Source organism: Aeromonas sp. 601027 (genome assembly GCF_049174455.1).
In the GTDB taxonomy this organism is placed as follows: Bacteria; Pseudomonadota; Gammaproteobacteria; order Enterobacterales; family Aeromonadaceae; genus Aeromonas; species Aeromonas veronii_A.
Window position 1 is genome coordinate 1 of record NZ_JAAKTN010000021.1, and the last position, 42,634, is coordinate 42,634.

43 protein-coding genes and 1 tRNA gene are annotated in these 42,634 nt (G+C 60.5%); 26 read left to right on the forward strand and 18 right to left on the reverse strand.

Annotated features, from left to right (window positions below; translation table 11 throughout):
* Positions 1-164 precede the first annotated feature (164 nt).
* Positions 165-241: transfer RNA gene (locus G5193_RS20840), tRNA-Asp, on the forward strand.
* A gap of 205 nt (positions 242-446) precedes the next feature.
* Here the strand turns inward: G5193_RS20840 and G5193_RS20845 are convergent.
* Together G5193_RS20845 and G5193_RS20850 are read right to left on the reverse strand one after the other, a co-directional pair.
* Complete coding sequence (locus G5193_RS20845) at positions 447-3,071, reverse strand: GNAT family N-acetyltransferase (RefSeq protein WP_421207220.1); 2,625 nt, start codon at positions 3,069-3,071, stop codon at positions 447-449.
* Between the two features lie 73 nt (positions 3,072-3,144).
* Positions 3,145-3,336, reverse strand: coding sequence for a hypothetical protein (locus tag G5193_RS20850; protein ID WP_005339486.1), 192 nt, complete (start codon positions 3,334-3,336; stop codon positions 3,145-3,147).
* 192 nt (positions 3,337-3,528) lie between these two features.
* Between G5193_RS20850 and G5193_RS20855 the strand changes: the two genes are divergently transcribed.
* Positions 3,529-4,389, forward strand: a complete 861-nt coding sequence (locus G5193_RS20855) for a hypothetical protein (RefSeq protein ID WP_421207222.1) — start codon at positions 3,529-3,531, stop codon at positions 4,387-4,389.
* Here the strand turns inward: G5193_RS20855 and ilvY are convergent.
* Positions 4,378-5,271 (reverse strand): HTH-type transcriptional activator IlvY, encoded by an 894-nt coding sequence (ilvY, locus tag G5193_RS20860; protein ID WP_005342097.1) that lies wholly within the window; start codon positions 5,269-5,271, stop codon positions 4,378-4,380. The two genes, G5193_RS20855 and ilvY, sit on opposite strands and share 12 nt — an antisense overlap.
* Positions 5,272-5,492: 221 nt before the next feature.
* Here ilvY and ilvC point away from each other — a divergent pair, with 221 nt between their 5' ends.
* Positions 5,493-6,974 carry a ketol-acid reductoisomerase gene (gene ilvC, locus G5193_RS20865; protein WP_421207224.1) on the forward strand — a complete coding sequence of 494 codons (1,482 nt, stop codon included), beginning with the start codon at positions 5,493-5,495 and terminating at the stop codon, positions 6,972-6,974.
* Between the two features lie 156 nt (positions 6,975-7,130).
* Here the strand turns inward: ilvC and pgi are convergent, their stop codons facing one another.
* From pgi to coaBC, 5 genes are all read right to left on the reverse strand, one after another.
* Positions 7,131-8,780 carry a glucose-6-phosphate isomerase gene (pgi, locus tag G5193_RS20870; protein WP_421207226.1) on the reverse strand — a complete coding sequence of 550 codons (1,650 nt, stop codon included), beginning with the start codon at positions 8,778-8,780 and terminating at the stop codon, positions 7,131-7,133.
* A 347-nt stretch (positions 8,781-9,127) separates the two neighbouring features.
* Positions 9,128-9,964 carry a mechanosensitive ion channel domain-containing protein gene (locus G5193_RS20875; RefSeq protein ID WP_421207228.1) on the reverse strand — a complete coding sequence of 279 codons (837 nt, stop codon included), beginning with the start codon at positions 9,962-9,964 and terminating at the stop codon, positions 9,128-9,130.
* Positions 9,965-10,129: 165 nt separating this feature from the next.
* Positions 10,130-10,726: a nucleoid occlusion factor SlmA gene (gene slmA, locus G5193_RS20880; RefSeq protein WP_005339495.1), complete on the reverse strand. Its 597-nt coding sequence runs from the start codon at positions 10,724-10,726 to the stop codon at positions 10,130-10,132.
* A gap of 68 nt (positions 10,727-10,794) precedes the next feature.
* Positions 10,795-11,253 (reverse strand): dUTP diphosphatase, encoded by a 459-nt coding sequence (dut, locus tag G5193_RS20885; RefSeq protein WP_005339498.1) that lies wholly within the window; start codon positions 11,251-11,253, stop codon positions 10,795-10,797.
* 82 nt (positions 11,254-11,335) lie between these two features.
* The gene (gene coaBC, locus G5193_RS20890) at positions 11,336-12,538 is read right to left on the reverse strand and encodes a bifunctional phosphopantothenoylcysteine decarboxylase/phosphopantothenate--cysteine ligase CoaBC (RefSeq protein ID WP_421207230.1); all 1,203 of its coding nucleotides are present in this window, start codon (positions 12,536-12,538) and stop codon (positions 11,336-11,338) included.
* 147 nt (positions 12,539-12,685) lie between these two features.
* Between coaBC and radC the strand changes: the two genes are divergently transcribed.
* The 6 genes from radC (at position 12,686) to G5193_RS20920 (ending at position 16,348) form a co-directional block, all read left to right on the forward strand.
* The gene (radC, locus tag G5193_RS20895; RefSeq protein WP_421207232.1) at positions 12,686-13,360 is read left to right on the forward strand and encodes a RadC family protein; all 675 of its coding nucleotides are present in this window, start codon (positions 12,686-12,688) and stop codon (positions 13,358-13,360) included.
* A 136-nt stretch (positions 13,361-13,496) separates the two neighbouring features.
* The gene (gene rpmB, locus G5193_RS20900) at positions 13,497-13,733 is read left to right on the forward strand and encodes a 50S ribosomal protein L28 (protein WP_005307492.1); all 237 of its coding nucleotides are present in this window, start codon (positions 13,497-13,499) and stop codon (positions 13,731-13,733) included.
* Positions 13,734-13,744: 11 nt separating this feature from the next.
* Positions 13,745-13,912: a 50S ribosomal protein L33 gene (gene rpmG, locus G5193_RS20905; RefSeq protein ID WP_005307500.1), complete on the forward strand. Its 168-nt coding sequence runs from the start codon at positions 13,745-13,747 to the stop codon at positions 13,910-13,912.
* Positions 13,913-14,005: 93 nt separating this feature from the next.
* Positions 14,006-14,461, forward strand: a complete 456-nt coding sequence (locus G5193_RS20910) for a hypothetical protein (protein WP_421207234.1) — start codon at positions 14,006-14,008, stop codon at positions 14,459-14,461.
* A gap of 24 nt (positions 14,462-14,485) precedes the next feature.
* Positions 14,486-15,298 carry a bifunctional DNA-formamidopyrimidine glycosylase/DNA-(apurinic or apyrimidinic site) lyase gene (gene mutM / locus G5193_RS20915; RefSeq protein ID WP_236563701.1) on the forward strand — a complete coding sequence of 271 codons (813 nt, stop codon included), beginning with the start codon at positions 14,486-14,488 and terminating at the stop codon, positions 15,296-15,298.
* Positions 15,299-15,412: 114 nt separating this feature from the next.
* Entirely contained in the window at positions 15,413-16,348 is a 936-nt protein-coding gene (locus G5193_RS20920) for a VirK/YbjX family protein (RefSeq protein WP_421207236.1), read from the forward strand.
* Positions 16,349-16,439: 91 nt separating this feature from the next.
* Here the strand turns inward: G5193_RS20920 and coaD are convergent, their stop codons facing one another.
* On the reverse strand, positions 16,440-16,925 hold the full coding sequence (gene coaD / locus G5193_RS20925; RefSeq protein WP_111901322.1) for a pantetheine-phosphate adenylyltransferase: 486 nt from the start codon (positions 16,923-16,925) through the stop codon (positions 16,440-16,442).
* Between the two features lie 134 nt (positions 16,926-17,059).
* Here coaD and G5193_RS20930 point away from each other — a divergent pair, with 134 nt between their 5' ends.
* A complete protein-coding gene (locus G5193_RS20930) occupies positions 17,060-18,097 on the forward strand; it encodes a glycosyltransferase family 9 protein (protein ID WP_157161647.1) in 1,038 nt (345 codons plus the stop codon).
* 51 nt (positions 18,098-18,148) lie between these two features.
* Here G5193_RS20930 and G5193_RS20935 read toward each other — a convergent pair whose 3' ends face one another.
* On the reverse strand, positions 18,149-18,925 hold the full coding sequence (locus G5193_RS20935; protein ID WP_088868147.1) for a glycosyltransferase family 2 protein: 777 nt from the start codon (positions 18,923-18,925) through the stop codon (positions 18,149-18,151).
* Positions 18,926-19,201: 276 nt separating this feature from the next.
* On the opposite strand from G5193_RS20935, the gene waaF reads away from it, so the two are divergent.
* From waaF to G5193_RS20960, 5 genes are all read left to right on the forward strand, one after another.
* On the forward strand, positions 19,202-20,236 hold the full coding sequence (waaF, locus tag G5193_RS20940) for a lipopolysaccharide heptosyltransferase II (RefSeq protein WP_270906155.1): 1,035 nt from the start codon (positions 19,202-19,204) through the stop codon (positions 20,234-20,236).
* A gap of 1 nt (position 20,237) precedes the next feature.
* Positions 20,238-21,503 carry a lipid IV(A) 3-deoxy-D-manno-octulosonic acid transferase gene (waaA, locus tag G5193_RS20945; RefSeq protein ID WP_421207240.1) on the forward strand — a complete coding sequence of 422 codons (1,266 nt, stop codon included), beginning with the start codon at positions 20,238-20,240 and terminating at the stop codon, positions 21,501-21,503.
* A 93-nt stretch (positions 21,504-21,596) separates the two neighbouring features.
* Positions 21,597-22,577, forward strand: coding sequence for an MDR family oxidoreductase (locus G5193_RS20950; protein ID WP_421207242.1), 981 nt, complete (start codon positions 21,597-21,599; stop codon positions 22,575-22,577).
* A gap of 74 nt (positions 22,578-22,651) precedes the next feature.
* Positions 22,652-22,789 (forward strand): hypothetical protein, encoded by a 138-nt coding sequence (locus G5193_RS20955; protein ID WP_216952376.1) that lies wholly within the window; start codon positions 22,652-22,654, stop codon positions 22,787-22,789.
* Between the two features lie 137 nt (positions 22,790-22,926).
* Entirely contained in the window at positions 22,927-23,259 is a 333-nt protein-coding gene (locus G5193_RS20960; RefSeq protein ID WP_421207244.1) for a DUF2799 domain-containing protein, read from the forward strand.
* An 18-nt stretch (positions 23,260-23,277) separates the two neighbouring features.
* Here the strand turns inward: G5193_RS20960 and G5193_RS20965 are convergent, their stop codons facing one another.
* Both G5193_RS20965 and G5193_RS20970 read right to left on the reverse strand, forming a co-directional pair.
* Positions 23,278-23,442: a hypothetical protein gene (locus G5193_RS20965; protein WP_098971330.1), complete on the reverse strand. Its 165-nt coding sequence runs from the start codon at positions 23,440-23,442 to the stop codon at positions 23,278-23,280.
* Between the two features lie 112 nt (positions 23,443-23,554).
* On the reverse strand, positions 23,555-23,995 hold the full coding sequence (locus G5193_RS20970; RefSeq protein WP_216952370.1) for a flagellar basal body-associated FliL family protein: 441 nt from the start codon (positions 23,993-23,995) through the stop codon (positions 23,555-23,557).
* Positions 23,996-24,140: 145 nt separating this feature from the next.
* Here G5193_RS20970 and G5193_RS20975 point away from each other — a divergent pair, with 145 nt between their 5' ends.
* A complete protein-coding gene (locus G5193_RS20975) occupies positions 24,141-24,677 on the forward strand; it encodes a chorismate--pyruvate lyase family protein (protein ID WP_421207245.1) in 537 nt (178 codons plus the stop codon).
* Positions 24,674-25,543 (forward strand): 4-hydroxybenzoate octaprenyltransferase, encoded by an 870-nt coding sequence (gene ubiA, locus G5193_RS20980; protein WP_421207246.1) that lies wholly within the window; start codon positions 24,674-24,676, stop codon positions 25,541-25,543. Before G5193_RS20975 ends, ubiA begins: the two co-directional genes overlap by 4 nt.
* A gap of 68 nt (positions 25,544-25,611) precedes the next feature.
* On the opposite strand, the gene plsB is transcribed toward ubiA, so the two are convergent.
* Positions 25,612-28,035 (reverse strand): glycerol-3-phosphate 1-O-acyltransferase PlsB, encoded by a 2,424-nt coding sequence (gene plsB, locus G5193_RS20985; RefSeq protein WP_107683348.1) that lies wholly within the window; start codon positions 28,033-28,035, stop codon positions 25,612-25,614.
* 204 nt (positions 28,036-28,239) lie between these two features.
* Here plsB and lexA point away from each other — a divergent pair, with 204 nt between their 5' ends.
* The 4 genes from lexA to dinF all read left to right on the forward strand — a co-directional run bounded on the left by lexA (position 28,240) and on the right by dinF (position 31,762).
* Positions 28,240-28,863 carry a transcriptional repressor LexA gene (lexA, locus tag G5193_RS20990; RefSeq protein WP_005339540.1) on the forward strand — a complete coding sequence of 208 codons (624 nt, stop codon included), beginning with the start codon at positions 28,240-28,242 and terminating at the stop codon, positions 28,861-28,863.
* A 483-nt stretch (positions 28,864-29,346) separates the two neighbouring features.
* The gene (locus G5193_RS20995; RefSeq protein WP_019446524.1) at positions 29,347-29,562 is read left to right on the forward strand and encodes a hypothetical protein; all 216 of its coding nucleotides are present in this window, start codon (positions 29,347-29,349) and stop codon (positions 29,560-29,562) included.
* Positions 29,563-29,771: 209 nt separating this feature from the next.
* Positions 29,772-30,398 carry an SCO family protein gene (locus G5193_RS21000; protein WP_047434095.1) on the forward strand — a complete coding sequence of 209 codons (627 nt, stop codon included), beginning with the start codon at positions 29,772-29,774 and terminating at the stop codon, positions 30,396-30,398.
* 2 nt (positions 30,399-30,400) lie between these two features.
* Complete coding sequence (gene dinF / locus G5193_RS21005; protein ID WP_421207249.1) at positions 30,401-31,762, forward strand: MATE family efflux transporter DinF; 1,362 nt, start codon at positions 30,401-30,403, stop codon at positions 31,760-31,762.
* A gap of 13 nt (positions 31,763-31,775) precedes the next feature.
* On the opposite strand, the gene trmL is transcribed toward dinF, so the two are convergent.
* The 3 genes from trmL to G5193_RS21020 form a co-directional block, all read right to left on the reverse strand.
* Positions 31,776-32,240: a tRNA (uridine(34)/cytosine(34)/5-carboxymethylaminomethyluridine(34)-2'-O)-methyltransferase TrmL gene (trmL, locus tag G5193_RS21010; RefSeq protein WP_005339545.1), complete on the reverse strand. Its 465-nt coding sequence runs from the start codon at positions 32,238-32,240 to the stop codon at positions 31,776-31,778.
* A gap of 74 nt (positions 32,241-32,314) precedes the next feature.
* Complete coding sequence (locus G5193_RS21015) at positions 32,315-33,685, reverse strand: ATP-binding protein (protein WP_410170594.1); 1,371 nt, start codon at positions 33,683-33,685, stop codon at positions 32,315-32,317.
* The gene (locus G5193_RS21020; RefSeq protein WP_216952361.1) at positions 33,667-34,362 is read right to left on the reverse strand and encodes a response regulator; all 696 of its coding nucleotides are present in this window, start codon (positions 34,360-34,362) and stop codon (positions 33,667-33,669) included. The genes G5193_RS21015 and G5193_RS21020 overlap by 19 nt, the downstream gene beginning before the upstream one ends.
* 85 nt (positions 34,363-34,447) lie before the next feature.
* On the opposite strand from G5193_RS21020, the gene G5193_RS21025 reads away from it, so the two are divergent.
* From G5193_RS21025 to G5193_RS21040, 4 genes are all read left to right on the forward strand, one after another.
* Positions 34,448-35,359 (forward strand): cation diffusion facilitator family transporter, encoded by a 912-nt coding sequence (locus G5193_RS21025; protein WP_216952360.1) that lies wholly within the window; start codon positions 34,448-34,450, stop codon positions 35,357-35,359.
* An 8-nt stretch (positions 35,360-35,367) separates the two neighbouring features.
* The gene (cysE, locus tag G5193_RS21030; protein ID WP_005339552.1) at positions 35,368-36,147 is read left to right on the forward strand and encodes a serine O-acetyltransferase; all 780 of its coding nucleotides are present in this window, start codon (positions 35,368-35,370) and stop codon (positions 36,145-36,147) included.
* 20 nt (positions 36,148-36,167) lie between these two features.
* Complete coding sequence (locus G5193_RS21035) at positions 36,168-37,448, forward strand: hypothetical protein (protein WP_421207252.1); 1,281 nt, start codon at positions 36,168-36,170, stop codon at positions 37,446-37,448.
* A gap of 246 nt (positions 37,449-37,694) precedes the next feature.
* A complete protein-coding gene (locus tag G5193_RS21040) occupies positions 37,695-37,904 on the forward strand; it encodes a cell division protein ZapB (RefSeq protein ID WP_005342050.1) in 210 nt (69 codons plus the stop codon).
* Positions 37,905-37,981: 77 nt separating this feature from the next.
* Here the strand turns inward: G5193_RS21040 and elbB are convergent, their stop codons facing one another.
* Positions 37,982-38,632 (reverse strand): isoprenoid biosynthesis glyoxalase ElbB, encoded by a 651-nt coding sequence (gene elbB, locus G5193_RS21045; RefSeq protein ID WP_227341734.1) that lies wholly within the window; start codon positions 38,630-38,632, stop codon positions 37,982-37,984.
* A 400-nt stretch (positions 38,633-39,032) separates the two neighbouring features.
* Here elbB and polA point away from each other — a divergent pair, with 400 nt between their 5' ends.
* Entirely contained in the window at positions 39,033-41,798 is a 2,766-nt protein-coding gene (polA, locus tag G5193_RS21050; RefSeq protein ID WP_421207254.1) for a DNA polymerase I, read from the forward strand.
* A 92-nt stretch (positions 41,799-41,890) separates the two neighbouring features.
* Here polA and G5193_RS21055 read toward each other — a convergent pair whose 3' ends face one another.
* Positions 41,891-42,430 carry a gamma carbonic anhydrase family protein gene (locus G5193_RS21055; protein WP_058057072.1) on the reverse strand — a complete coding sequence of 180 codons (540 nt, stop codon included), beginning with the start codon at positions 42,428-42,430 and terminating at the stop codon, positions 41,891-41,893.
* Positions 42,431-42,634: the final 204 nt, after the last annotated feature.

Here is a 42,634-nt window from a genome sequence, read left to right on the forward strand (position 1 = left end):
CAGAAGTGAAACGCGGTAGCGCCGATGGTAGTGTGGCATTCGCCATGCGAGAGTAGGACACTGCCAGGCACCCAATTAAACGGTGATGTGAAAACACATAGCCGGCTGCGAGGATGACACCTCACAAGAAGCGGCAAATGATTTAGCGCAAGCTAACCGAATGCGGAGCGGTAGTTCAGTCGGTTAGAATACCGGCCTGTCACGCCGGGGGTCGCGGGTTCGAGTCCCGTCCGCTCCGCCACTAATTTGAAGGCCTTCCCTGATGGGAAGGCCTTTTTGCTATGGGTGGTTTTATCAAGTGACCCACAGGTTTGCACACCAGAACCAACACAAAGCCCAGTCTGACGACCGGGCTTTGGTGTTTTTAGTGTGTTAAACCAGCCAATGGCTGGCTTTTACCTGTCGGAAGGATCGTAAGACAGCCGGTTATTTCCACCATTTTCTGGCTATATCCGAGCCTTATCAGCCATTTGAGCGAGTTTACAGGCGGCCAAATCAGCCTTCTGCTGGTTGCAGGGCAGTTCCATATTGACCACCCCCTCGTCCATCTGCACATCGATCTTGAAGCCAAGCCGTTTGGCGAGGTTGACCATGCCGCGATTGCTGGGCATGGTCATGCCGGATAGCTGGCCAATCCCCTGCTCTTTGGCGTAACGGATGATCTTCTCCATCATCAATTTGCCGAGCCCCACCCCTTTCAAGTCCGATCGCACCAGAATGGCAAACTCGGCATCGCTCTGGTCCGGGGTCGAAATGGCGCGCACTACGCCGAGGATCTGATCCTGCTGCTCGCCATCTTGCCCCACAGCCACGAAGGCCATCTCCCGGTCGTAATCGATCTGGGTCATGCGAGCCAGCTCTTCATGGCCCAGCTCGCCCACATCGGCAAAGAAGCGTTTGTACCTGTCTTCATCAGAGACTTGCAGCACGAACTGCTTGTGAGCCGGTTCATCTTCCGGCCGGATCGGGCGCAGCAGGATATGGCGCTGATCCTTAAGCCAGGCACCCTCCTCCAGTTCGGTAGGATAGGGACGGATCGCCAGTCGGTTGCTGGTCGGGATGGTGGGGTCAGCCAGCGTAAGGCTGGCATCCAGTACCACCATTTCGGCACCGCACGCTTGTAGCGGGTGCAGGTCCAGCTCCTGAATCTCCGGAAAGGCGAGTAATAGCTCGGAGAGCTGGCAGAGCACCTGACCGAGGGCATCGATATCCAGTCGCTCCGGCGTGGCCTGCTCACGGATCTTGCGACTCTTGAGTGCGCCAATGATCTGGTAACGAGCCAGCGCCTGATTGAGCGGCGGTAGCGCTGCTACCATCTCCTGTGGTTCGGCGCCCGATTCCCCCAGCAGGATGACGGGGCCAAAGATGGCGTCTTGCTGGATCCGTACCCGCAGTTCGAGGCCGCCGCTGCGGCGAGCCATCCGCTGCACCAGCAAGCCTTCGATACGGGCGCCCGGATCATGTTGTCTGACCCTGTCCAGAATGGCATCTGCCGCTTGTGCCACTTCGGCCGAGGTGCGCAGGTTGAGGACCACCCCGTGTACCGCAGACTTGTGCAGGATATCGGGCGATCGCAGTTTCACAGCTACCGGATAGCCGATCTGCTCGGCAGTCAGGGTCGCCTCGATGGCGTCGGTGACGATCCAGGTTGGCAGGGTAGCGAGCCCGGCAGCCTGCAAGATAGGGTGGGCGAGATGTGTATCCAGCCTCAGCTGTTTGCGGTCTTGCGCCTGGCGGATCAGCTGCTGGCACTGCTCGCCATTGAGCTGGTTGCCATGCAGGGATGCCGGGGTTTCCATCAACTGCTTCTGGTTGCGGCGGTATTCCACCATGTGCATGAAGGCGGCCATGGCGCTTTCCGGCGTGCGGTAGGTCGGGAAGCCCGCCTCGGTAAAGAGTTTGCGCCCCTCCTGCGCCGAGTATTCGCCCGCCCAGTTGGTGAGGATATTGAAACGGCGCGCTCTGGGATGCTGTTTCAGATGGGCTATAAGATGGCTGGCCAGCGGCGCGCTCGGTGCCGTGAGCGAGGGGGCGTGGATAATCAGGATGGCGTCGATGCCGTCTTCCTGCAACACGCTGTCCAGCGCCTCCTGATAGGTGGTGATGGTGGCATCGCTGCCGATATCGAGCGGCGGGCGAGCCAGCTTGCCGCCCCGCTCCAGCAGCACATCTACCGCCATATTGGCCAGCCCGCGACCGTTGGAGATGATGGCGAGCCGCTCTCCCTTGAGGGTCATGGAGTGGCTGAGGGTTTCCACCGCGGCAAACAGTTCGTGGGTATCCCGTACCCGCAGCATGCCGGCGCGACGGATGGCGGCATCATAGACATTGTCGAGACCGTGGGCCGGATCGTGGCGCCCGCTTTTCAGCACCAGGATCGGCTTGTTGCGCGAGGCTGCCCGCGCCGCCGAGAGAAAGTGGCGGGCGTCGTGCAGCTTGTCCATGTAGATCAAGATGGCGCGGGTGACGCTGTCGCGGGAGAGCTGATCCAGCAGCTGGCCGAAGTCGATGTCGCAGTGATCACCCAGGGAGATGAAGGCGGAGAAGCCCAGCTCATGCTGCTTGGCCCAATCCAGAATGGTGGTGCTGACGGCGGCGGATTGCGAGAGAAAGGCGACCTGCCCCGGCTTGGCGGCAATGGGGGAAAAGCTGGCGTTGATCCCCTGGCCGGGCAGCAGCATCCCCATGCTGTTGGGGCCGAGCAGGCGAATGCCATATTGTTGGCAGATCCGTTTCAGCTCCAGTCGCTCCTCGGGGGAAAAGTCGGCGGCCAGTATGATGGCCGCCCCCGCGCCCTTCTGGCCGAGCGCTTCCAGCAACGGCAAGACCCGCTCCCGCCTGGTGCAGATGATGGCGAGATCCGGGGTCAGCGGCAGGCTGGCGATATCGGGATAGGCCAGCACGCCGGCGATGGCCTTGTTGCGCGGGGTGACGGGGAGGATGGGCCCTTTGAACTGGCCCGCCAGCAGGTGGCGCACGATCACATGACCCGCCTTGAGCGGGTCGGTCGAGGCGCCGATCACGGCGATTGAGTGGGGTTTGAACAGCCGATCCAGACCGCTTGCTTTCATGGGCACTCCCGACAAAAGGGGGAAGATACCAGTCTAATACGCCTTTGCTGCGGGTTCTGTGACCGGATCCTGATCACCGTTTGTTGAGGGCATTGGCACGCAGATAAAAGCGCAGTTCGCCTTGCACCCGGCGAATGGCTCCCAGGTGGCGTTCCTGCAGATAGATATCCTGCTCCCGGTCGAGCGCCGTGCTGGGCACGCCCATGCTTTGCAGATACTCGTCAAACAGGGTTGAACCCTTGATCTCTACCAGATGCTGTTTCATGGCTCTCCTCCCTGCGCCTTGGCGTTTGTTGATGAACGCCCAGTCTGCGATGACCTGTCGGGTTTGCCTATTGTCACTTTTGACACGAGATTTGACACGAGAGCGCTCACACATCTTTCAGAGAGGGCGCCGTTGAGGTGCTGGCTGGCGTTATAGTATGGCGAGGAGCATGAGGCACGGATGGTGCGCAGGATGATCAGAGTCTGGTGGTGGTGCATGGCACTGTGGACGGTTGGCGCAACGGCAACCGAGCAGCCTATCCGCGCCTGGAATCTGCTGCTGGATCATCCCAACCCCGCCGTCGTCCAGTTGCTGCGCCTCTCCCTCGATCTCACAGTGCCCGAATATGGCCCCTACCAGCTGGTTTCCAGCCCGCAGATGGAGCAGGGGCGGGCAGTGAAGGAGCTGCGCAGCGGCGAGCTGGTTCAGGTCGGTGTCTTTGCCCCCGATGGTGAGCGAGAGCGGGAGTTGCTGGCAATCCACATTCCGCTGGCCAAGGGGCTGCTGGGGTGGCGGGTGTGTCTGGTTCGGCAGGGGGATGAGGGGCGTTTTGCCGCGATCGGATCGTTGGCGGACTGGCATCGCGCCGGGCTCTCCATCGGTCAGCATAGATCCTGGCCAGACACCCAGTTGCTGCGGGCTAACGGCCTCAAGGTGACGGTGGGCAATCTCTATGAGGCGCTCTTCAACATGCTGCGCAAGAAGCGCTTTGACTGCTTCCTGCGCTCGGTCATCGAGGTCGAGGATGAACTGCGGCAGCACACGGATCTCGCCATCGAGCCCCGTCTGGTGTTTCGCTATCCGCTGGCGCTGCTCTTCTTTGTCTCGCCAAAATATCCGGAGCTGGCGCAGCGCATCGAGCTCGGCCTGCAGCGGGCGCGGCAGTCTGGTGCTTTTGACCGGGTCTTTGAAGAGGGATTTGGCAGCACCATTCGGCGGCTGAAACTGGATGAGCGGGTGCGCCTCGAGCTGCACAACCCCGACTTGCCGCTGCCCAGCCGCATCATGATGGCCGATCCGGCCCTTATCTATAATCCGGTGTCAGCGCAGTGAGCCCTGATTCTGCGCGGTATCCCAGAAGGCGCGGATCAGCGGCTCCTCCAGCCGCTTCTTGAGCACCCCGATCCCCACATCAAATGGCTTGAAGGCTGGCTTGAGGTCGATGATACGCACCTTGTCGCCGAGCGGGCTGTGGTCGATCACCGCCGCTGGCACCAATCCTACGCCACAGCCGAGCGCCACCATGGCGACGATTCCCTCGTTACCCGCCACTTCGGCATAGATGTTGGGGGCGATCCCCTTGTTGCGAAACCACTGATCGCTGCGTTTGCGGGCCAGCCCCTGCTCGGAGAGGATAACTGGCAGCTGCTCCCAGTCCGGCTCGCCCTGACGGAACCACTGGTTCAGCTGCGGGGCATTGCGCGGCGCGATAAAGACCAGCGGCACCAGCTGCAGGCTGGCGAACTCCAGCTTGGCGGGCAGAGCATCGGGACGGGCGGCGATGGCGAGATCGGCCTCGTCGGCCAGAATCTTGTCCACCGCCAGCGCCGGGTCGCCGGTCTCCAGCTTGATCTCCAGCTGGGGGTAGCGGCGGCGAAAGCGCTCCAGTACCTCGGGCAGCAGAAAGTAACTGGCGGTGACCGAGCAGAACACCCGCAGCCGCCCCTGCAGCGGTTCATCGCTGCGTTTGAGCTCCTGCTTGAGCTGGCGCCACTCCTGCAACAGGCCGCCACCAAACTCCCGCAGTTTCTCGCCGGCGGGGGTAAGCCGCACCGAGCGGTTGTCCCGCTCGAACAGGATGCAGCCGGTCTCCTGCTCCAACCGCTGGATGGCGCGACTCAGGGTGGAGGGGCTGACCGCCATGGCATCGGCGCTCTTGCCGAAGTGGAGGGAGTCGGCGAGGTGGAGAAACAGCTCGAGATTGCGAAGATCCATCTTTCAGCTCCTGGCGCGGCATGTGTGCCCGATATCCAGCGGTTGGCGGCTTGTTTCTGCCATCTCGCGGTACATTCAGCAGGCAATTATGAAGGGTGAGCGTTTCAGTTATTGCAACGTACTGTTTCGAATATATCAGTTCAGGCAATAAGTGTCCCGCGCTATAGTGGTTCAGACAACGCCGCTATCCGGCATGGAATCAATCGAACGGAGCAATCACCATGGCTAACTATTTCAACACCTTGAACCTGCGTCAGCAGTTGGCCCAATTGGGCAAGTGTCGTTTCATGCAGCGCGAAGAGTTCGCGGACGGCTGCAACGTGCTGAAGGGCAAGAAGGTGGTGATTGTGGGCTGTGGTGCCCAGGGTCTGAATCAGGGTCTGAACATGCGCGACTCCGGGCTGGATATCTCCTACGCCCTGCGCAAGGCTGCCATCACCGAGAAGCGTGCCTCTTGGCAGAAAGCCACCGACAACGGCTTCGTGGTCGGCACCTATGAAGAGCTGATCCCGACCGCCGATCTGGTGCTGAACCTGACTCCGGACAAGCAGCACTCCGACGTGGTGAAAACCGTGATGCCGCTGATGAAGCAGGGCGCCGCGCTGGGTTACTCCCACGGTTTCAACGTGGTGGAAGAGGGTCAGCAGATCCGCTCCGACATCACCGTCGTGATGGTGGCGCCCAAGTGCCCGGGTACCGAAGTGCGCGAAGAGTACAAGCGTGGCTTTGGTGTGCCGACCCTGATCGCCGTTCACCCGGAAAATGACCCGAAAGGCGAAGGCATGGCCATCGCCAAGGCGTGGGCCTCTGCCACCGGCGGCGACCGTGCCGGGGTGCTGGAATCCTCCTTCGTGGCGGAAGTGAAATCTGACCTGATGGGCGAGCAGACCATCCTCTGCGGCATGCTGCAGGCCGGTTCCCTGCTCTGCTACGACAAGCTGGTTGCCGAAGGGACAGACCCGGCCTACGCCGGCAAGTTGATCCAGTTCGGTTGGGAGACCATCACCGAAGCCCTGAAACAGGGTGGCATCAGCCTGATGATGGATCGCCTCTCCAACCCGGCCAAGCTGCGTGCCTTCGAGCTCTCCGAGCAGCTCAAGACCCTGATGCGCCCGCTGTTCGAGAAGCATATGGACGACATCATCGCCGGTGAGTTCTCCCGCGGCATGATGGCCGACTGGGCCGAAGACGACATCAAGCTGCTGACCTGGCGCGGAGAGACCGGCAAGTCCGCCTTCGAGAACGCCCCGGCGTTTGACGGCAAGATCGCCGAGCAGGAGTACTTCGACAAGGGTCTGGTCATGGTGGCCATGGTCAAGGCCGGGGTCGAGCTGGCGTTCGAAACCATGGTGGCCTCCGGCATCTACGAAGAGTCCGCCTACTACGAATCCCTGCACGAGCTGCCGCTGATCGCCAACACCGTTGCCCGCAAGCGTCTGTACGAGATGAACGTGGTCATCTCCGACACCGCCGAGTACGGTAACTACCTGTTCGCCAACGCTGCAGTGCCGTTGCTGCGCGAGCACTTCATGCCGACCCTGAAAGCGGGCGATCTGGGGGCCAGCAAGGCGGAAGGGCAGAGCGTGGATAACCTGGCGCTGCTGGCGGCCAACGAAGCGACCCGCAACCACCCGATCGAAAAAATCGGTCAAGTACTGCGCGGTTACATGAAGGACATGAAACGCATCGCCGTTGGCGGTTAAGTCTGCATCGGGCAGGATGATGATGGGGCGGGGATGACGATCCCCGTCGCCGGTCGGGCTGGACACCCGACCGGCCAGCCAGAAAAATCAGCCTGACAGTCATAATAAAGCCCCGCTCATCGAGCGGGGCTTTTGCATTCAGAAAGGCCGGATAAATCAGGCTTTCCACGCTTTCCAGGTGTTGATCAGACCGTTGGTGGAGCAGTCGTGGCTGGTGACAGCCTCGTTGTTGCCCAGCTCCGGCAGGATCTTGTTGGCCAGCTGTTTGCCCAGCTCCACGCCCCACTGGTCGAAGGAGAAGATGTTCCAGATTGCGCCCTGTACGAAGATTTTGTGCTCGTACATGGCGATCAGGGCACCCAGCGTTTTCGGGGTCAGGCTCTTGAACAGGATGGAGTTGGTCGGGCGGTTGCCTTCGAACACCTTGAACGGCACCAGATCCTTGACCTGCTCCAGGGTTTTGCCTGCAGCCAGGAACTCGGCTTCAACCTCTTCCTTGCTCTTGCCGAAGGCCAGCGCCTCGGTCTGGGCGAAGAAGTTGGCCAGCAGTTTCGGATGGTGGTCACCGATCGGGTTGTGGCTGATGGCCGGCGCCAGGAAGTCACAGGGGATCAGCTTGGTGCCTTGATGGATCAGCTGGTAGAAGGCGTGCTGGCCGTTGGTGCCCGGCTCACCCCAGATGATGGGGCCAGTCTGGTAGTCAACTGGCTTGCCGTTGCGATCCACGTACTTGCCGTTGGATTCCATGTTGCCCTGCTGGAAGTAGGCAGGGAAGCGGTGCATGTACTGGTCGTACGGCAGAATAGCTTCGGACTCGGCACCGTAGAAGTTGTTGTACCACAGGCCGATCAGCGCCAGCAGCACCGGCACGTTCTGCTCATAGGAGGCAGTGGCAAAGTGCATGTCCATCTCGAAGGCGCCTTGCAGCAGGGCTTCGAAGTTCTCGAAACCGACAGACAGGGCGATGGGCATGCCGATGGCAGACCAGGAGGAGTAGCGGCCGCCAACCCAGTCCCAGAATTCGAACATGTTGTTGGTGTCGATGCCGAACTCGGCCACGGCCTTGCCGTTGGTGGAGAGGGCTGCGAAGTGCTTGGCAACGTGGGCCTTGTCACCGGCGATGTTGATGAACCAGTCGCGGGCGGTCAGGGCGTTGGTCATGGTCTCCTGGGTGGTGAAGGTCTTGGAGGCCACCAGGAACAGGGTGGTTTCCGGATCGATCTTCTTCAGGGTCTCGGCGATGTGGGTGCCATCGACGTTGGAGACGAAGTGCATCTGCAGATGGTTTTTGTAGGGGCGCAGTGCCTCGGTGATCATTACCGGGCCCAGATCGGAGCCACCGATACCGATGTTGACTACGTGCTGGATCGCCTTGCCGGTGTAGCCTTTCCACTCGCCGGAGATGATCTTCTCGCAGAAGCCCTTCATCTTGGCCAGTACGGCGTTCACTTCCGGCATCACGTCCTTGCCGTCGCACTCGATGGGGCGGTCGGAGCGGTTGCGCAGGGCCACGTGCAGTACGGAGCGCCCTTCGGTCATGTTGATCTTGTCGCCATTGAACATGGCATCGATCGCGCTGCGAAGATCGGTCTCTTTGGCCAAATCAACCAGCAACTTGAGGGTTTCTTCGGTGATCAGGTTCTTCGAGTAATCAACCAGGATGTCGCCGCCGAAGGTAAGGGAAAACTTGTCAAAGCGCTTCGGGTCCTGCGCGAACAGATCCTTGAGTCGGGTCTTTTTGTTTGCTGCAAAGTGGGCTTCCAGTGCCTGCCAGGCCTGGGTTTGGGTTGGATTGATATTTTTCATAGGATTCCTGAAATGCCAAGTTGTGTTTGAACCTTGCAGGCAAGGTCCCGCCAAACCTTATTATCCGAGCATTATAGCGAGCCGATCGGGCGGCCCGTGTAACAGATTTTTACCGATTGTCTTTTACCGCAATGGGTCACTGTCGGGAGCATACAACCAGAACATTGGGATTATGTGTCACGAAAGCAAGGCGGATCTTGCGCTTGCTCATGATTGGGGCCACCCCGATAGCCTGAAATTGTTTTCATCCGGTTGGCGTGGTTATGCATCGACATTGCCATGGGCTGGGGCCAGAAACAACAATGCCAGCCCGAAGGCTGGCATTGTCTGTTGCAGCAGAACCGCGATCACGCCTGCGGTTTTTGCATGTGCATCACCATCTGCGGGAAGGGGATCTCGATGCCTTCGGCATCAAAGGTGAGTTTCACCTTCTCGTGGAAGTCGAACCAGACACCCCAGTAGTCAGCGGTTTTCACCCAGGGGCGCACCACGATATTGACCGAGGAGTCGGCCAGCGCGGCAACGGCGATGGTGGCTGCCGGATCTTTCAGGATACGCGGCTCTTCGCTTACCAGACGCTCGAGGATCTGTTTGGCCTTGCGCAGGTCAGAACCGTAGCCGATGCCAAAGGTCATATCGACGCGGCGGGTATCCATACGCGAGTAGTTGACGATGGTGCCGTTGAGGATGGCGGAGTTCGGGACTACCACCATCTTGTTGTCACCGGAGGTGAGGGTAGTGGTAAAGAGCTGAACGGACTGCACCACACCCGCGGTGCCTGCCACTTCGATAAACTCGCCCGCCTTGATGGGGCGGAAGATGATTAGCAGGAAGCCGGCAGCGAAGTTGGAGAGCGAGCCTTGCAGCGCCAGACCGATGGCCAGACCGGCGGCACCGATAATGGCGACGAAGGAGGCTGTCTGCACGCCGACTCGGCCCAGCGCGGCGATCACCACGAACACCAGAATGGCGTACTTGAGGATGCTGCCGACGAAGTGGGTAATCGTGGTATCGAGCTTACGGGTTTGCATCACCTTGAACACACCACCGCTGATGAGGTTGGCAGCGATATAGCCGACCAGCAGGGTCAACAGGGCGGCGGCGATATTGACGCCGTATTCGATCAGCAGTCCCTGATTATTGACCAGCCAGGTCTGCGCTTCGGTAATGATTTCGGGTTCCATAGGATGTCCTGTCAGGTTCTAAAAGGTTTATGGTGGATAAATCTAACACCGCAGCGCGACAGTACGGGTCGCATCTGGTACTTCTTTTCTGCCATAAAAACCTGACACAAAAAAGAAGGGAGGCCAAAGCCTCCCTTCTTTTTGCTGAATGACGCGAAAAAACCATCAGCTCTGCAGCAGCTGGCTGCGGATAAATTGCCACTGATCTTCGAAACCGGCGGTCGGCTTGAGCTTGAACTCGGAGCGCACGAACTGGCTGATGCGGCCTTCGGTGTAGGCCAGCAGCAGATTGGCCAGCATGGTCTCGTCGAGCTGGAAGCCTTGACCCTCGCGCAGTCGCTTCTCGCGCAGCACCTGTTTGATCTGGGTTTCCAGCTTGTCAAACAGGATGCTGATGCGATCCCGCAGCCGATCGTGCTCACCCAGCAGGGCATCGCCATTGAGGATGCGGGTGATGCCGGGATTGCGTTCGGCGAACACCAGCAGCAGCTGCAGGATATGGTGGCAGCGCGCCATGGTGTCCTTCTCTTCCGCCATGATCAGATTGACCCGTGACAGCAGGGAATCCTCGATAAAGTCGATCAGCCCCTCGAACATCCGCGCCTTGCTGGGAAAATGTCGATAGAGGGCTGCTTCAGAGACGCCGACCTCGGCCGCCAGACGGGCCGTGGTGATGCGCTGACCCGGACTGGTTTCCAGCATATGGGCGAGCGCTTGCAGGATCTGATCGCGCCGACTCTGTTTCTGATTACTGCTTGCCATGGATTCCCCTAAAAAAACAATGGCTTGATTCTGTTATTAAGCACCGCCCATTGGGCTGGTGTGGTCTGTTATTGGCGACCAGAAGAACCAAAACCGCCTTCACCCCGTTCGCTCTGATTGAACTCATCGACCAGTTGGAAGCTGGCCTGAACTACCGGCATGATCACCAGCTGGGCGATGCGCTCGCCGGGTTGCATGGTGAACTCATCTTTGCCGCGGTTCCAGACCGAGACCATCAGCTGACCCTGGTAATCGGAATCGATCAGACCGACCAGGTTGCCCAGCACGATGCCGTGCTTATGGCCGAGACCAGAGCGGGGCAGGATGGTGGCACACAGACCCGGATCCTGGATGTGAATGGCCAGACCGGTCGGCACCAGGGTGGTATCACCCGGAGCCAGAGTCAGCGGCGCATCCAGCAGTGCGCGCAGATCCATGCCGGCAGAGCCGGGAGTGGCGTAGGCGGGCAGCGGGTACTCGGTACCGATACGGGCATCCAGAATCTTCAGTTCAATTTGTGTAGTCATGAATCGCTTTTTCAGTTGGATCTTGTATTGGCGCCCCTCTTGGCAAGGGCGGGGCGCCGTGAGTCTTGTTCTTTCGGGACGCTCAGTGCCGGTAGTGGCGCGCAATCAGGGCGATCAGGTGACGGGCCAGCGTCAACTTGTCAGCCAGCGGCAGCGGGGCCTGGCCCCCTTGCCAGAACACGGTCAGGGCGTTGTCATCGGCGTTGAAGCCTTGCCCCTCGCGGGACACATCGTTGGCGGCGATCATGTCCAGCCGCTTACGCTGCAACTTGTCGAGGGCGTATTGTTCCACATCCACGGTTTCGGCGGCAAATCCGACGGTGAAGGGTTTGTCTGAAAGGGCACCAACGGCCGCGATGATGTCGGGGTTTTTCACCAGCTTCACCACCATCTGGTCGTTGTCGCCGGTTTTCTTGATCTTCTGGCTGGCCACCTGCTCAGGACGATAGTCGGCCACTGCCGCGCAGCCGATGAAGAGGTCGCACTCGCCGACCCGGCTCATCACCGCCTGATGCATCTGCTCGGCGCTCTCGACATCGATGCGGGTGACGCCAGCTGGTGTAGCCAGCGTTACCGGGCCGCTCACCAGCGTCACCTCGGCGCCCGCTTCACGGGCAGCGCGAGCGATGGCGTAGCCCATCTTGCCGGAGCTGTGGTTGCTGATGTAGCGCACCGGATCGAGCGCCTCGCGGGTCGGGCCGGCGGTCAGCAGCAGCTTGACGCCCGCCAGCAAGGGCTCGGCGGCCAGCTGCTGGCAGCAGCGCTCCACCAGTTCGAGGGGGTCCAGCATCCGGCCCGGGCCCACATCGCCACAGGCCTGGCTGCCGGAGTCCGGCCCCCACAGCAGGACGCCGCGGTTGGCCAGGGTCTTGAGGTTGGCCTGGGTGGCTGCGTTGAGGTACATCTGCTGGTTCATGGCGGGCGCCAGGGCGACCGGTGCCGGGGTGGCCAGACAGAGGGTGGTGAGCAGTTCGTCGGCCATGCCGGCCGCCATACGGGCCATCAGGTTGGCGCTGGCGGGGGCGATCAATACCAGATCGGCCCACTTGGCCAGCTCGATATGGCCCATGCCCGCTTCGGCAGCCGGATCCAGCAGGCTGTCCGCCACCGGATGGCCGGAGACCGCCTGCAGGGTCAGCGGCGTGATGAACTCCTTGGCGGAGCGGGTCATCACCACCCGCACCTCGGCACCCTGATCTTTCAGACGGCGTACCAGTTCGGCACTCTTGTAGGCGGCGATCCCGCCGCTGACACCCAACAGGATGCGTTTATCGGCCAATCTCATCTGCTGTTTCTCTATCCGGCTCACTTTGACTGGTCGGCTAAGATACCACAGGCAATGGATGACGACAGGGGTTGGCATCAAGGGGTGTGGTCGGGCGCGCGCAATTTTTTGCTATGTTTTTTCTCAACAGGGATGAGGGAGAGACAAATGAGCATCAAAGAGTGGCCGGAAGATGAACGCCCCAGAGAGAAGTTGCTGCGTCAGGGGCCCGCGGCGCTCTCCGATGCCGAGCTGCTCGCCATCTTTCTGCGCACCGGCATCAATGGCCTGAGTGCAGTGGATCTTTCACGCAACCTATTGAATCAATTCGGCTCTTTGCGCAGCTTGCTGGGGGCGGATCAACAGGCATTCTGCGAGGCGCACGGCCTTGGCCCGGCCAAATATGCCCAGTTGCAGGCGGTGCTGGAGATGGCCAGACGCCATCTGGCCGAGCAGCTGCAACGGGGCGATGCCCTCACTTCACCCCAGCTGACCCGCGACTATCTGCAGGCCCAGCTGCGGGATCGGCCACGCGAGGTGTTTGCCCTGCTGTTGCTCGACAATCAGCACAGAGTCATTCAATTTGTTGAGCTTTTTTTCGGCACCATCGACTCGGCGAGCGTCTGGCCAAGAGAAATCGTGCAGATCGCGCTCAAACATAATGCAGCCGCGGTGATTCTGGCGCATAATCACCCGTCCGGCGTCGCCGAGCCCAGCAGGGCCGACCGCCAGATCACGGATCGGATCACGGCCGCTTTGGCCCTGATCGATATCAGAGTGCTGGATCACTTGGTGATCGGTGATGGCATCACGGTTTCTTTTGCCGAGCGCGGTTGGCTATAACTGTGCTCTGGCACCGTATTAGTTGATCTTTGATCACGGATGCTGTATAAAATGCCGCCTTCTGTTTGCCCCGCAATCGAAGGCCAGCGGGGCAGATATTTGCTCGAGCAATGAAGTAAGATTTGGAGAGACTGACATGTCTAGAGTATGCCAAGTAACCGGCAAGCGCCCGGCAGTTGGTAACAACCGTTCGCACGCTAACAACGCTACCAAGCGTCGTTTCCTGCCGAACCTGCACACTCACCGTTTCTGGGTTGAGAGTGAAAAACGCTTCGTAAGCCTGCGCGTATCCGCAAAAGGCATGCGTATCATCGACAAGCGTGGCGTTGAAGTGGTTCTGGCTGAACTGCGCGCCAGCGGTGTTAAGGTATAAGGAATTAGATCATGGCTAAAGGTATTCGCGAGAAAATTCGCCTGAACTCCAGCGCCGGTACTGGTCACTTCTATACCACTACCAAAAACAAGCGCACCATGCCCGAAAAAATGGAGATCAAAAAGTTTGATCCCGTTGTTCGTCAGCATGTGATCTACAAGGAAGGCAAAATCAAGTAATTACTTGATGCTGCATTCCCAAAAACCCGGCTTCGTGCCGGGTTTTTTTATGCGTCGAATTCAGTACACTGCCGGTTCAAAGGGAGACTTGCCATGTTCAAATTGAGCCGCAAAGGCTGGAATAACGTGATCATCGTGGTGGTGCTGATCGTGATCACCCTGTTGCATCGTATGGAGTTGGCCCAGCAGGAGAATAGCGCCAAGCGCGCTCGCCCCTTGCTGCCTGATGAGGCTGTGGTGCTCACCTGGCAGGGGCCGAGCTGGCAGATTGAGCGGATCGGTCAGGGCTGGCGCAGCGGGCCGGATCTGGGGCTCGACAGCGCGCAGCTGGATGCCCGGCTGGCACGTTGGCAGGGCTGGTTGTTACCCCCCGGTGAAGCGGTACGCGGTGCGCCGGTGACCATCAAGGTGTGGATTGCCGGCCAGAACGATCCGGTCGAGATCGGCCTCTATCAGAATAGCGGTCAGTATGGTGCCCAGCTGCCGTCCGGTCTCTGGCTCGCCCTCACAGCCGAGCAGTATCGCGATCTGCTGCGCCCTGCCCCCTGAGTTCCTTTTCCTTGCGAGGTACCCATGCCTGAATTGCCAGAAGTTGAAGTCAGCCGTCAGGGGATCTCCCCCTGGCTCACCGGTATCAAGGTGACGCGCGTGGTGGTGCGGGATGGCCGCCTGCGCTGGCCGATCCCCGGTGAGATTCAGGAGCTGGTGGACCTCACCATCCATCGGGTGCGCCGCCGTGCCAAATACCTGCTGCTGGAGACCGATTTCGGCACCGCCATCCTTCATCTGGGGATGTCCGGCAGCCTGCGGGTACTGGATATCGGCACCCCGGCCGAGAAGCACGACCACGTGGATATCGAGCTGGAGAATGGCAAGCTGCTGCGGCTAAACGATCCGCGCCGCTTCGGCGCCCTGCTCTGGACCAGGGAACCGGCCGAAGCCCATACGCTGCTCGCCAAGCTGGGGCCCGAGCCGCTCACCGATGCCTTCAGTGCTGATTACCTGCAGGGGCGTGCCAAGGGGCGCAGCACTGCCATCAAGCAGTTCCTGATGGACAATCAGGTGGTGGTCGGGGTAGGCAACATCTACGCCAACGAGGCGCTCTATGCCGCCGGCATTCACCCCAAACGGGCGGCGGGCAATATCAGCGCCGAGCGGCTGGGAACCCTGGTGGCCGAGATCAAGCGGGTGTTGGCCGAAGCCATCCGGCAGGGCGGCACCACCCTCAAGGATTTCACCAGTGCCGATGGCAAGCCAGGCTATTTCGTGCAGCAGTTGCAGGTCTACGGCCGTGGCGGTCAGCCCTGTTTCCACTGTCACACCCTGCTGACCGAGACAAGAATGGGGCAGCGTACCACGGTTTTTTGCAGTCATTGCCAGCGCTGAGCGTACTTTTTTCCCCGATCCGGGGGAAGTTGTAACAGCATATTTCCAGGCTGTTGAATATTTGCGCAGTCATTACTAGTATCAGCGGCCGTTCAGGCGGTTTGAGAACTAGAAATGACTTTAAAATCAATAGACTGGGAGTATCTATCCCGGCAGGAGCGCTATTGCGCAAAATCCATGGCCCGCTTCCTCTATCCCGAGGGGTGCGAGCGCCAAACCTTCAATCGCGGCAAGTTTGTGCTGCGCAGCCTGCTCTATCGCAAGTCGTTGAGCCGGGTCTTCAGCCTGTTTCAGTGCGACTCGCTCAAGGCACTGCCAGCTGTTTATCCCGAGCTGCTCGACAAGCCGATGCGTCCCTATCGCTTCGCCTGTGCCAGCGCCCGTCAACGGGCCGAGATGCTGGAAAATCACTATCGGTTGCTGCTGGAGTGCTACCCCCAGCTGATTGATCCCCTCTATCTGGGCGAGGGGATCGAGTTGGGGCACTATCCCCAGAGTGGCTGCCGCCTTCTGCTGCGCCATGATGGCACCTTCCGCCGCGAGGCCGAGCTGGCGCTCTCCATCGTCAACGGCGAGGGGCAGCGCCTCTACAGCTGCGCCTTTTCGCTGGCGGGTAGCGTGGATCATTTGATTCTGATGATCGGCTCCATGCAGGGGCCGGAGCCTGCGGTCGAGAATGCCCAGGATCGGGTGCGCGAGCTGACCAAAGAGGGACACGGCCTGCGGCCCAAATCCCTGCTGGTGCAGCTGGTGCTGCAACTGGCGCAGAGCATGGGGGCGGCGGAGGTGCTGGCGGTGCGCAAGCGGGCCCACGTGTTTCAGGCTAGGCGCTACAGCAGCAAGCAAAAAGCCAACCTGCAGGCCGATTATGACGAGCTGTGGCAGGAGTTCGACGCCCGGGATGTGGATGCCAACTTTGTCGCCCTGCAAACCCAGCCGCGCAAGCCGCTGGAGGAGATTGCCTCCAGGAAGCGGGCCATGTATCGGCGCCGCTACGAGTGGCTCGATCTGCTGGTTCAGGAGATGAACGAGCGGTTCGCCCGTCAGTAACCGGCAAGCAGGCTGACCTCTCCATAGCGAGAGAGATACAACAAGGGCTACCCGCGGGTAGCCCTTGTCGTTTCTGCCATCAGGGGAGGAATTAGCGCTGTTGCTGTTTGGCTGCGATTGCCTGGGCCACCACGGGGTCGACAAACTGGCGGATGTCGCCACCGTGCAGCGCCACCTCTTTCACCAGGGTGGAGGAGATAAAGGAGTTCTCCTCGGCCGGGGTGAGGAAGACGCTTTCCAGCTCAGGCATCAGGCGGCGGTTCATATTGGCCAGCTGAAACTCGTACTCGAAGTCGGAGACGGCGCGCAGGCCGCGGATCAGCACGTTGGCCTGATGCTCTTTGGCGAAATCGACCAGCAGACCGGAGAAGCCCACCACCTTGACGTTGGGAAGCGTGCTGGTCACTTGCTGGACAAGCTGGACACGTTCTGCCAGATCGAACAGAGGTCGCTTGCTCGGGCTGTTGGCGACACCGACCACCACCTCGTCAAACAGCTTGGCGGCGCGGCCGATGAGATCGGCGTGGCCATTGGTAACGGGATCAAACGTCCCGGGATAGATCACCCTGGTAGTCATCTTTGCGGTCCTGCAACCTGGAAATTTGGTCGCATTATAAGGTCGTCGCTTGAGAATAGCAGTGCATCAGGCAAGAATACGCCATCGCGCATCAAGCCTCCCTGCATTGGTGACAGGGAGCAAAGGGATTTTTTATGAAACGTATTCTGGTCGTTCGCAATGACAAGATTGGTGACTTCATGCTGGCGTGGCCGAGTTTCGCCATGCTCAAAGGCTCCATGGAGTGTCATGTGACTGCCCTGGTTCCGGCCTACACGGCCCCGCTGGCCCGGCTCTGCCCCTGGATTGACGAGGTGATCATCGATCCGGGCGTGCGGGCCGACAAGGAGCAACAGCGAGCGCTGCTGGCGCGGATCAAGGCGGCGGCGTTCGACGCGTCCATCTGCCTCTTCTCCAACTCCCGCAACGCCATGCTGGTGTGGAAGGCACACATCCCTTATCGGCTAGCGCCGGCGACCAAGCTGGCGCAGGTGCTCTACAACCAGCGACTGGTGCAGCGTCGCTCCCGTTCCCAGAAGCCGGAGTCCGAGTACAATCTGGAGCTGATCCGCCGCTTCCTGGCCGATCAGCAGGTGGCCGTGGTGGAGCCCAAGACCCCCTTCCTGCAGTTCGATGACGAGACCCTGCTACAGGTGCGCGAGCAGCTGGCGCTCAAGCTCAAGCTCGATACCAGTCGCCCCTGGCTGATGGTACATGCCGGTAGCGGCGGTTCGGCCAACAACCTCTCCATCGAGCAGTATGCTCGCATCATCATCAAGCTCAATCAGGCCTGCCCCGAGCTGCAGTGTGTGCTGACCGCAGGCCCGGGCGAGGAGAAGATGGCCGAACAGCTGGCGGCCGAGTTGCTGGCCCACGGTGGCAATGGCTGGATCTACCGCTCCAGCGATGGTCTGCCGATGTTCTGTCAGGTGCTGGCCAACGCAGCCCTGTTTATCGCTGGCAGTACCGGCCCGCTCCATATCGCCGGTGCGCTCGATGTGCCGACTATCGGTTTCTTCCCGATGCGCCGCTCCGCGACTCCGCTGCGCTGGAAGCCCCTCAACAGCGAAGGGCGTCACCTTGCCTTCAGCCCGCCGGAGGATAGCGACCATCCTGAGGATATGAGCCAGCTCGATCCCAAGACCATGGTGCCGGTGATGGCCCGCTGGGCGGCGCCTTTCTGGCGCAAATAACGTATGCAGCAATGTAAACAGGGCCCCGTGGTGCCCTGTTTCGTATGACGGTTATTCCGGCTGCTGCGGCTGCTGGCGCACCCAGAGGTCGGCGTATTTGACGAAGGTGGAGTGGGCGGAGAGGATCGCCAACAGCAGCCCCTGCTTGCCATCGAGGAAGCCCGCTTTGAGCAGGTACATCTTGAGGAAGCAGCCTACCGCGTGGATCAGCCCCTGACTGAGAGAGCCCTTCTTGCCGCGAGCGGTGCGCTGATCGGCCCAGGCGCGGGCATAACCGGCGGATTTGACCAGATAGTGCTCCAGATCCCGATAGGTGAAGTGGAGCAGGTCGCCGTAGAGGTTGACGATCTTCATGTTGGCGCGCACCTCCACCTTCTCGTGCACCAGCGCCTCGTTGTAGCTGGTGAGCGCCTTGGGGTAGAGGCGCAGCACCCGATCCGGATACCAGCCACTGTGGCGGATAAAGCGGCCAAACACCCAGGAGAGGCGCGGGATCGAGTAGATGGTATCGCTGGCCGGATTGGCCATCACCTCGGCGATGGCGGTTTTCAGCTCGGGGGTGAGCCGCTCGTCGGCATCCAGCCACAGCACCCAGTCGGACTGCACGTGGGACTGGGCCAGTCGGCGCTGTTTGCCAAAGCCCGGCCACTTGGCGTTGACGAAGAAGCGTGCGCCAAACTCGGCGGCAATGGCTGGGGTCTCGTCCTGACTGCCTGAGTCCAGAATGACGATCTCGTCCACCAGTCCGTCGAGGGAGGCGAGGCACTTGCGCAGGTTGTCGGCTTCATTCTTGACGATCAGAACGGCAGCCAGAGTCGGTTTTTTCACGAAATGGGGCTCACGGTTATTGCCCGGCTGGCGGGTCGAATGCGTATTGATGGGCCATTCTAACGGAAAAACGGGTCAAAGAGAGAGCCGCCATTGCCCGTTTCTATCAGCTGTTTGCCTGTCTCGTCTCGTCCGGTTGGAAGCGGGGCACCGCTGGAAAAATGGGGTGACGGCAGCGTCTGCCAAGGATCTTCTGTTATTTATCCGACCATTCTTGGGGCATAATCTCGCCCAGTGATGATTAACCGCCGGGCCAGACCCGAGAGAAGACGCGTAATGAAAATATTGGTGATCGGCCCCTCCTGGGTCGGCGATATGGTGATGTCCCAGAGTCTCTACAAGGCGATCAAGGCCAACCATCCCGAGAGCGAACTGCACGTGATGGCCCCCGCCTGGTGCTGCGCCCTGCTGGAGCGGATGCCGGAGGTGGACAAGGCGATCACCATGCCCCTCGGCCACGGTGACTTCAAGCTGGTGGCGCGCCGCCGCCTCGGCAAACAACTGGCGGCCGAGAAGTACGATCAGGCCATCGTTCAACCCAACTCCATGAAGTCGGCGCTGATCCCCTGGTTTGCCCGCATTCCGGTGCGTACCGGCTGGAAAGGGGAGCACCGCTTCGGCCTGCTCAACGATATGCGCAGCAACAAATCCGCCTTCCCGCTGATGGTGGAGGGCTATCTGGCGCTCGCTTATCCCAAGGCGCAGATGAAGAGCCGGGCCGATATTCCGACCATTCCGCACCCCTCTCTGCACGTCGATCTGGTCAACCAGAGCAAGGCGCTGGAGCGACTGGGGTTGGATCGTGCCCGCCCGGTGCTGGTGCTCTGCCCCGGTGCCGAGTTTGGTCCGGCCAAGCGCTGGCCGGAGGGACACTACGCCGTGGTGGCCCAGCAGCATCTGGACGAGGGGTGGCAGGTGTGGATCTTCGGCTCCAACAAGGATGTGCCGGTGGCCAACACCATCCGGGATAGGGTCAACCTGCTGACTCGCCCCAACTGCCACGTGCTGGCGGGCAAGACCAGCCTGCACGAGGCGATCGATCTGATGGCGCTGGCCGGCCGGGTCATCTCCAACGACTCCGGCCTGATGCACATCGCCGCCGCCCTCAACCGGCCGCTGGTGGGCGTCTATGGCTCCACTTCGCCGCTCTACACCCCGCCGCTGGCGGATCGGGTCGAGATCGTTCACACCGACATCGAGTGTCGCCCCTGCTTCAAGCGCACCTGCAAGTTCGGCCATCTCAAGTGCCTGATCGACCTCGCGCCGGAGCAGGTGGTCGATGCCTGCAAGAAGCTGGAACAGAGTCAGTAAGATGCCCTACCGTCTGCTCTACAACCTGTTGATCCATCTGGGATTGCCGCTGGCGCTGCTGGCCCTCTACAAGCCGAAGAAAGGCAAGCACGGCTTTGGCGAGCGCTGGGCCGAACATCTCGGGCGGTTGCCCGCCACCGGACAGGAGGCACCGCTGTGGATCCATGCGGTGAGCGTGGGGGAGACGCTGGCCATCACGCCGCTCATTCGTGCCCTGAAAGCAGAGCGGCCCGATCTGCCGATCCTGGTCACCACCACCACTCGCACCGGCGCCGATCAGGCTGCCAGGCTGGGGGATCTGGTGATCCATCGCTACGCGCCGCTCGACTACCCCTGGGCCATTGCCGCCTTTCTCGACACCTTCAAGCCGCGCGCGCTCTGGGTGATGGAGACCGAGCTGTGGCCGAACTGGCTGGCCGCCTGCGAGGCGCGCCACCTGCCGGTGACCATCATCAATGCCCGCCTCTCCGAGCGATCCTGCCAGCGTTATGCCCGCTTCCACGGTGCTTTCGACGCCCTGAGCCGGCCGCTGACCCATCTGCTCTGCCAGCATCAGGATGATGCCGACCGCTTCGCCCGCCTCGGCATCGATCGTTCGCGGCTGGCGGTGACCGGCTCCATCAAGTTCGATATCCAGTTTGGTGACGAAGTGCAGGCCAAAGGGCGCGCTCTGCGCCAGCAGCTGGGCGCCGAGCGGCCGGTCTGGATCGCCGCCAGTACCCATCTGGGTGAGGATGAGCAGGTGCTGGCCGCCTTCGATCTGCTGCTCAAACGCCATCCCGACGCGCTGCTCATTCTGGTGCCGCGCCACCCCGAGCGGTTCGATCGGGTGGCCGAGCTGTGCGCCCCTTATGGCTGCGTGCGGCGCACTGATGGTGCTGCGGTGAGTGCCGGGGATAAGGTCTATCTCGGCGATACCATGGGCGAGCTGCCGCTGATGCTGGCGGCGGCCGATGTGGCCTTCGTTGGCGGCAGTCTGGTGAAGATCGGCGGTCACAACCTGCTGGAGCCGGCGGCTCTCGGCAAGCCTTGCCTGACTGGCCCCGCCTACTTCAACTTCAGCGACATCACCCGCCAGCTGGTGGCTCAGGGGGGCGCCGCCATCGTGGCCGATGCCGCCGAGCTGGGCGAGCGGGTTAGCCAGCTATTTGCCGACGGCAACGCCCGCCGCGAGATGGGGGAGCAGGCCCGCGCCGTGGTGCTGCGCAATCAGGGTGCGCTGGCGCGTACCCTCTCTCACTGCCTCACTGCGCTGGAGAACGACTGAACCCATGACGAGCACTGCTCTGGTTCTCGATTTTCAACTGCAAAAGCGTCAAAGCAGCTGATCCCCGTTTCACACGTCATCAAAGAGGCAACCATGTTCAAGGCTCTGTTACTGGAAAACCAAGACGGCAAGACTGTTCCGACTCTGACCCGGCTGGCCGAGAGCCAGTTGCCGGAAGGTGAGGTGCGGGTGGCGGTCGCTTACAGCTCGATCAACTACAAGGACGGGCTGGCCATTACCGGCAAGGGCAAGATTGTGCGTCAGTGGCCGCTGGTGCCCGGTATCGACTTCGCCGGTACCGTGCTCGAGTCTGCCGACAGCCGCTATCAGCCCGGCGACAAGGTGGTGCTGACCGGTTGGGGCGTGGGCGAAGGCCACTGGGGCGGCATGGCCGAACAGGCTCGGGTCAAGGGTGACTGGCTGGTGCCGTTGCCCGCCGGGCTGGATGAGCGCCAGGCCATGTGCATCGGTACCGCCGGTCTCACCGCCATGCTCTGCGTGCTGGCGCTGGAAGAGGCGGGCATTACTCCCGAAAGCGGCGAGGTGCTGGTCACCGGTGCGGCAGGCGGTGTGGGGGCCACCTCGGTCGCCCTGCTGGCGGCCCTTGGCTATCAGGTGGCGGCGCTGACCGGTCGTCCCGAAGAGCAGGGCGCCATGCTGACTGCGCTGGGTGCCAGCCGCATCGTGCCGCGCAGCGAGCTGCAGGTGCCTGCCAAACCGCTGGAGAAGCAGCTTTGGGCCGGTGCCATCGATACCGTCGGCAGTCAGGTGCTGGCCAAGCTGCTGGCCCAGATGAACTATGGCGGCGCTGTGGCAGCTTGTGGGCTGGCGGGCGGTTTCGATCTGCCGACCAGTGTGATGCCCTTTATCCTGCGTAATGTGCGGTTGCAGGGGGTCGATTCGGTGATGTGCCCGTTTGAACGTCGCCAACTGGCGTGGCAGCGACTGGCACGGGATCTGCCTGCCAGCTTCTTTGAACAGGCGGTCACCGAGATTGGGCTGGAGCAGGTAGTGGAGGCCGCCGAGGCCATCACGCAAGGCCAGATCGCCGGCCGCACCTTGGTCAAACTTTGAACTCCCTCTGACTGGCGAGCCCGACAATTCTGGATAAAATTGGAGTGCGGGTGAACTATCCAAGGAGAGTGAAGATGGGTGGACACAAGCCGGATTACGACTCCTCTGATGATGATTGGGAGCCGGATTCCTGGGAAGAAGAGCTGGATCAGTGGGAAGAAGAAGGCTGGCAGGACGATGATCCCTTCGATGACCCCTTCAACAACCCGTGATCCATAGCATTGAATGAACAGGCGGGCATTGTGCCCGCCTGATTTTTTTGGTGCGCTCACAGGGTGGATGCAAGTTGCTTGTGGTCATCCCCTGGCTGGTCAAGAATAAACAGCTCAAACGACACTCAAGGATGACTATGCGACTTTCCATCATATTGCTGGCGGCCCTGCTGGGGGGCTGTGTCTCCAACGATGACCCTTGCGAGAAGGTGTGGAGCGAAGTGGGGGAGGCTGACGGCAAGCTGGGCTTCACCTCCGAACGGGTTGAGTTCCATCAGGGCCAGTGTGGCAAGAAGGTGGATGCCGAACTGTGGAAGCAGGGACATCAGAAGGGATTGGCATGGTATTGCCGCCCCGAGCATCTCTATCTGGCTGGCCGCTCAGGCGAGGAGTATCGCGGTGTCTGCCCGAATGATATCCAGGCGCGCAGGCTGTTCGAGCAGGGACGACAGGGTTGGACCGATCAATAGTGCACTGACCGTGAGGGGTTACTCCTCTTTCAAGCGGAGTGGCTGGCAGAGGTAACCCTTGTCATTGGCGCTGCGGGCGCACTTGCCGCAGACGAATTTCGGCTTGCGAACAATTTTGCGCAACGCTTTGAGATCAGTGGGGATCTCGTGGCGACGCCACTCACACAGGGTCTTGCTGCCCATAACGACTACCTCTAAGACTCGACGGCCGTATTGTAATCGATTTTCATTTCGAGTGAATCGGTAAAGCTCGCTTATTGGCCGTTATGCCAATAAGCGATTGTTTCGGGAGGGATTACTGGTAAAGGAACTTGGTGAAGATGAGCTCGCGCACCGCTTTCTTGCCAGTCTCTTTGACTAGCAGTTCGTTGACCTTGGTTTCGCACTCCTTGCGCAACTCTTCACGGCTGACCAGGGATTTGATCTGCTCGGCGCTCTTGCTGCCCATCAAACGAATGATGGTATCTCGGATCAGCGGGTCATGCTGCTCCAGCAGCTTGAGGTCGGCTTCGTTTTCCGCCATTAGCTCCACCGTGACTCGGACATAACCGAGGGTTTTGCCGTTGCTCAGGTAGTTGGTGATGATGTCGGGGTCGAGCGCGTGGTAGGAAAAGCCCGGCTTGGCGGCTGCGGCTGCTTCTTCTCCCTCTGCGGGCGGCTCTTCTTCGGATGAGGCTTGTACATGCAGCGCACCACAGCTCAGTAACAACACCAGCAGAATTTTGAAGATCTTCATATAGATGGCTCATCAGCAAGAGATAACCCATTTTTGATGTTGCCATCGGGGCCGTCAAGCACGGATGTTCTTACATTTCGCTATTGATTTACGGATAATAAACCGGATTTTAACCTGAACACGGAAATCTCTGGATGGTGAAGCTGTGAAGTCCGAGTTGACTGTTCCTCTCACGCCGTTAAGCGGGTGGCTGGCCCCCGAATGTTGTGAATTGCCCGCCAACTTGCGCCCCTGGCTGCTGGAGTCCGGCTCCATGACACGGCGGCTGCGTCAGCACAATCGCCACTTTTCGGTGGAGTGGCTGGGCAATCACCCGGTCGCCCTTACTGCCGATGAGCAGTGGCTGGTGGATTCGGCCTCGCCGGCCGGTACCTGCCGCGAGGTGATCCTGCACGGGGATCGTGGGCCCGCCGTGCTGGGCTGGACCCTGTTTGCCGATGACGCACTGCAAGGGAGCGGCATTGCAGAGCTTGGCGAGCAGCCGCTGGGTGAACGGGTATTTGGCCATGAGCCTGCCCGCCGCGATCACCTGCAGCTGGCCCGTTTCGATATTGCCGCCAATCCCCGTTGCCCGGCCGCCACTGTCTGGGGGCGTCGTTCCCGTCTGTTTCTGGGGCAGTGGCCACTGCTGGTGCACGAGCTGTTTCTGCCCTCTCTCGTCTGTGACAAGGAGCTGGAGTGAATCTGTTAACCAAGGAGCGGGGACTTGCCTATATGCAGTTGGCCCGCGTCGACAAACCCATAGGCACTCTGCTGCTGCTGTGGCCAACCCTGTGGGCGCTCTGGCTGGCCGCCGGTGGCCTGCCCAATCTCTGGGTGCTGACCGTGTTTGTGGTCGGCGTCTTTCTGATGCGCTCGGCAGGGTGCGTGATCAACGACTATGCGGATCGCAACTTCGACGGTCATGTCAAACGCACCGCTGGACGCCCCTTGCCCACGGGCAGAGTCAAGCCGTGGGAGGTGCTGGCGCTCTTCTTCGTGCTGGCGCTTATTTCGTTTGGTCTGGTGCTGACCATGAATCCGCTCACCATCGGCCTGTCGTTTGTCGCCCTGCTGCTGGCGGTGAGCTACCCCTTCATGAAGCGCTTTATCTCGAACCCCCAGCTGGTGCTCGGGATGGCCTTCTCTTGGTCGATCCCGATGGCCTATGCGGCCCAGGCGGATGCCCTGCCGCTGGTGGCCTGGCTGCTCTTCTTCGCCAATCTGCTCTGGACCGTGGCTTACGACACCCAGTACGCCATGGTGGATCGGGATGACGACCTCAAGATCGGCCTCAAATCCAGCGCCATCCTGTTTGGTCGTTACGACAAGCGGATCATCGGCGCATTGCAACTCTCGACGCTGCTGCTGCTGCTGGCGGTCGGGCAGCTGATGAAGCTGGGGGGCTGGTATTACTGGGGATTGCTGGGGGCGGCGGTGCTGTTTGTCTATCAGCAGCGGCTCATTCGCGAGCGGCTGCGGGAAGCCTGCTTCCAGGCGTTTCTCAACAACAACTATGTGGGGGCGCTGGTGTTTGCCGGTCTGGTGCTCGATTACCTGCTGGCGTGATTGCGCCCCGAGTAAAACTGGATAAAAAGAAGGCCGCATGATGCGGCCTTCTTTGTTTGCGTTGCAGATCAGAGCTGATTGCCCGCCTGAATGGTGCGGCGGATCTTGTTGCTCAGCAGCGGCACTATGTTGTCGGCCAGCGCCTGAAAGCGGCCTAGATCCGGCTTGCACTCTGGGGAGAGGTAGCCCTCCTTGCGCAGCGTGTGGATCAGGGTGCTGAACAGCTTCTGGTCGAAGAACTCGGGGGCGTTGATGCCGTGCAGGGTGCCGAGGCGCTCTGCCATCATCAGGCCGTCCGCCTCCAGCTGCTCCGCCTCGATATGAGGCTGGGCCAGCACCCGGGTCAGCACGATGGCGTAGCGTTGCAGGGTCTCCTGAATGCTCTCAGCCAGCAGCAGCAGGCGCATCTGGTTGGCCGGATTGACCCAGTAGCCGTCATCGCGGGTCTCGATCAGCTGCTGGGTTTGCAGCGCGTCGAGCAGGCTGTCGACCAGCGCCGGCAGCTCATCCTCTTCATAACGCAGGAACAGTTCGGTCTTGAGCAGCGGATAGATGTCGATGCAGCGGGCCATGATCTCGCTGCGGGAGATCCCTTCGCACCGTTCGATCAATGCCGCCACCAGAGAGGGCATGGCGAACAGGTGGAGGATGTTGTTGCGGTAGTAGGTCAACAGGATCGCCTGATAGCGGTCCAGACTGATGATCTGCCCCAGCTTGTCCTCGCTCACCTCGAACTTGTTGAGCTCCATCGCCTGATCCAGCAGGGTCTTGGCATCCTCATCCGGAATGGTGCTCTGCGGGCTGTAAGGCACCGCTTTGAGCAGATCCAGATAGGTGTTGAGCTGGGCCTGCAATTCGTCGCGGGTCAGGGCGTGGCGCTCGGCGGCCAGCAGCGCCAGCGCGCTCAGGGTCAGGCCGTTGACCGCGGCCGCGCCGTTGATGCGGGTCATCAGCAGTTCGGCCAGATTGTTGACGGTGCCCGCCATCCACTCCGGACGCTCCTCTTCCCCGATGTGCTTTTTCCAGTCGGGGATGTGTTCGCTCAGGTAGCTGTTGAGAGTCAGCGGCTCGCCGAAGTTGACGAAACCACGGCCGTAGTTGCGCAGCTTGCGCAGGATGCCGAGCACCTGCAGGAAGCTCTCTTTCTCCTTGCGGCTGCCCTTGAGCTCGTTGTGGTAGGTGTTCACCTCCATCACGTGCTCGTAGCCCAGATAGACCGGCACCAGAGTGACCGGCCTGTCCAGCCCGCGCATCATCGCCTGCAGGGTCATCGCCAGCATGCCGGTCTTGGGCGGTAGCAGACGGCCGGTACGGGAGCGACCGCCTTCGGTGAAGAACTCTACCGAGTAACCCTTGGCAAACAGCAGGTTGAGGTATTCACGAAATACCGTGCTGTAGAGCGGATTGCCCTTGAAGGTGCGGCGAATGAAGAAGGCGCCGCCGTGGCGGAAAATCGGGCCCGCCGGCCAGAAGTTGAGGTTGATGCCTGCCGCGATATGGGGCGGCACCATCCCCTGGTGGTAGATGACGTAGGAGAGCAGCAGGTAGTCCATGTGGCTGCGGTGGCAGGGAACGTAGACGATCTCGTGCCCTTCCTGCGCCAGCTGGCGTACCTTCTCGGCGCCATTGACCGACAAACCGCGGTAGAGCTTGTTCCACAGCCAGCCGAGGAAGCTCTCGCCCAGGCGGATCAGCCGGTAAGAGAAGTTGGAGGCGATCTCGTCCATGTAGCCATGGGCACGCTTCTGCGCCTTCTCGAGGCTGATCCCCTCGCGCTGGGCCTCCTCTTCAATCGCCTGCTGGATCACCGCGGAGTCGAGCAGCTGCTTGAACAGCAGGTTGCGGTTCGGCAGTTTCGGGCCGGTGGCAGCCAGCTGCTGACGGCTGAAGTGGGTACGTGCCACTCGTGCCAGCTTGTGGGCGATCGCCTCGTCAGTGCCGTGCTTGTCCGCCATGTAGCGCAGGGAGAGCGGCGGCGAGAAGCGCACCAGATTCTCGCGCCCCTTGAGGATCACGATAAGTGCCTTCTTCAGCCGGTTAGGCGCCAGGCTGCTGATGATGTTGAGGCCGGAGGCTTCTTCCCCTTCCCGACCCGGAGCGCGGCCCCAGAACAGGGTGACGGGCACCACCTGGATATCCAGCTCGGGATCTTGCTTGTGCAGATCCAGCAGCTGGTGGAACTCCTGCAGGAAGGGGAGCGGTTTGCTGCGTTTGCCAAACAGGGGAGGCGGACGATCCAGACAGACATAGCGCGGCAGCAGCTGGCCGTTCAGTTCCAGCGGCGTGAAGGGACCGGGCAGACCGAGATCCTCGCAGCACTGCTGCAGGGTCATCAGGTCGGTGATCGAACTGGTTTTCAGGGCATAGACGATGGGTCTGGCCGGATCCAGATTGAGTTCTGTGATGGGATTTTCCGGCAGGCTCTTGTGATTGACCAAGCCGCTGACCGGCCATTGCAAGATGGCTCTGGAAATCTTCTGTCCTAGGGACATGTGCGTCTGCTCTCCAAAAAAATGCGGCGTGAGCATAGCAAATCGACAGCCCCTTGTCGCCGAGAGGTACGATGAGTCGGCTGCGCAGGATCAAAACAGCAGTAAATGAGGGGTTGGTCGCGACAAATGTCAGCTGCGCCTTGCCTTGGCCACTGCACTGTATATACTGCCAGTGTGCTGTATAAAAAGACAGGTGCCAATTCTATGAAACCCCTTACCCCCCGCCAGGCCGAAGTGCTGGAGCTGATCAAGGTGAACATGAGCGAGACCGGCATGCCGCCGACTCGTGCCGAGATTGCCCAGAAGCTTGGTTTCAAGTCGGCCAATGCGGCCGAAGAACATCTGAAGGCCCTGGCCAAAAAAGGGGTCATCGAGATCATGCCGGGCACGTCCCGCGGCATTCGCCTGTTGCTCGAAGAGGAAGAGGTGCTGGAAGAGAGCGGCCTGCCGCTCATCGGCAAGGTTGCCGCCGGTGAACCCATTCTGGCTCAGGAGCATATCGAGAGCCACTATCAGGTTGATCCCGCCCTGTTCCATCCGCGCGCAGATTTTCTGCTGCGGGTGCAGGGGATGAGCATGAAGAACATCGGTATTCTGGATGGCGATCTGCTGGCGGTGCACAAGACCCAGGAGGTGCGCAACGGTCAGGTGGTGGTCGCCCGTCTCGATGAGGATGTCACCGTCAAGCGCTTCCAGCGCAAGGGCAGTCAGGTATGGCTGCTGCCGGAGAATGAAGAGCTCTCCCCCATCGAGGTGGACCTCTCCTGCCAGCAGCTCACCATCGAAGGACTGGCGGTCGGGGTGATCCGCAACGCTGATTGGATGTAATCCTCCCCGCCAACTGCGTTTGCCACACGGCCTCCTTTGGGAGGCCGTGCTGTTTCTGGCGCACTTTCCCTGTCATATCAAACAGATCATCGGCGGCGGCATTTTTGTCCTGCGCGACCGGCTACCAATCATCCATTTCAGATATATGCTCAGATCAGTGCCCTGTCGCCGAGACAGTGCTTGGCACCTCCCTCTGACCATCGCAATGCGCAGGACGGGAGGGCCGGTAACAACGAGAATCGGGCAGTACACCTTCACGGGATATGAAGGGGGAGTGGGGAGATCCCGAGCCTTGTCAGGCAAAGGGGACCACTCGTAATGGTTGCAGATAGTCGTGACGGGCCTGTTCCCAGTTCAGGCCGACGAAGCAACATGACCTGTCGGTCAAGGAGGACTGGTATGGCATCAAGATCGCCATGGGATTCAGAGGCTGGGGCTGCGCCAGCGGAATCGTCAATCACCCGTTTCGTCAAAGGTAGCCGGATGACCTGGTTTTACGGTCTCTGGCTGCACCATCGTGGTTCGCACTGGACGCTCTGGCTGGGATGTCCGAAAGAGAAGGTGGTGCGTCTGGTATTGCTGTTCAAACGGGGTCACGGCGATCGCCAGGGGGAAGAGGGCTGGCTGGCCCCCGTGATTCCCATCGGCGTGCGGGCCATCGGCAAGATGTTGCAGCAGGGGCGTAACGCTCGCCCCTGAGCAGAAGAGACAAAAAAATCCACCCATAACCGGCACCCGAGGGGGCCGGTTTTTTTATGGCTGAGATTGGCGATTAATTATGCCAAATGGTCGACTCCTGACAGGGCGTTGCACAAGGTTGAACCACCTTGGCGGCTCGCTGGGGTACAATGCCCCCTCTTGTCCGGTCACTGCTGGCCATCTGCCTCGAACTGAAAGGGTCTCTTGTTATGATGAAGCTCCGCTATCCCCTGCTCTTTCTGCTGCTGACAGCCTGCCTGATCCTGGTGTTCTACGCCACGCAGCCAGAGCAGCCTGAACAGGCCGACTACTATCCGGCGGGGCGGGATATCAACGATTTCGCCTTTACCGATGCGGACAACCAGCCGTTCACTCCTGCCAACCTGAAGGGGCACTGGACCTTCCTGTTTGTCGGCTACACCTTCTGCCCCGATATCTGCCCCACCACCCTGGCAGATATGCGTTCCGTCTATGACCAGCTGAAGAAGATGGCGCCCGACAGTCAGGTGGTGTTTATCTCGGCGGATCCCCAGCGTGACGACATTCCACGCCTCAAGACCTATACCGCCTTCTTCAATCCCGAGTTCAAGGCGGCCACTGCCCCCCACGACAAGCTGTTCCCGTTCGTGCGCAATCTGGGGCTTATCTACTCCATCGCCAATCAGGGGGAGAAGGATTACCTGATCGATCACTCCGCCTCCATCGTGCTCATCAATCCCAATGGCAAGCTGCAGGCGGTGTTCCGCCCGCAAGTGGCGCCGGGTCAGGTGCCACGGGTGCAGATGGCCACCATGCTCTCTGACTTCTCCCGCATCCTGAAGCTGACAGGCAACTGAGCGTGACCCCAGCTGTTGCCCCCTGGTGGCGAGATCCCTCTCGCCACCGCGCCGTCTTTGCGCTCGCCCTGCCCATGGTTTTCTCCAATATCACCACCCCCTTGCTGGGGCTGGTGGACACCTGGGTGATCGGTCATCTCGGTCAGGCCTGGTTTCTGGGGGGCGTCTCGGTCGGTGCGACCCTGATCAACCTCATCTTCTGGCTGCTCGGTTTTTTGCGGATGTCGACCACCGGCCTGACGGCGCAGGCGCTCGGCGCCGCCGACGGTCGTGCCCAGCTCGATACCCTGCTGCGGGCGCTGGGGCTGGCCATTGCTCTCGGCCTGGCGCTGCTGTTGTTGCTCTTCCCCCTGTTGCCACGACTGATCGCCCTGAGTGGCGGCTCGCCCGAGGTGCAGCTTTATGCGGGCCAATATGTGGCGGTGCGGATCTGGAGTGCCCCGGCGGCGCTCTGCAATCTGGTGGTCATGGGCTGGCTGTTGGGGATGCAGGATGCCCGCAGCCCCATGGTGATGCTGATCCTCACCAATCTGGTCAACATGGCGCTCGATGCCCTGTTTGTGCTGGGACTCGGCTGGCAGGTGCGGGGTGTGGCGGCGGCCTCGGTCATGGCGGACTACTGCGCGCTGGCAGTCGGTATCTGGCTGGTACGCCGTCAGCTGCGGCAACTGGCGCCGACGGTGTGGCAGGATGGTTGGCAGCGCTGGCGGCAGCTTGCGCCCATGGTGCGGCTGCTCGGCCTCAACCGCGATATCTTCCTGCGCTCCATCTGTTTGCAGCTCTGTTTCGCCTTCATGACTCTGCAAGGGGCACGGTTGGGGGATGTGGCGGTGGCCGCCAATGCGGTGTTGCTCAACTTCCTGATGCTCATCTCCTACGGGCTCGATGGCTTTGCCTACGCGGTGGAGGCCATGGTGGGGCGGGCCATCGGCCTGAGGGATCGGCAGAAACTGCGGGAGGCCATAGTGCTCAATCTGGGCTGGGCCGCCCTCATTGCCAGTGGTTTTACCCTGGTGTTTGCCCTCTTTGGTGCCCACCTTATCGGCTATATCACCGACATTCCGGCCGTGATGGCGGAGGCACATCGTCAGCTTCCCTGGCTGATCGCCATGCCCTTGCTGGCGGTCTGGTGCTTCCTGCTGGATGGCGTATTTATCGGAGCGACCCGGGCGCGGGAGATGCGCAACAGCATGTTGCTGGCCGCGTTTGGCGGCTTCTTCCCGATCTGGTGGCTCTGTCAGTCGTGGGGCGTGGCCGCGTTATGGGCGGCGATGGCGGCGCTGATGGTGGGGCGCGGTCTGTCGCTGGGGGTCACTTGCTGGCGGCTGGAGCGCAGCGGGCATCTGCTCGACGCCCGCCACTGATCATCGGTGGCGCTTACATGGCACCGTCGTAGCCGAGCTGGCGCCAGCTCTCGTAGACAAAGACAGACACCGCGTTGGATAGGTTCATGCTGCGGCTCTGGGGCACCATAGGGATGCGTAGCCGCTGCTCGAATGGCAGACTCTCGATGATCTCGATGGGCAGGCCGCGACTCTCCGGGCCAAACAGCAGGGCGTCGCCAAGGGCATATTGTGCTGCCGAGTGCGCGGTGCGGCCCTTGGTGGTGCAGGCAAACACCCGCTTGGGCGCCACGGCGGCCAGAAAGGCCTCATAGCTCGGCCAGCGCTTCACCTCGGCAAACTCGTGATAGTCGAGTCCCGCCCTCTTTACCCGCTTGTCATCCCACTCAAATCCCAGCGGCTCGATCAGATGGAGCCGGTAACCGGTATTGGCGCAAAGCCGGATGATATTGCCGGTGTTGGGCGGAATTTCCGGCTGGTAGAGGACGATATCGAGCATGACGAGCTCCTGCAAAGAGATGTAAAGCCAAGAAGGGGCGCCAGCATACCCAGCGCCCGTCCGGATGAAAAGGATCAGGCGATGGGCAAGCGGATGGTGATGGTCAGCCCGGTCGGGTGATTGTTGCTGGCCGCAATGGTGCCGCCGTGGCGCTGTATTGCCTCCGAGGCGATGGCCAGCCCCAGCCCGGTACCGCCAGTTTTGGCGTTGCGGGCATCATCCACCCGGAAGAAGGGCTGGAACAGCAGCGCCTGCTGCTCGTCAGGCACGCCGGGGCCGTCATCCCGAATGGTCATCACCCACTCCAGTCCCTCCCGATACCAGTCCACCTTGATGAACTCGCGGGCATATTTGAGGGCATTGCGCAGGGGGTTCTCCACGGCCCGGGCCAGCAGCTCGGGCCACATCTGGATCGACTCTGCGGGTAGCGGCGGCAGTCTGAGCTGTTTGCCACTCTGATTCGCTTCGAACATGGCATCTTCGAGGATGGGTTCCAGCAGGTCGGCCAGCGGATGTACCACCGGCGCCTCCACATGCTGCTGCACTCGCGACAGATCCAGCAGATCGCCGATCAGCTTGTCCAGCCGCCCGATCTCCGATTCGATCCGCGCCAGCTCGGCGCTGTCACCCTGCTTGCGGCGGATCAGCGCCTGCGCTAGTTGCATCCGGGTGAGGGGGCTGCGCAGCTCGTGGGAGATATCGGAAAGCAGCTGTTTCTGCTTCTGGATCATGCTCTTGAGTGTCTCCACCATGCGGCTGACGTTATCCGCCAGCTGGCCGATCTCGTCGCCCCGTCCCAGGTTGGGGATCTGTACCTCCAGATTGCCAGCCGCCAGTTGGGAGACCGACTTCTGCAACTGCAGGATGGGGCGGGTCAGCCGCCAGGCGAGCAGCAGGCAGAGCGGGGTGCTGACCAGCATCGAGATGCCCAGAATGCGGATCGGGTGATCCAGCACCTGTATGAACAGGAACAGGTAGGGGTTCTCGGCATTGAGGCCGAAATAGACGTGATAGCGATGGCCGCGGTGCTCCATCAGGAAGGGACCAGCGATCGCCTTGCGATCCTCGTTGCCCAGCATGGGTTTGGCCGGGTCATCGGCGTCCACCATAAAGCGCACCACAAACTTGCGTGGATGGGTGGTGGACTGGATCTGCCCCCTCTCGTCGCGCAGGTAGACATTGTCCACCGGGAGCATGGCGATCTTGTCCATCGTTTTGGCCAGATCGAAATCCTGATTCGGATCGGCAGCGTTGAGCAGGGCCTGCACATTTTTCTGCATTCGCACCGCCTCATGGGTCGGCAGCGGGATCTGGTTGCGAGGATCCAGAGTGGGCAGGCTGATCACGGCGGCCAGCATCACCAGCAGCATGAACCAGAACCAGAGGAAGATGTGGGTCGATATGCCGTTGAGGGAGCTGGTACTCTTTATTCTTGCTCTAGCCACAGGTAACCGCGCCCCCGTACGGTTTTGAAGCGGGGCTGGCCATCACTGCGGTCCGGCAGCTTCTTGCGCAGGTTGCTCAGGTGCATGTCGATGGCCCGATCGAAGGGCTCCAGCTTCTTGCCAAGCACCTGTTCGGAGAGGTGGCTCTTGCTGACAATCTGGCCGGGATTGCGCAGCAGGCACTCCAGCAGCCCGAATTCGGTGGCGGTCAGCTCCAGCAGTTGTACGCCGCAGCGGGCCTGCTGCAGGCCGGGTTGCAGCACGATATCCATGAAGTGCACTTCGTCGGAGGAGCTGCCACGCTGGGGCGGGGCACTCTGGGTACGGCGCAGGATGGCGCGAACCCGGGCCAGCAGCTCCCGATCGTCGAACGGCTTGGCCAGATAGTCGTCGGCACCCGCTTCCAGACCGTTAACCCGATCCTGGCTGTCGCCACGAGCGGTCAACATCAGCACCGGGGTTTCATGGGTCTTGCGCAGCTTGGTCAGCATGGCAAAGCCGTTGAGTTTGGGCATCATCACGTCCAGCAGCACCAGATCGAAGCCCTGCTCCGCCAGCCGTTGCAGCCCCTCTTCACCATCCTCGGCGACCGTGACCTGAAATCCTTCTAGGGTCAGAATTTCGGTGAGCAGCTGGGTCAATTCAAGATCGTCGTCGACCAGGAGTATTCTGTTCATCGGGTGTTATTCCGCAGATTTTCGCGCCAAACTGACGCCGGGGTCAGGGTATAATAAGTTTTTCATCGCCAGAGGAAAGCCGGTTTTGAGCCATCAACAATATTCCCGTTGGGTTACCTTTGCCAGCATGGCGGCCGTCACGACTGCCACCCTGCTCATCATCGGCAAACTGATCGCCTGGCTGATGACCGACTCGTCGACCCTGCTGGCGTCGCTCACCGACTCTTTTATGGATGTGAGTGCCTCCATCATCAACCTGCTGGCCATTCGCTATGCGCTGGCCCCCGCCGATGATGAACACCGCTTCGGTCACGGCAAGGCGGAGTCTCTGGCGGGGCTGATCCAGTCGGCCTTTATCTCCGGTTCCGCATTGCTGCTGGTGATGCACGGCATCTCCTCCCTGCTCAAACAGGCACCTATTGAACGGTTAGAGGCGGGTCTCTGGGTTAGTGGCGGTTCCATTGTGCTGACCCTGCTGCTGGTCAGTTTCCAGAGTTTCGTTATTCGCAAGACCAACAGCGTGGCCATCAAGGCGGACATGTTGCACTACCGCTCCGATCTGCTGCTCAACGCCGGTGTCTTGCTGGCGCTGGTGCTGGCGGGGCAGGGGTGGTACTGGGCTGACGGCCTGTTTGCCATCCTGATCGGGTTGTTCCTGTTGTGGGGGGCGGGACATATCGGCTACGAGTCGGTGCAGGCCCTGCTCGATCGTCAGTTGCCAGCGGAAGAACAAGCGAGAATAATGGCCCTCTGCTGCGCCGTAGAAGGTGTACACGGCGTACATGACCTGCGCACCCGTCAATCCGGGCCGACCCGATTCGTACAGTTGCATCTTGAACTGGATGATCAGATCCCCCTGGTCAAGGCCCATCAGATCGCCGATGAAGCCGAACTGGCGGTACGCCAGGCATTCGAGCGGATGGATGTCATCATCCACATGGACCCCATCTCGGTGCTGACAAAAGAACAACAGAGCCCTCACCCAGAACAACAGTAGGCTGCAACATGGATGAACTGGTTGCCAAAACCTGGCACAAAATTCAGCAAGAAGCGGAGTGCATGGCGGCCCAGGAGCCGATGCTGGCCAGCTTCTTCCACTCCACCATTCTCAATCACAAGAATCTGCGTTCGGCCCTCAGCTTCCAGCTGGCCAACAAACTCGACAGCGCCACCATGCCCGCCATCGCTCTGCGCGAGGTGATCGAGCTGGCCCTGCGCAGCGAGCCCGAGCTGCTGACGGTAGTGGCGGCCGACATCTGCGCCGTGCAGGAGCGGGATCCTGCGGTCGATCTCTTCTCCACCCCGCTGCTCTATCTCAAGGGGTTCCATGCCCTGCAGGGGTATCGGGTCGCCAACTGGCTGTGGCGTCAGGGGCGCCGCTCGCTGGCCCTTTATCTGCAAAACCAGATCTCGGTGGTGTTCGGGGTGGATGTGCACCCGGCCGCCCGTATCGGCAAGGGGATCATGTTCGACCACGCCACCGGCATAGTGGTGGGCGAGACGGCGGTGATTGAAGATGATGTCTCCATCCTGCAGAGCGTGACCCTCGGTGGTACCGGCAAGGAGAGCGGCGATCGCCACCCCAAGATCCGCGAAGGGGTGATGATAGGGGCGGGCGCCAAGGTGCTCGGCAATATCGAAGTGGGCGTGGGTGCCAAAATTGGCGCGGGCAGCGTGGTGATCAACCCGGTGCCACCTCATACCACGGTTGCTGGCGTACCCGCCAAGATCGTCGGCCGTCCGGAGTGCGACAAGCCTTCACTGGATATGGATCAGTGTCTCTGATCTCCTGACCGGAGGCGTCGATGGCCAAACGCTGGTCGGGTTATCTGATTTTGGGGATGTGGCTGCTCAACCTGCTTCATCTCTATCTGGGTCTCTCCCCCTGGCCCGCGGCCATTGCAGCCTGGGGGGCGTCACTGCTCACCTGGCCCTGGCTGGTAGGGGCCGCCAGGCGGCAGGCGCTGGCCCTGTATAGTGCCGCCCTGCTGCTGTTGATCTTCTCCTGGTGGCAGGGCGCGACCCTCATTGCCGGTGACTGGCTGCTGCCCAATATCAATATGCTCACCATGTTTGCCGCGGTGAGCACCCTCAACCTTGCCACTTCCGGCTTGCTGACCGGCACCACCTCCTGGACCGGGCGCAAGGGGCTGTGGAGCACCATGGCCAGCCTCAATCTGCTGGGGGCGGTCATCAATCTCTCGGTGCTCTTTATCATCGGCGATCGGCTGGAGCGTAATGGCACCCTGGAGCGGCGTCAGGTGATGGTGCTGAGCCGGATTTTCTGTGCCGCCGCCTTCTGGTCACCCTTCTTTGTCGCCATGGCGGTGGCGCTCACCTATGCGCCGGGCTTGCAGCTCTCCCATATTCTGCCGCTCGGGATCCTCGCCGCCTTGCTGGCGATGGGGCTGACTGCCTGGCAGGTGGAGAGGATCGGAGTGGCCGACTTTGCCGGTTATCCGCTGCGGTTGCAGACACTGGGGTTGCCGGTCACGCTGGCGTTGCTGGTACTGCTCATCAAGCAGATCTGGCCCCAGCTCGGCATTCTGGCGGTGATCGCACTGGTGGCCCCGCTGCTGGCGCTGCTCTTTATGCCGAGGGCCGGGCGCAAGGCGGCCCTCAAGCGGCAGGTGGTGGAGCGTTTCCCCGCCATCGGCGGTCAGCTGGTGCTGTTTCTGGGGGCCGGTTTGTTGGCGGCAGGCATCAACAGTGCGCTGTCGGTCATCGATTTCGGTGCCGGTCACGGCCTGCCGCTGTTCAACCACTTTGGCTGGCTGGAGGCATCCCTCACTCTGCTGCTGATCCTGCTGGTGGCCATCGTCGGGGTACATCCGCTCATCAGTATCTCCGGGCTGGCGCCACTGCTCTGGCCGCTGGCGCCGGATCCCAGCCTGCTCGGTATGTGTTTCCTGCTGGGATGGGGGCTTGCCACCGGCACCAGTCCGCTCTCCGGATCCAATCTGGCGCTGGCCTCCCGTTACAACCTCAGTGCCGGGCTGATCCTGCGCTGGAACCTGCTTTACGGCCTGCTGATGTATGTGGTCGCCTGTCTGTTGCTGGGGGCTTATATCGCCTTGCATGGATAGCGACCGTGCCATCAGGATGGCATCAATGATGCGTTGGTAGCGGCGCTTTTTAGGTACGGTTTAGAGTGTTGTCGCGGCTCGGGCGCAGGATGCGAGAAAAATAGACGCATATTTAGACAATACATCTATGGAAGGCGCATTTTACAGCGCACTGGCTTGTTTGTGCCGATAGGCTCGGGGTATGCTGGCTCCACGCGCTTGAATCGCCCTCTGTGGGGCATCGCAATTGAACAAACAGGTATGCATATGTCACTAGAAGTCCTTGAGCAACTCGAATCCAAAGTACAATCCGCTGTCGACAACATCTCCCTGCTGAAGATGGAGCTGGACGAGCTGAAAGAACAGAACAGCAAGCTGCAAGACGAGAACCATCAGCTGCGTAACGAGCACGCTGCATGGCAGGAGCGTCTGCGTGCCCTGCTGGGTAAAATGGATCAGATGGGCGAAACCATCTAATTCATCGCCTTCAGGCAGAATTGAAAACGGGCCGCTCTATGAGCGGCCCGTCTATTTTTGTTTTGGCGGGATGGGAATTACAGCGCCAGCAGTTGTTTGACTGTCTTCTCGATGCCGTCCGCGGCTTCGACTATGTTGTTGGCCAGCATGTAGGCGGGGGTGGAGATCACCTTGCGCTCCTGATCCACCACAAACTCGTTGACCGGGCAGTTGAGATGGCTGCCACCCATCTCCTCGATGGCGTTGGCGGTACCCTCGTCATGGCCGATGGTCGCCAGCGTTCCAGCACCATATATCAGCGGGATCATGGCGGGCGCGATGCAGATATAGGCGGCCGGTTTATTGGCTTTGGCAAAGCTCTGGCACGCTTTCAGCACATCGGGCTGGATCTGGCATTCGGCGCCCCTGATTGCGAAGTCGCACAGGTTTTTGGCAGCGCCAAAGCCGCCGGGCACCAGCAGGGCGTCATAATCTACTGCATCCAGCTCGGCCACATCCTTGATCTGGCCACGGCAGATGCGGGCCGCTTCGACCAACACGTTGCGGCTCTCTCCCTTGCTCACTTCACCGGTCAGGTGGTTGATGACATGGAGCTGCGCCACGTTCGGGGCGAAGCACTGGACGGCGGCTCCCTGACGGGCCAGCGCCAGCAGGCTGATGACGGCCTCATGGATTTCGGCTCCGTCAAAGACACCGCAGCCACTCAAAATCACGGCCACTTTTTTCATGGCAAACTCCTCGTTGTTGAAAATGTGAGCCAGGATGGATTGTTGTACTTTTGTATGGTTATCGCTCGCCCTCCGCTGGTCAAGTCATCTTGCTGTGCTAGGATTGTTTCGTTTTGGATCCTGCCGTACCTACTCCCTTAAATCTTTTTCCACATTGATCGAGATCATTCTAACTGTCTCACGATCGGTTTTTACGATCTCAACGCATTGTTTTTAATGGCTTTTTATATTCTTATGCACAGTTTTATCACTGTGCGCTCTGATGCGCCCCATTTTTGAACACAGAGTTATCCACAGATTGAGTCCCTTTATCAGGCGCTGTGTGCTGTTGCTGCGCCCCTTGGTGTGAGGGGGGCCCTGTGGCATCCTAGCGGCTGTTTATCTCTGGCAGGACGATTTCATGGCCCCTAGCAACCCCCTTATTCTGGTCGACGGCTCCTCTTATCTTTACCGCGCCTTCTTCGCCTCCCAGCAGGCCGATCTGCGCACATCGACCGGTTTGCCGAGCGGCGCCGTCCGTGTCATGGCCAACATGATGCGCAGCCTGCGCAAGCAATATCCTGACTGTCATGTGGCCGTGGTGTTTGATGCCAAGGGCAAGACCTTCCGCGATGACATCTATCCCGAGTACAAGGCGACCCGCGCCAGCATGCCGGACGATCTGCGCAGCCAGGTTGCCCCGATCCACCAGATGATCAAGGCGATGGGTTTCCCCTTCCTGATGGTGGAGGGGGTGGAGGCCGACGACGTGATCGGCACCCTGGCCCGCCAGGCGACCGAGAAGCAGCTACCGGTGCTGATCAGTACAGGTGACAAGGATATGGCGCAGCTGGTCTCCGATCATGTCACCCTGATCGACACCATGAAAGATGTGAAGACCGATCGGGAAGGGGTGATCGAGAAGTTTGGCGTACCGCCCGAGCTCATCATCGACTATCTGGCCCTGATGGGTGACAAGGTCGACAACATTCCCGGTATGACCGGTGTCGGCGAGAAGACTGCACTGGCTCTGCTGCAGGGGATTGGCAGTATCGACGAGATTGCCGCCAACCTGGACAAGGTGGCCGCCCTCGGCTTCCGAGGCTCCAAGGCGTTCGCCGACAAGTTCCGCGAGCAGGAAGAGCAGGTTCGTCTCTCCTATCGACTGGCGACCATCAAGACCGATGTCGAGCTGGAACAGAGTCTGGAAGAGCTGTTGCTCAAGCCGGTCGACAAGGAGTCCCTGCTGGCGGTCTATCGCGAATACGAGCTGCGCAACCTGATCAAGGAGCTGGAATCCGGTGGTGAAGAGGGCAGCGAGAGCGCCGGACAGAACGAGGCTGGCGATGAGAGCGCCGCTCCGGTTGCCGCCATCGAAACCGACTACCGCTGCATTCTGGACGAAGCCGAGTTTGACGGCTGGCTGGAACAGCTGAAAGCGGCACCGCTGTTTGCCTTCGATACCGAAACCACCAGTCTCGACTATATGGAGGCGCGGATCGTCGGGGTCTCCTTCGCGGTTGAGCCGGGCAAGGCTGCTTATGTGCCGTTTGGCCATGACTATCTGGGGGCACCGGTACAGCTGAGCGAGGCCGTGGTGTTGGGCAAGCTCAAACCGCTGCTGGAAGATCCGACCCGTCTCAAGGTGGGGCAGAATCTCAAATACGATCGCAACGTGCTGCTCAACCACGACATCGACCTGCAAGGTATCGCCTACGACACCATGCTCGAATCCTATGTGCTCAACTCCACCGCCAGTCGCCACGACATGGATTCGCTGGCCAAGCGTTACCTCGGGGTTGAGACCACCTCCTTTGAAGATATTGCGGGCAAAGGGGTGAAACAGCTCACCTTCAACCAGATCGAGCTGGAGCAGGCCGCCCCCTATGCGGCGGAAGATGCCGATATCACCCTGCGTCTTCATCAGGCGCTGTGGGGTCAGCTGGAGGCCGTGCCGGGTCTCGCCAAGGTATTCAGCGAGATCGAACTGCCTCTGCTGCCAGTGCTGGCGCGGATGGAGTTGCTCGGCACCACTATCGATCCCAAGTTGCTGCACCAGCAGAGCCAGGAGATCGAGCTGCGCTTGGCGGAGCTGGAGAAGCAGGCCCATGAGCTGGCTGGACAGGAGTTCAACCTCTCCTCACCCAAGCAGCTTGGGGAGATCCTCTTCACCAAGCTGGGCCTACCGATCATCAAAAAGACGCCGAAGGGGGCACCGTCCACCGCAGAAGAGGTGCTGGCCGAGCTGGCGGAGACCTATGAGCTGCCGCAACTGCTGATGGAGCATCGTGGGCTGGCCAAGCTCAAGTCCACCTACACCGACAAGTTGCCGCTGATGATCAAGCCGCAGACCGGGCGGGTACATACCTCCTATCATCAGGCGGTAGCGGCTACGGGCCGTTTGTCATCATCTGATCCCAACCTGCAGAACATCCCGGTGCGCAACGAGCAGGGGCGCCGGATCCGTCAGGCCTTTATTCCGAGCGCCGGTTACAAGCTGGTGGCGGCGGACTACTCCCAGATCGAGCTGCGCATCATGGCGCACCTCTCCGGTGACAAGGGGTTGCTGACCGCCTTTGCCGAGGGCAAGGACATCCACAAGGCGACTGCCGCCGAGGTATTCAGTGTAGCGCTCGATGCGGTCACCACCGACATGCGCCGCAGCGCCAAGGCGATCAACTTCGGTCTTATCTACGGCATGAGTGCCTTCGGTTTGGCCAAGCAGCTGGGGATCGGTCGTGCCGAAGCGCAGAAGTACATGGATCTCTACTTCGAACGCTACCCGGGCGTGCTGGAGTATATGGAGCGTACCCGCCAGCAGGCGGAAGCCCAGGGTTATGTCGAGACCCTGTTTGGTCGTCGCCTCTATCTGCCGGATATCAAGTCCCGCAACGCCGGTCTGCGCAAGGCAGCCGAGCGGGCCGCCATCAACGCGCCTATGCAGGGCACGGCCGCCGATATCATCAAGCGCGCCATGATCAACGTGGACAGCTGGATCCGCGGTATCGGGGATGAGTCGATCCGCATGCTGATGCAGGTACACGATGAACTGGTGTTCGAGATCCGCGAAGAGAAGCTGGAGGAGTATACCGCCATCATCAAGGAGAAGATGTCGGCCGCTGCCGAACTGCATGTGCCGCTGCTGGTTGAAGCGGGTACCGGCGACAACTGGGATCAGGCCCACTGATTTCCGGTCAGCCGTTCTGCACGGCTATATAGATAGCTATATAAGAAGCGAAGCCCGGCATCATGCCGGGCTTCCTGTTTCTGCCAGCCCTATCAGGTCTCTTGCAGATACTCATCCTTGAGCAGCACATAATTGTCGGCCGAGGTCTTGAGGAAGGCGATCTCGGCGGGTTTGAGCGGACGAGCCTGTTTGACGGGATTCCCTATATATAGAAAGCCCGATTCGAGTCGCTTGCCCGGTGGCACCAGTGAACCTGCGCCGATCATCACATCATCTTCAACCACGACGCCATCAAGCAGAATGGCACCCATGCCGACCAGCACCCGGTTGCCTATGGTGCAGCCGTGCAGCATCGCCTTGTGACCCACAGTGACATCTTCACCGATCAGCAGCGGATAGCCGGTCGGATTGCTGACGCTCTTGCGGGTCAGATGCAATACGGTGCCATCCTGAATGTTGCTGCGGGCGCCGATGCGGATATGGTTCACATCCCCCCGTGCCGCCACCATGGGCCAGATGCTGGCGTCGTCGGCCAGTTCGATATCGCCCACCAGTGTCGCGCAGGGATCTACATACACCCGTTTGCCCAGTTGCGGGCGTTTTCCCTTATAGGGTCTCAGTCGCAAGTCCATCTTGGCCTCCTTGTTTTCGGCCATTCTAGCAATCTGGAACCAGTTTCTGTGGATAAGTTTGTATAAAAGCTGTGTCTGGATATGAATAACTAAAAAAGTGCGGTTTTTTGCAATTTTATTGCAGATAAGGGGTTGCCAGAAAGAATCTGTTCCCTATAATGCGCCTCCATCGACACGGCAAGCGGCAACGCAAACAACCTCGTC

Coding starts and splice junctions, on each gene's coding strand:
- G5193_RS21035 (WP_421207252.1), top strand. CDS start 36,168: ATGGCCAAACGCTGGTCGGGTTATCTGATTTTGGGGATGTGGCTGCTC.
- polA (WP_421207254.1), top strand. CDS start 39,033: ATGGCCCCTAGCAACCCCCTTATTCTGGTCGACGGCTCCTCTTATCTT.
- mutM (WP_236563701.1), top strand. CDS start 14,486: ATGCCTGAATTGCCAGAAGTTGAAGTCAGCCGTCAGGGGATCTCCCCC.
- plsB (WP_107683348.1), bottom strand. CDS start 28,035: ATGTCCCTAGGACAGAAGATTTCCAGAGCCATCTTGCAATGGCCGGTC.
- G5193_RS21055 (WP_058057072.1), bottom strand. CDS start 42,430: ATGGACTTGCGACTGAGACCCTATAAGGGAAAACGCCCGCAACTGGGC.
- G5193_RS20850 (WP_005339486.1), bottom strand. CDS start 3,336: ATGAAACAGCATCTGGTAGAGATCAAGGGTTCAACCCTGTTTGACGAG.
- pgi (WP_421207226.1), bottom strand. CDS start 8,780: ATGAAAAATATCAATCCAACCCAAACCCAGGCCTGGCAGGCACTGGAA.
- radC (WP_421207232.1), top strand. CDS start 12,686: ATGAGCATCAAAGAGTGGCCGGAAGATGAACGCCCCAGAGAGAAGTTG.
- ilvY (WP_005342097.1), bottom strand. CDS start 5,271: ATGGATCTTCGCAATCTCGAGCTGTTTCTCCACCTCGCCGACTCCCTC.
- G5193_RS20970 (WP_216952370.1), bottom strand. CDS start 23,995: ATGAAGATCTTCAAAATTCTGCTGGTGTTGTTACTGAGCTGTGGTGCG.
- G5193_RS20960 (WP_421207244.1), top strand. CDS start 22,927: ATGCGACTTTCCATCATATTGCTGGCGGCCCTGCTGGGGGGCTGTGTC.
- G5193_RS21040 (WP_005342050.1), top strand. CDS start 37,695: ATGTCACTAGAAGTCCTTGAGCAACTCGAATCCAAAGTACAATCCGCT.
- G5193_RS20930 (WP_157161647.1), top strand. CDS start 17,060: ATGAAACGTATTCTGGTCGTTCGCAATGACAAGATTGGTGACTTCATG.
- G5193_RS20875 (WP_421207228.1), bottom strand. CDS start 9,964: ATGGAACCCGAAATCATTACCGAAGCGCAGACCTGGCTGGTCAATAAT.
- G5193_RS21000 (WP_047434095.1), top strand. CDS start 29,772: ATGATGAAGCTCCGCTATCCCCTGCTCTTTCTGCTGCTGACAGCCTGC.
- G5193_RS20855 (WP_421207222.1), top strand. CDS start 3,529: ATGATCAGAGTCTGGTGGTGGTGCATGGCACTGTGGACGGTTGGCGCA.
- G5193_RS21020 (WP_216952361.1), bottom strand. CDS start 34,362: ATGAACAGAATACTCCTGGTCGACGACGATCTTGAATTGACCCAGCTG.
- dut (WP_005339498.1), bottom strand. CDS start 11,253: ATGACTACACAAATTGAACTGAAGATTCTGGATGCCCGTATCGGTACC.
- rpmB (WP_005307492.1), top strand. CDS start 13,497: ATGTCTAGAGTATGCCAAGTAACCGGCAAGCGCCCGGCAGTTGGTAAC.
- waaF (WP_270906155.1), top strand. CDS start 19,202: ATGAAAATATTGGTGATCGGCCCCTCCTGGGTCGGCGATATGGTGATG.
- elbB (WP_227341734.1), bottom strand. CDS start 38,632: ATGAAAAAAGTGGCCGTGATTTTGAGTGGCTGCGGTGTCTTTGACGGA.
- waaA (WP_421207240.1), top strand. CDS start 20,238: ATGCCCTACCGTCTGCTCTACAACCTGTTGATCCATCTGGGATTGCCG.
- G5193_RS20950 (WP_421207242.1), top strand. CDS start 21,597: ATGTTCAAGGCTCTGTTACTGGAAAACCAAGACGGCAAGACTGTTCCG.
- lexA (WP_005339540.1), top strand. CDS start 28,240: ATGAAACCCCTTACCCCCCGCCAGGCCGAAGTGCTGGAGCTGATCAAG.
- G5193_RS20965 (WP_098971330.1), bottom strand. CDS start 23,442: ATGGGCAGCAAGACCCTGTGTGAGTGGCGTCGCCACGAGATCCCCACT.
- slmA (WP_005339495.1), bottom strand. CDS start 10,726: ATGGCAAGCAGTAATCAGAAACAGAGTCGGCGCGATCAGATCCTGCAA.
- G5193_RS20910 (WP_421207234.1), top strand. CDS start 14,006: ATGTTCAAATTGAGCCGCAAAGGCTGGAATAACGTGATCATCGTGGTG.
- rpmG (WP_005307500.1), top strand. CDS start 13,745: ATGGCTAAAGGTATTCGCGAGAAAATTCGCCTGAACTCCAGCGCCGGT.
- G5193_RS20920 (WP_421207236.1), top strand. CDS start 15,413: ATGACTTTAAAATCAATAGACTGGGAGTATCTATCCCGGCAGGAGCGC.
- ilvC (WP_421207224.1), top strand. CDS start 5,493: ATGGCTAACTATTTCAACACCTTGAACCTGCGTCAGCAGTTGGCCCAA.
- G5193_RS20995 (WP_019446524.1), top strand. CDS start 29,347: ATGACCTGGTTTTACGGTCTCTGGCTGCACCATCGTGGTTCGCACTGG.
- G5193_RS20845 (WP_421207220.1), bottom strand. CDS start 3,071: ATGAAAGCAAGCGGTCTGGATCGGCTGTTCAAACCCCACTCAATCGCC.
- cysE (WP_005339552.1), top strand. CDS start 35,368: ATGGATGAACTGGTTGCCAAAACCTGGCACAAAATTCAGCAAGAAGCG.
- coaD (WP_111901322.1), bottom strand. CDS start 16,925: ATGACTACCAGGGTGATCTATCCCGGGACGTTTGATCCCGTTACCAAT.
- trmL (WP_005339545.1), bottom strand. CDS start 32,240: ATGCTCGATATCGTCCTCTACCAGCCGGAAATTCCGCCCAACACCGGC.
- coaBC (WP_421207230.1), bottom strand. CDS start 12,538: ATGAGATTGGCCGATAAACGCATCCTGTTGGGTGTCAGCGGCGGGATC.
- G5193_RS20955 (WP_216952376.1), top strand. CDS start 22,652: ATGGGTGGACACAAGCCGGATTACGACTCCTCTGATGATGATTGGGAG.